This window comes from Kitasatospora sp. NPDC057904, from assembly GCF_042887925.1.
Classification (GTDB): domain Bacteria; phylum Actinomycetota; class Actinomycetes; order Streptomycetales; family Streptomycetaceae; genus Kitasatospora.
Genome location: NZ_JBHVOL010000005.1, coordinates 221,667 through 279,337, shown reverse-complemented (window position 1 = coordinate 279,337; position 57,671 = coordinate 221,667). Strand labels below are relative to the sequence as shown.

Genomic DNA, 57,671 nt, shown 5'->3' with positions numbered 1-57,671 from the left:
AGGAGTCCGACGAGGCCCCGGTCGACGTCGTCCAGGTCCTCAAGGACCAGCAGGTCGACGTCCTGGTCTGCTACCTGCCCGTCGGCTCCGAGCAGGCGGCGAAGTTCTACGCCCAGTGCGCCATCGACGCCAAGGTCGCCTTCGTGAACGCCCTGCCGGTGTTCATCGCGGGCACCAAGGAGTGGGCGGACAAGTTCACCGAGGCCGGCGTGCCGATCGTCGGTGACGACATCAAGTCCCAGGTCGGCGCCACCATCACGCACCGCGTGATGGCGAAGCTGTTCGAGGACCGCGGTGTCATCCTCGAGCGCACCATGCAGCTGAACGTCGGCGGCAACATGGACTTCAAGAACATGCTGGAGCGCGAGCGCCTGGAGTCGAAGAAGATCTCCAAGACCCAGGCCGTCACCTCGCAGATCCGCGACCGCGAGCTGGGCGCCAAGAACGTCCACATCGGTCCCTCGGACTACGTGGCCTGGCTGGACGACCGCAAGTGGGCGTACGTCCGCCTCGAGGGCCGCGCGTTCGGCGACGTCCCGCTGAACCTGGAGTACAAGCTCGAGGTCTGGGACTCCCCGAACTCCGCCGGTGTCATCATCGACGCCGTCCGCGCCGCCAAGATCGCCAAGGACCGCGGCATCGGCGGCCCGATCCTGTCCGCCTCCTCGTACTTCATGAAGTCGCCGCCGGTGCAGTACTTCGACGACGAGGCCAAGGAGAACGTCGAGAAGTTCATCCGCGGCGAGGTCGAGCGCTGAGCGCAGCGAGGTTCTCGACTGTCGAGCACTGAGCGCTGAACACCGAGCGCTGAGCACTGACGGTTCATAACCGCTCATAGCTCCTCGGAAGGGCCCACGATCGCGGGATCGTGGGCCCTTCACCTTTTCCCGGCGAATGTTTCACGTGAAACGGCGACCGGTTCCGTGGCACCCTGGGCGGGTGGCGATCACCGAGAACGGCAGCACCCACCAGTCCGCGCAGCGCGCCACGCTCCTCCAGCTGCTCCGGGGCCGGGACTTCCGCAGACTGCTGACCGCCCGGGTGCTCTCCCAGCTCTCGGACGGCGTCTTCCAGGTCTCGCTGGCCGCCTACGTCGTGTTCTCCCCGGAGAAGCAGTCCTCCCCCGCCGACATCGCCTCGGTGCTGGCCGTGATGCTGCTGCCGTTCTCGGTGATCGGCCCGTTCGCCGGCGTCCTGCTGGACCGCTGGCGCCGCCGCCAGGTGCTCTACGTCGGCAACCTGGCCCGCTTCGGGCTCGGCCTGGTGACCGGGGCGCTGCTCCTGGCCGAGGCGCCGACCTGGCTCTTCTTCGCCTCGGCCCTGCTGGTCACGGCGCTCAACCGGTTCATCCTGGCGGGCCTCTCCGCGGCCCTGCCCCGGGTGGTGCGGCAGGACCAGCTGGTCACCGCCAACGCGCTCTCCCCCACCCTCGGCACCGTCGCCGCCGCCCTCGGCGGGGGCATCGGCTTCCTCCTGCACCAGGTGATGATGCCCGGGCCGAAGGCCGACGCCGCGCTCGTCACGGTGGCCGCACTGCTCTACCTGTCGGCCGCGCTGGCCGCCCGCCGGATGGACCGCGACCTGCTCGGCCCCGAACGCCACGCCGGGCGCCCGGCGCTCGGCCAGGCCCTCCTCCGGGCCGCGGTCGAGCTCGGCGCCGCCGTCCGCCACCTGGTGCGCGACTGCCGGCCCGCCGTGCACGCGCTGGCCGCCGTCACCGCGGCCCGGTTCTGCTACGGCGTGCTGATCGTCGTCGTGGTGATGCTCGCCCGGTACACCTTCAACGACCCGGCGGACAGCTCGGCCGGGCTGGTCACCCTCGGCCAGGCGGTCGGCCTGTCCGCCGCCGGGTTCTTCATCGCGGCGGTGGTCAGCCCGTGGTGCTCCCGCCGGCTCGGCCTGGCCGGCTGGATGACGGCCTGCCTGGTCGCGCCGGTGGTGTTCGTCCCGGCGCTCGGGCTGAGCTTCTCGCTGGTGCCGTGCCTGGTGGCCGCGCTGCTGCTCGGGGTCGTCACCCAGGGCACCAAGATCTGCGCGGACACCGTGGTCCAGGAGTCCGTCGAGGACGACTACCGCGGCCGGGTGTTCGCCATCTACGACGTGCTGTTCAACGTCGCCTTCGTGGCCGCCGCGGTCGTCACCGCGCTGGTGCTGCCGCTGTCCGGGCGGTCGGTCGTGGTGGTCGTCGGGGTGGCCGCGGTGTACGCGCTGTCGGCGCTGCTGTTCTTCCGCGCGGCCCGGCGGCACGAGCCGCTGCCCGGTGACCAGGCCTCCTGAGGTTCCGCGGGGGCTCGAAACCGGGGGCGTCGGAGAGGGTCGCTAAGGTACGTCAGACCTGTCGGAGCGACAGCACTCGGTCACGGGGGACTACCTGATGAGCACACCGCCCGGCCCCTACGGGCCTCCACCCCAGTACGGGCCGCCCCCGCCGGCCGCGCAGTACGGTCCGCCGCCGGGGTACGGGGCGCAGCCGTACGGTCCGCCGCCCCCGCAGGTGCCCGCCCAGCCCGGCCCGCCGGGGTACGGGCCGCCGCCGCCCTCGTACGGGGCTCCGCAGCAGCCGTACGGCGGGCCCCCGCAGCCGGCGCAGCCGTACCCGCCCGCCGGGCCGTACGGCTACCCGCAGCCCGCCCCGGCCGCCGGTGCGCCGGGCGGCAAGCGCACCACCCGCTCGAAGCTGAAGGCCTTCGGCGTGCTGATCGCCGCCGCCGTGGTGGGCGGCGGCTACCTCTTCAGCGGTCCGAGCGTCAGCAGTGCCAAGCCGGGCGACTGCGTCCGGGTGAGCGGCACCCGCGACGTCGAGATCGTCAAGTGCACCGACAGCAAGGCGAATTACCGAGTCCTGTCGAAGTTCGAGGACACCACCGACACCAACCGCTGCCGGCAGACGCCGCAGTCCACCAGCGCCGTCTCCGGCAAGAGCGGCCGCCGCTGGAACAAGAAGCGCTACGTGCTCTGCCTCGGCCCGCTGAAGCCCGCCGGCACCGCACCGGTCGGCGCCTCCTGACCTCCGGCCGGAGTTCCCGTCCGGCCCGTCCGACTTGTCCGTCACCGTTTCCCCGGGGGACCCCTTGTCCGTTCCGCCTCCCCAGATGCCCTACGGCGCCCCGCCGCCGAACGACGCCAACCCGTACGCCGGCGGCAACCCGTACGGCCAGCCCGTCCCGCCCCCGCCGCCGATGAACTACGGCTACCCGCCCGCCGCGCCCACGCCCGACCCGTCGGCGTACGGCTACGGCTACCCGGGCGGCGCCGTCCCGCAGGGCCCGGTCTGCCGCTTCTGCGGCGGCTTCCCCGCCGTGGAGGCCACCGTCCGCGGCCACCAGGGCATCATCGTGATCATGCGGTTCCTGAAGCTGCGGGGGCCGTTCTGCCGCGTCTGCGGCGATGCCACCGTGCGCGACATGTCCGCGAAGACCCTGGTCCAGGGCTGGTGGAGCTACCTCGGCGCGCCGATGACGATCATCACGCTGCTGCTGAACCTGGGCCCGCACAACAAGCTCAAGCAACTGCCGCCGCCCGCCCCCGGCACCCACGGCCCGCAGCTCGACCCGGGCGTCCCGCTGTCCAAGCGCCCGCACGTGTTCATGCTGCTGCTCCCGGTCGGCTGGATCATCACGGTGATCGCGCTGATCGCCGCGGGCGCGTTCGCCCCCAAGAACGACCCGTACGTGCCCCACCCGATCGTCATGCCCACCGTGTCGGTGCCGCCGATGCCGAGCTTCAGCATGCCACCGATCCCCGCGCCGACCTTCTCGCTGCCGCCGGACACCTCCGGCAAGCCGCAGGCCCCGGTCCCGGCGCCGGCGAGCATCGACTCCGCCAAGGCCGGCGACTGCCTGCGCAACGAGAACGGCACCGGGGCGACGTACGATCCGACCCCCCGGATCACCATGCTGCCGTGCACCGACCAGCGCGCCCAGTACAAGGTGCTCTGGAAGTACCTGGCGACCTCGGACGAGAAGGTCTGCGCGGCCCAGCCGAAGTCCGACAGCAACTACGTCCGCACGAGCACCGGGATGCCGGCGCTGAGCTACGTCCTGTGCCTGCAGTCGATCCACACCTGACCGGGCACGCGTGAGGGGCGGTCCCGGCACCCCGGGACCGCCCCTCCGCGCGTTCGCTCAGCCCTGCGGCTGCTCCGCCCACCAGGCGCGGAGGGCGGCCACCGCCTCGCCGTGCTCCATCGGGCCGTGCTCCAGCCGCAGTTCGAGCATGTGCTGGTAAGCCTTGCCGACCTGCGGGCCCGGCCGCAGGCCGAGCAGCTCCATGATCTGGTTGCCGTCGAGCGCCGGGCGGATGGCGTCCAGCTCCTCCCGGGCCTTCAGCTCGCCGATCCGCTGCTCCAGGCCGTCGTAGGTGCGCGACAGCGTCGCCGCCTTCTTGCGGTTGCGGGTGGTGCAGTCGGAGCGGGTCAGCTTGTGCAGGCGCTCCAGCAGCGGCCCGGCGTCGGCGACGTAGCGGCGCACCGCGGAGTCGGTCCACTCGCCGCCGCCGTAGCCGTGGAAGCGCAGGTGCAGCTCGACCAGGCGCGAGACGTCCTCGGTGAGCTCCTTGGAGTACTTGAGATCGCGCATCCGCTTGCGGGTCATCTTGGCGCCGACCACCTCGTGGTGGTGGAAGGAGACCCGGCCGTCCGACTCGAAGCGGCGGGTGCGCGGCTTGCCGATGTCGTGCAGCAGCGCGGCCAGCCGCAGGGTCAGGTCGGGGCCGTCCTGCTCCAGGTCGACGGCCTGCTCCAGGACGGTCAGCGAGTGCTCGTAGACGTCCTTGTGCCGGTGGTGCTCGTCGCGCTCCAGGCGCAGCGCAGGCAGCTCGGGCAGGACGTGCCCGGCCAGGCCGGTGTCGACCAGCAGGCGCAGGCCCTTCACCGGGTGGGCGGCCAGCAGCAGCTTGTTGAGCTCGGCCTGGACCCGCTCGGCCGAGACGATGGTGATCCGCTCGGCCATCGCCGTCATCGCGGCGACGACCTCGGGGGCCGGGTCGAAGTCGAGCTGGGCGGCGAAGCGGGCGGCGCGCATCATCCGCAGCGGGTCGTCGGAGAAGGACTCCTCGGGGGTGGCGGGGGTGCGCAGCACCCGGGCCTCCAGGTCGTCCAGGCCGTGGTGCGGGTCGACGAAGCCGCGCCCGGGCAGGTCGACGGCCATCGCGTTGACGGTGAAGTCGCGGCGGACCAGGTCCTGCTCGATGGTGTCGCCGTAGGTGACCTCGGGCTTGCGGGAGGTGCGGTCGTAGGCCTCGGACCGGTAGGTGGTGATCTCGATCAGGAACGAGCCCTGCGGGGTGTCCTTGCGGGCGCCGACCGTGCCGAAGGCGATGCCGACGTCCCAGACCGCGTCCGCCCAGCCCTTGACGAGCTTGAGGACCTGCTGGGGGCGGGCGTCGGTGGTGAAGTCCAGGTCGTTGCCGAGCCGGCCCAGGAGCGCGTCCCGCACGGAGCCGCCGACCAGCGCCAGCCGGTGCCCGGCCGCCTGGAAGCGGCGGGCGATCTCGTCGGCGACCGGCGACACCCGCAGCAGCTCTTGGAGGCCCAGGGTCTGGGCCTCGCTCAGGCCTGGTACGGCCTGGGTGGCGGTGCTGGAAGGATGGGTGAGGGCGGTGGGCTCATTGGCAGTGGACACGGCTCACAAGGGTACGTGCCCGCGCAGGTCAACCGCCCGCGCGTTTTCGGCGTCTCACCCCAAGACCCGCAACACCGCACCCGGTGCCGCATCGTTACCATGCCGGTGAACGAGTTCTCGGGCACCGGACAGGGGATTGCGGTGCCGCGTGCCACCACGGCCGGCCGGGCGACCGGAGGCCGCACTCTTCACGGCCGTCCCACCCGGCTGCTTCGCACGGCTGATCCTCTCGGCCCGCGGCGGCGGTCGCGGCACCGAGCGGCGAACAGCGTCAAGCGAACACCGACAGCAGCAGCGAGCGAGAACGGCGAGGGCGAAACGAGTGAGTGAGCCGGCACGGCACTCGGGCCTGGGGGCGCACGGACGGCCTGGACGGCCCGGGGACCCCGCCGACGGGCGGCGCCCCGGCCGCCGCACGGCCCGGCGGCTCGCGGCCGCCCTGGGAGCCGCGCTGGCGGTGGTCGCGGCCGCCCCGGCCGGCGCACTGCCGGCCGGCGGCAACGTGCCGGCCACGGACGGGTCGGTCTCGGCCGAGTCCCCGGTGATCATGACGATCGACACGGTGGCCCCGCAGGTGGCCAGCCCGAACGGCACGGTGACGATCACCGGGCACGTGACCAACGGCGGCAAGTCGGTGCTCAAGGGCGCCCACGCGGCCGTCCGCAAGCCGTCGCTGGGCAAGCCGCTGCAGCGGCGCAGCGAGCTGCAGAACGTGGTCGCCCGCACCGCCCCGCTCGGCGCGGACGGCATAGAGCTGGACAGCCCGCAGTACGCGCTGCCCGAGCTCGCCCCCGGCCAGAGCCAGGCCTACACCCTCGGTGTCGCGGTCAACGACCTCTCGCTGAACGGCGACGGCGTCTACGAGCTCGCGGTGGACGCCTGGGGCTCGACCGCGGACAACCAGCACGAGCGGGCGCTGGGCATCGCCCGCACCTTCCTGACGTACAGCTCGAACGCCGACGCCCAGCCGACCAGGGTCGCCACGGTCTGGCCGCTGGTGCACGGGCCGGAGCTGGCCGCGCAGACCGTCGCCGAGGGCGAGCAGACGCTCTCGGTGCTGCGCGACGACAGCCTGGCGACCGAGTTCGCCCCGGGCGGCCGGCTGTACGAGCTGGTGGACACCGGCTCGAAGCTGACCGGCCTGACCTGGACGATCGACCCGGACCTGCTGGACACCGCGTTCGCGATGACCAAGGGGTACAAGGTCCAGAAGCCGGGCACCGAGAAGAACGGCAAGCCGGCCAAGGACGACAACGTCGTCAACGGCACCGGGCAGGCGGCCGCGACGGCCTGGCTGGACAAGCTGCGGGCCGCCGTCGCCAAGCCCGGCAACCAGGTCGTGGCGCTGCCGTACGCCGACCCGGACGTCGCCTCGATCGCCCACAACGGCGCCGACCTGGGCGGCATGGGCACCGCCCTGAACAAGGCCGCCACCGCGGGCCGGCTGACGGTCGAAGGCCGGCTGTCCGTGGACACCCGCTCCGACGTCGCCTGGCCCTACCAGGGCTACCTGGACCAGCAGATCGCCGGCGTCGCCAAGCAGGCGGGCAGCGACCTGCTGCTGGTGAACGGCGCGAGCATGCCGGAGCCGGACGCGCTCAACCACACGCCGACCGCGGTGCGCCCGGTCGGCAACGGGCAGAACGCCCTCGTGGCGGACGAGACCGTCTCCGCCCTGTTCGACGGCGACCTGAGCACTCCGCAGGCGCAGACCCTGGCGACCCAGCGCTTCCTCGCCGAGACCTACGCGATCACCCACGAGCAGCCGCAGAACCAGCGCGGCCTGCTGGTCCTGCCGCCGCGCGACCTGACCGTGAGCACCGCCAAGGTGCTGGCGGGCGCCCTCCAGACGGCGGCGGGCGGCAAGTGGGTCGAGCCGGTCAAGCTGGACACCGTGGCGCAGGCCGCGCCCGACCCCGGCGCCGCCACCGCCGTCCCGGCCGCCGCCGACTACCCGGCCAAGGCCCGCGCCACCGAGCTGTCGGCCACCGACCTCAGCAACACCGACAGCGTCCAGTACGACCTCGACACCCTGATGCAGGTGCTCACCCTGCCGCAGCGCGTGCGCGGCCCGTTCAGCGCGGCCATGGTCCGTTCGCTGTCCACCGAGTGGCGCTCCGACGCGCCCGGGGGAGACGCGTACCGCGAAGGCGTGAAGAAGTACCTCGGCGAGCTGACCGGCGCGGTGCAGGTGCCCAAGAAGACGGTCGTCACGCTCGCCGGGAACACCGGCCAGCTCCAGGTCAGCGTCCGCAACGACCTCACCCAGACGGTCACCAACCTGAGCCTGCACCTCGTCTCGCACCAGCAGAACCGGCTGTGGGTCGCCCCGCAGGAGGACCTGGTCATCCCGGCCGCGCAGGGCGTCACCGTGCGGTTCCAGGCCCAGGCCCGCAACAACGGCCCGGTCCAGATGACCGCCCAGCTCTTCACCACCGGGCCCAACCCGCGCCCGTACGGCCAGGCGCAGAACTTCCAGGTGGAGGTCACCTCGGTGACCAACGGCGTGCTGTACGTCTTCGCGGGCGGGGTGCTGCTGCTCCTGCTGGCCGCCCTGCGGTTCTTCCGCCAGCGCAAGCGGCGGGCCGGGCAGCCGCACGAGGACGGCGACCAGCCGATCGGCGACGCCGGGACGGCCGGCCCGGGCGGGAAGCCCGAGGACACCGACGACGCGGACGACGCCGGCGACGCGGACCACGGGGGCCCCGGGGACCACGCCGTCGAGGACGGCCCCGCCGGTGACGATCCCGCGCAGACACCGCGCGGCAGCAGCGCCGATGGCCGGGATCGGACCTCCAGTGATGAGAAGGTTGGTCCTTGATACCGCCGACCCCGCACCCGACCGGGCCGGCCTCCCCCACGAACGCGAAGAGGTGACATGACCGGGCGCAGCGAGGAGCGGCCGCCGGGCCGCGGTGAGAACCGGCCGGGTGCCGAGTCGCCGTCCGGCGACTGGTACGTGGCCGACACCTACGCCCAGGACCCGTACGCCGCCGACGCGTACCGGGCCCCGCAGGACGGCCAGGACCCGTACGGCCTCCGGGCCGCCGGGCCCGCCGCACCGCAGCCGCAGGCCGCCGCGTACGACGTGCCGCCGCAGCTGCCGCCGCAGGCCGGCGGCTACCCCGCGCCGGTCCCGCCGACGCCGTTCGCACCGCCGGTCCCGCCGGTGCAGCCCGGCTGGGACACCCCGGTCGGCTGGCGGGAGCCCGGCGGCGAGGCCCAGGCGGCCGGCGGTCAGTGGGGTGGCGCGGAGCAGCCGCAGCAGCAGTGGGAGCCCGGCCCCGCGCACTCCCGGTGGGACTCCGAGACCACCGAGTACGTCGGCGTGGACGCGCTGTTCGGCAGTGGCCGGGCGGAGGGCGCGGCCCCGCCGCAGGCGCCCCGGCCCGCGCCCGTGCCGCCGGTCGCCCCCGTGCCGTCCGGCCCCGCGCCGTTCCCGCCCGTGGGCGGGTACCCGGCGCAGGAGGGCCGCGGCGACGGGCCGCGCCCGTTCGTGCCCCCGATCGAGTTCGACCCGCCGCTCTCGGAGGAGGAGGCCACCATGCAGGTGGCCGCGGTGGCGCTGCCGCCCGCGGTCGAGCCGCTGGAGGACCTCGCCGCCGAGGAGCACGCCGTGCAGGCGCCGCCCGCGGAGTCCGCGCCGGCGGCCGGCGGCGGCAAGGTCGCGAGCCTGCTGAACTCCAGCGCGATCATGGCGGCCGGCACGCTGGTCTCCCGCGGCACCGGCTTCCTGCGCACGATGGTGATCGCGGGCGCGATCGGCATCGCCGTCATGGGCGACTCCTACAACGCGGCGAACACCCTGCCGACCCTGCTGTACATCCTGATCGGCGGCGGCGCGCTGAACGCCGTCTTCGTGCCGCAGCTGGTCCGCAGCATGAAGAACGACGAGGACGGCGGCACCGCCTACGCCAGCCGGCTGCTCACCCTGGTGATGGTCGGCCTCGGCGGCGTGGTGTTCCTCGCCGTGCTCGGGGCGCCCGTCCTGGTGCAGCTCATCGCGCACCCGATGATGGAGAACGCGGCCCGCGCCGAGACCACCGTCGCACTGGCCCGGTACTGCCTGCCCACCATCTTCTTCATGGGCATCCACGTGGTGATGGGCCAGATCCTCAACGCCCGCGGCCGGTTCGGCGCGATGATGTGGACCCCGGTCCTCAACAACATCGTGGTGATCTTCACCTTCGCCGCCTACATCTGGGTCTACGGGGGCTTCAACTCCACCCAGGTGACGCCGGAGAACATCACCCCCGAGGGCGTGCGGCTGCTCGGCCTCGGCACGCTGATCGGCCTGGTCGTCCAGTCGCTGGCGATGATCCCGTACCTGCGGGCGGCCGACTTCCACTTCCGTCCGCGCTTCGACTGGCGCGGCCACGGCCTCGGCAAGGCCGCCCGCCTCGCCAAGTGGACGTTCTTCTTCGTCCTCGCCAACCAGGCCGGCTACCTCGTCATCACCCAGCTGGCCACCGCGGCCGGCAGTGCCGCCGAGCACGGCGGCCACGGCGGCGTCGGCCTCGCCGCGTTCTCCAACGCGCTGCTGATCTGGCAGCTGCCGCAGGCCGTCATCACCGTCTCGATGATGAGCGCGGTGCTCCCCCGGCTCTCCCGGGCGGCGGCCGACGACGACGCCGGCGCCGTCCGCGACGACCTCTCGTACGGGCTGCGCACCACCGCGGTGGCGGTCGTCCCGGCCGCGTTCCTGTTCCTGGCCCTCGGCCCGGCGATCGGCCGCTCGATCTACGCGGTCGGCGGCGGCACCGCCTCCCTGGACAACGCGACCAACGTCGGCCTGATGCTGTCCGCCTTCGCGCTCGGCCTGATCCCGTACTCGGCGCAGTACGTCATGCTGCGCGGCTTCTACGCCTACGAGGACACCCGGACGCCGTTCTCCAACACCGTCTGGGTGGCGGCCTGCCAGGCCGGCTTCTCGCTGGTCTGCTGGTTCGCCCTGCCGCCGCAGTGGACGGTGACCGGCATGGCCTTCGGCTACGGCCTCGCCTACGCCGTCGGGGTGACGGTGGCGGCGCCGAAGCTGAAGAAGAAGATCGGCGGGCTGGACACCAAGAGCATCGGCCGGACCTACAGCCGCCTGGCCGCCGCGTGCGTCCCGGCCGCCCTGGTCGGGCTCGGCGTCAGCCTGGCGGTCCAGCGCGCGCTCGGCGGCTGGCCGGGCAGCGTCGCCTCGGTCGTCGTGGCGGGCGGCCTCCAGCTGGCCGTGTTCGTGCTCATCGCGAAAAGGCTCCGGATCGAGGAGCTCAACGCCATGCTCGGCATGGTGCGCGGCCGGCTCGGCCGCTGACCCGACGCACCAACCGGCCGGACCGGCCGACGCCCTGAGCGGGCGTCAACCGTGAGGATCGGCTCACGGGCCGGTCCGGCCCGGCACCGGGCCGCCACCCGCACCGGGACCGCCCGGCCCCGCTGGTGGCGGCCCGGTGTCGGTTCTGCACCACATCTCTCCACCTCCAGGCAACCGAGCGGCCCCCTCAGCGGTCGTACCCGGTGGAGAAGAGTGGGCACAATTGTCCTGGAGCACAGGGCCGCCAACCCGCGGGCTCCAGCGACTCTCTCAGCCGGGGCGACACAAGGGGAGGCAGGACCACGGTGGCTGATGGCACCAAGGCGGTCGTCGACACGTCAGCAGCTGACGCGGCGGCGGACGACGCCGCACTGGCCGCGGCGATCGACGAGCTCGCGGGCGCGAAGACCGCCCCGGGCGACGACGTCCCCTCCTCCGGCACCTGCGCCCCGGACGGCCCGGCGGCCACCGCCGACTCCGGCTCTCCCGCCGACGGCACCTCGGCCGACGAGGACGCCCAGGTCGGTGAGGAGGCGTCGATCGGCGAGGAGACTTCACTCGGTGAGGCGGCCTCGCTCGGTGAGGAGACTTCGGAGATCACCGCGCCGCTCTCGGTCGACGAGATCGCCGCCGAACTCGCCGCCGGCGGCAAGGCGAAGAAACCGGCCGGGGCCCCGCAAGCGGCCGACGGCACCCCCCGCCGCGCACCCACCGACCCGCAGCCCACCCTCGACCCGCGCGACACCTCCACCCTCCCCCGCACCCTCCCCGCCCCGATGCGGCACAGCGGCGACAAGATCGGCCACCGGTACCGGCTGGAGGAGTGCATCTCCCACACCGAGACCTTCAGCAGCTGGCGCGCCGTCGACGAGAAGCTGCGCCGGGCGGTCGGCGTCCACCTGATGGCCTCCGGCCACCAGCGCGCCCGCAAGGTGCTCGCCGCCGCCAAGTCCGCCGCCCTGCTCGGCGACCCGCGCTTCGTCCAGGTCCTGGACGCCGTGCAGGAGGGCGAGCTGGTCTACGTCGTGCGGGAGTGGCTGCCGCACGCCTCCGACCTCGCCAAGCTGCTCGCCGGCGGCCCGATGGAGCCGCACGAGGCGTACCAGATGGTCCGCCAGGTGACCGACGCGGTCGCCGCCGCCCACCGGCGCGGCCAGGCCCACCTGCGGCTCACCCCCCGCTGCGTGCTGCGCACCGACAGCGGCCAGTACCGGATCAACGGCATCGCGGTGGACGCCGCCCTGCGCGGGCTGCCCGCCGAGGGCGACACCGACGACGCCGAGCGCGCCGACACCCGTGCCATCGGCGCGCTGCTGTTCGCCGCGCTCACCCACCGCTGGCCCTACCCGGAGGACCGCTACGACCTCCAGGGCCTGCCGAAGGGCCTCCAGAACGCCGCCCCCGACCAGGTCAGGGCCGGCGTCCACAAGGGCCTGTCCGAGCTCGCCGCGCGCGCCCTGTTCGACCACCCGCCGCACCACGCCCAGCCGATCACCACGCCGGAGGAGCTGGCCAAGGCGATCGCGCTGATGCCCCGCATCCGCCAGCCCGAACCCGAGCTGCCCGTCTTCACCCCGCCGCCCCGGCACAACACCCACGCCCTGCCGACCGCGCCCAACCCGACCCGGGTCATCGACGGTCCCGTCGTGCCGCCGCTGCCGCCGCAGGCCCGTCCCCGTCCGTCCGCCGTCCGCCGCACCCGGCGCCGGCTGCGCCGGGTGGTCAAGGCGACGGCCTGGACGGTCGCCCTGGGCGCCATCGGCGTCGCCTCCTGGCAGGCCGTCGACCACCTGCGCAACAACGGCTCGGCCATCGCCGCCCCGCAGCCGTCGGTCAGCACCGCCGCACCGAGCGCGCACGCGGCCACGCACACGCCGGTCCCGATCCCCGTCAAGGACGCGATCTCGTACAACCCGAGGGGCGACTCCCCGGAGTCCACCTACCTGCTCCCGAAGGTCTTCGACGGCGACCCGAACACCTCCTGGGTGACCAAGAGCTACGTCGACCCGTTCGGCCCCAAGCCCCCGCTCAAGGACGGCACCGGCCTGCTCATCGACCTCGGTTCGCCGCAGTCGGTCAGCTCGGTGAACGTCCAGTTCGGCGGCCTCCACACGGCCGAGCTGCGGGTGCCGAACGCCCAGGCCTCCGCCAACCCGGCCTCGGCCCAGCCCGAGGCCTACACGGTGCTGGACAAGCAGAGCGGCTCCACCGTCGACTTCACCCTCACCAGCCCGACGACCACGCGCTACCTCTTGATCTGGCTGACCAGTCTGCCCAAGGATCCGAATGACAGCGGCAGGTACCGTGGGCAGGTCAACGAGGTCAAGGTCTTCGGCTGACCGGACGACCGCGCACACCGACGGCAAGGGCAGGTGACAGTGGCGGACGACGACGCGACGCTGCTCGCGCGGCACGTCGCCGGCGACCCGGACGCCTTCGGGCAGCTGGTGAACCGCCACCGCGACCGGCTCTGGGCGGTCGCCCTGCGCACGCTGGGCGACCGGGAGGAGGCGGCCGACGCGCTCCAGGACGCCCTGGTCTCCGCCTTCCGTGCCGCACCCGGCTTCCAGGGCCGCTCCGCCGTCACCACCTGGCTGCACCGGATCGTGGTCAACGCCTGCCTGGACCGCGCCCGCCGCAGCGCCACCCGCCGCACCAGCCCGCTGGACGACGACCCGCAGCGGCTGGACACCCTGGTCGGCGCCGCCGAGCCCGCCGACTCCCCCGTCGTCCGGGCCGAGGTGCACCGCGAGGTGACGGCGGCGCTCGCCGAACTGCCCGCCGACCAGCGGGCCGCCCTGGTCCTGGTCGACATGCAGGGCTACCCGGTCGCCGAGGCCGCCGAGCTGCTGGGCGTGCCGGTCGGCACGGTGAAGAGCCGCTGCGCCCGGGGCCGGGCCCGCCTGCTGCCGCTCGTCCGCCACCTCCGCGAGGGCGGCGGAGGCGATGTTCCACGTGAAACGGCGTCCTCCCCGGGCGCCGCACCACCACGGCGGAACGCGCCGGGGAACGCGCCGAAGAAGGCGCCGGGGAACCCAAGTGGCGCCCGCACCGTCACAGGAACAGGCCCCGACAACGGCCGGACGATTCTGGAAGGAGACGCGAGCACGCGATGACGGTCCCCTTCTCCTCCCCCGACCCGTCCGACCCCACCGACTCCTCCGGGTCCCACCCCTCCGTCGACGAGCTCGCCGACCTCGCCGAGGAGCTGATCGAGGACGCCGCCGCCGTCGAGGCCCTGCACCGGCACCTGGCCGGCTGCGCCGAGTGCCGCGAGACCGTTGATGCGCTCGGCGAGGTCCGGGCGCTGCTGGGCGGGGTCGAGGCCCCGCCGATGCCGGCCGACGTCGCGGCCCGGCTGGACGCCGCCCTCGCCGACGAGGCCGCCCGGCGCGACGCCTCCGACGGGCCGTACGAGGCCCCCGGGAGCACGCGCGGACCCGCCGCCCCGACCCCGCCGCCCCGACCCGCCACGGCGCCCGCAGCGCCACCCGCGCGGGCCGTCGGCGCCACCGGTCCCGGCCGTCCCCGCTCCCGGCGGCGGCGTGCCGGTCTCCTGCTCGGTGCCGCCGCCGCGCTCGCCGCGATCGGCCTCGGCGGCGCACTGCTGTACCCGGCGGACTCCGGCTCCCAGAAGTCGGCCTCCTCGGCCGCCGCGCCGGCCACCGCCGACGCCGGGCACAGCTCCAAGGGCGGACACGCCCTGGGCGGGGGCACCGAGTACCGCGACGACCAGCTCGCCGCCCAGGTCCAGAAGCTCCTGGCCGGCTCGGGCGCCGTCGTGGGCTCGCCCCCGAACGGCGTCGCCAAGCCCTCCGCCGCGGCACCGGCCGAAGGGCGGCAGCCGCTCACCTCGGAGCCGGCGCCCGGAGCCGGCCGGACCTGCCAGGCCCCGGACGCGGCCACGGGCACGCCGCTGGCCACCGACCACGGCACGTACGCCGGGTCCCCGGTGGAGGTCCTGGTCTACGCCGTGCCCGGCAAGCCCGGCGAGGTCGACGTCTACCTGCAGTCACCCGCCTGCACGGTCGTGCTGCACCGCGAGGTCCCCGCCCATTGACCGGCCCGGCCCCGGTGGTGCTTCCGGAACTCCTCCGGAACCCTCCCGGAACCCGTCCGGTTCCCGTGCGATCGACGCCCGGGCCGCCACGCCGCTTCCGGAGTGCGGGCACCTGGTACTGATCCGCCTGGGAATGCGAGACACTGGTCAGTCGTTGTCCCGGGCGGCGGAGCAGGACCGCCCTCCCCGCAGCAAACGCGGGTCGCGATGCTAACCAGGAGATGCAGTGAGCGACGTCCGTAACGTGATCATCATCGGTTCCGGCCCGGCCGGCTACACCGCCGCGCTCTACACGGCCCGTGCCTCCCTGAAGCCGCTGGTCTTCGAGGGTGCCGTCACCGCCGGTGGTGCGCTGATGAACACCACCGAGGTCGAGAACTTCCCGGGCTTCCGGGACGGCATCATGGGCCCGGAGCTGATGGACAACATGCGCGCCCAGGCCGAGCGCTTCGGCGCCGAGCTGGTCCCGGACGACATCGTCGCGGTCGACCTCACCGGTGACATCAAGACCGTCACCGACTCCGAGGGCAACGTGCACCGGGCCCGCGCCGTGATCGTCACCACCGGCTCCCAGCACCGCAAGCTGGACCTGCCGAACGAGGACAAGCTCTCCGGCCGCGGCGTCTCCTGGTGCGCGACCTGCGACGGCTTCTTCTTCCGCGACCAGGACATCGCGGTCGTCGGCGGCGGTGACACCGCCCTGGAGGAGGCCACCTTCCTGTCCCGCTTCGCCCGCAGCGTCACGATCATCCACCGGCGGGACACCCTGCGCGCCTCCAAGGCGATGCAGGAGCGCGCCTTCGCCGACGAGAAGATCCGCTTCGAGTGGGACAGCGCGGTCGAGGCCATCCACGGCGACCCGAAGCTGAGCGGCGTGACCCTGCGCGACACCACCACCGGCGAGACCCGCGAGCTGGACGTCACCGGTCTGTTCATCGCGATCGGCCACGACCCGCGCACCGACCTGTTCAAGGGCCAGCTGGACCTCGACGCCGAGGGCTACCTCAAGGTCGAGGCCCCCTCCACCCGGACCAACATCCCGGGCGTGTTCGGCGCCGGCGACGTCGTCGACCACACCTACCGCCAGGCCATCACCGCGGCCGGCACCGGCTGCTCGGCCGCCCTGGACGCCGAGCGCTACCTCGCCGCGCTGGACGACCTGGAGGCCAAGGCCGCCGCCGTCGCGGTCTGAGTCCCGCCGCACCGACCGATCCCCCGCGGGGGTGCCCAGCCGGTGTTCCACGTGGAACACCCCCGCTCCGGCCAGGCAGAAACAGAACGGGTCCGCCCGTTGTTCTCCTGGCAGCAGCCCTCACCGTCCGAACCCGAGGAGTCCCCGTGGCCGGCGCCACCACCACCGTCACCGACGCGACGTTCCAGGCCGACGTCCTGGACAGCGACAAGCCCGTCCTGGTCGACTTCTGGGCCACCTGGTGCGGCCCGTGCCGCCAGGTCGCCCCGATCCTGGAGGAGATCGCGGCCGAGCACGGCGACAAGCTGACCATCGCCAAGCTCGACGTGGATGCCAACCAGGTGACGGCCGCCCAGTACAACGTCATCTCGATCCCGACCCTGATCGTGTACAAGGGCGGCGAGCCGGTGAAGTCCATCACCGGTGCCCGTCCGAAGGCCGCGCTGCTGCGCGAGCTGGCCGAGTACATCTAGGTCCTCGACCACCTGCGGAGGCGGGGCTCCCCATCACCGGGGAGCCCCGCCTCCGTCGTTTCCGGCACGGCCCCCGGCCGGCGGCGGCCCGGATCAGAACGGCCGCAGAGCCGGCTCCTTGCGGGCGCCGCCGAGCAACCGCTCCAACGCCACTTCCACATCGCCGCGCCAGGACAGCGTGGTCCGCGCCTCCAGCCGCAGCCGCGGGTAGCGGGCGTGCGGCCGGACCGTCTTGAAGCCCACCGCGAGCAGGTGGTCGGCCGGGAGCACGCAGCTCGTCGGCACCCGTCCCGTCGCACCGAAGGCCTCGATCGCGCGCACGCCGCGCCCCACCAGGTCCTTGGCCACCGTCTGCACGAGCACCCGGCCCAGCCCCTGCCGCTGGTAACCCGGCAGCACCCGGCTGACCATCAGCTGGACCGCGTCCGGCGACACCGGACTGGTCGGGAAGGACTGCGAGCGCGGCACGTAGGCCGGCGGCGCGTAGAGCACGAACCCGGCGGGCTGGTCGTCCACGTAGGCGATCCGGCCGCAGGAGCCCCACTCCAGCAGCACCGCGGAGATCCACCCCTCCTTCTCCAGCTCGGGCTTGCCGGACTCCACCGCCGCCTTCCCGCTCACCGGGTCCAGCTCCCAGAACACGCAGGAGCGGCAGGTCGTCGGCAGATCCGCGAGGTTGTCCAGCGTCAGCGGAGCGATCCGGCGTCCCATGCCCCGTACCTCCTCGTCCACTCCACAGTCGAGCATTCCCCCCGAACGCCGATGGGTGCATGTTTCACGTGAAACAGCACTCACGCGGAACATGCACCCATCGGGTCACGCCTCTTCGACCGGCCTCAGCCCTGCGACAGCCGCAGTCCGTCCTCGCCCGGGGCCAGGCTGTCCAGGATCCGGTTCAGGTCCTCGACCGAACCGAACTCCAGCACCACCTTGCCCTTGCCGAGCTTGCCGCCGCGCTGCGTCACCTCGACCTTGACCCGGGTGTCGAAGCGGTCCGACAGCCGGCTCGCCAGGTCGTTGAAGGCCGGGGAGTTCAGCTTGCCCGCCTTCGGCGCCTGGCGCTTCGGCTTCTCCTCCAGGCCCATCAGCTTGACGATCTCCTCGGTGGTCCGCACCGAGAGGCCCTCGCGGTTGATCCGCGCGGCCAGCTCCTCCTGCCGCTCCGGGTCCGCCAGGCTCACCAGCGCCTTGGCGTGCCCGGCCGACAGCACCCCGGCGGCCACCCGGCTCTGGACCGCGGGCGGGAGCTTCAGCAGCCGCAGCGTGTTGGTGACGTGCGGACGCGAGCGGCCGATCCGGTCCGCGAGCTCGTCATGGGTGCAGGAGAAGTCCCCCAGCAGCTGGTCGTAGGCGGCCGCCTCCTCCAGCGGGTTCAGCTCCGCCCGGTGCAGGTTCTCCAGGAGGGCGTCCAGCAGCAGCTTGTCGTCCTCGGTGGCCCGGACGATCGCCGGGATCCGGTCCAGCCCCGCCTCCCGGGAGGCGCGCCAACGGCGCTCGCCCATGATCAGCTCGTAGCGCTCCGGCCCGACCTGGCGCACCACGACCGGCTGGAGCAGACCCACCTCCTTGATGGAGGCGACCAGCTCGGCCAGCTTGTCCGGGTCGAAGACATCACGCGGCTGACGCGGGTTGGGCGTGATCCCGTCGATCGGCAGCTCGGCGAAGAATGCCCCGGGCACCGGCGCCGGCTGCTCTCGCAGGCTCTCCACGGCCACCCTGGCGGCCACCGTTCCGCGACCGCCCGGCAGCACCGGCACGGCCGTCGGCGAGACGGCTCCGGTCGCCACCACCGAGGCCGGCCCGGGCACGGCCGTGGCGGGCTGCCCCGCAGCCCCGCCGTCCGTCGGCGCCGCGGGGCCGATCAGCGCCCCGAGCCCCTTACCCAGACCCCTGCGACCACCACTCACTGCTGACCCTCCGTCGTACCGTGCTGTGCCACCGGGGCGCCGTGCCCCGTACCGCTGCCGCTGCGCTGCTGGCCCACCAGTGAGCCCCCGGCCTGGCCCACCGCACGCAGCGCGAGCTCCCGGGCGGCCTCCAGGTAGGAGAGCGCACCGGTGGAACCCGGGTCGTAGGTGAGCACCGTCTGACCGTAGCTGGGCGCCTCCGAGATGCGCACCGAACGCGGGATCGCCGTGCTCAGCACCTCCTGCGGGAAGTGGGTCCGGACCTCGTCGGCCACCTGGGCGGCCAGCCTGGTCCGGGCGTCGTACATGGTGAGCAGGATGGTCGAGACGTGCAGCGAGGGGTTGAGGTGCGCGCGCACCAGCTCGACGTTGCGCAGCAGCTGGCCGAGGCCCTCCAGCGCGTAGTACTCGCACTGGATCGGGATCAGCACCTCCTGGCCGGCCACCAGGGCGTTGACCGTCAGCAGGCCCAGCGAGGGCGGACAGTCGATCAGGATGTAGTCCAGCGGCTGCTCATAGGCGGCGATGGCGCGCTGGAGGCGGCTCTCCCGGGCCACCAGCGACACCAGCTCGATCTCCGCGCCGGCCAGGTCGATGGTGGCGGGGACGCAGAAGAGCCCCTCGACGTCCAGCACCGGCTGCACCACGTCGGCGAGCGGCTTGCCCTCCACAAGGACGTCGTAGATCGACGGCACCTCGGCGTGGTGGTCGATGCCGAGGGCGGTGGAGGCGTTGCCCTGCGGGTCGAGGTCGACGACCAGGACGCGCAGTCCGTGCATCGCGAGCGAGGCGGCCATGTTGACGGTGGTCGTCGTCTTGCCGACCCCGCCCTTCTGGTTGGCGACCACGATCACCCGGGTCGCGGCGGGCCTGGGAAGGCCCTCACCCGCCCGGCCGATCGCCTGGACCGCAGCCTGGGCAGCACGCGCGATGGGCGTGTCATCGATCTGGTCGATGGTCTCCGAGTCCTGCATGGGGGTCAGTGTTTCACGTGAAACCGGAGCGGCAACAGTCGCAGCCCGGCCGCGACTCAGGATTCCGGAGAGCAAGGAGCGACGTTTCACGTGAAACACCATGCCCGCTATGTCGGAAATCTGACGTTGCGACACTCCGGTGACCGTACAGCGGCCCGCTCTTCACCTCAATGACGACGGGCGGGTGGCCCTCCCGAACAGGGAGGGCCACCCGCCCGTCGTGGCGAGTGTCGAGCGTCACCCGGGGTCAGCGGCCCCGGCGGCGCCCGCCCCGGCCGCGCTCACCGGTGCGGGGGGCCGCGGTCCGGCCCGCCCGGGCCGCCTTGGCCCGCCGGGTCGCCGCCTTCACCCCGCCGGGGCTCTCCCCCGCCTTGACCTGGACCACCCGGGTCGAGGTCTCCAGGGTGCCCTCACCGACCGAGATGACGCTCCACTCGACCGCGCCGAGCTTGGTCAGCCCGGCCCGCGAGTCGGCCAGCTCCTGCTCGGCGCTGTCGCCCTTGAGCGCCAGCATCTGCCCGTGCGGGCGGAGCAGGGGCATGCCCCAGCCGGCCAGCCGGTCCAGCGGGGCCACCGCCCGGGCGGTCACCACGTCCACCGCGAGCTTGCCGACCATCTCCTCGGCCCGGCCGCGGAGCACGGTGACGTTCTCCAGGGCCAGCTCGCGGACGACCTCCTCCAGGAAGGTGGTCCGCCGCAGCAGCGGCTCCAGCAGCGTCACCGAGACGTCCGGACGGGCCAGCGCCACCGGGATGCCCGGCAGACCGGCGCCGGAGCCGACGTCGCACAGGGTGGTGCCGGCCGGCAGCAGCTCGGCGAGCACCGCGCAGTTCAGCACGTGCCGGTCCCAGAGCCGGGGCACCTCGCGCGGCCCGATCAGCCCGCGCTGGACGCCCGCGGTGGCCAGCAGCTCGGTGTAGCGGACCGCGGCGTCGAAGCGCTCGCCGAAGACCTCCCGGGCGGCGGCCGGCGCCTCGCCGGGCCCGCCCGCGGCGGGCGGCGCGGCGCCCTCGCCCTCAGCGGCCGGATTGACGGCACCCGCCCCCGGCTGGCCGTCAGCCGTGCTCTCCGTGTCCATCTCGACCTCTCCGATCCCCGGATCCACCGACCCGCTCTCCCGCACAGTTCCACGTGAAACATCTGTCGCCGGGCCACCGCCCCGCGAAGGGACGACGACCCCGCCCGCACGAGGCGGACGGGGTCGCGTCCTGTGAAGCGCACCGGTCGCCGGGGCGACCGGTCGTCGACCTGTCGGCCTCAGGCCGGCAGCACGACCACGCACCGCTGGGGCTCTTCGCCCTCGGACTCGCTGCGCAGACCCGCCGCGGCGACCGCGTCGTGGACCACCTTGCGCTCGAAGGGCGTCATCGGCCGCAGCTTGACCTGCTCGCCCGTGCGCTTGGCCTGCTCGGCCGCCTTGGCGCCGAGCGCGGCCAGCTCCTCCCGCTTGCGGGCCCGGAAGCCGGCAATGTCCAGCATGAGGCGGCTGCGCTCACCGGTCTCCCGGTGGACGGCCAACCGGGTCAGCTCCTGCAGGGCCTCCAGCACCTCACCGTCCTGGCCGACCAGGCGCTGGATCGCCCGGTCGTTGCCGTCGCTGACGATGGAGACCAGGGCGCGGTCGCCCTCGACGTCCATGTCGATGTCACCGTCGAGGTCGGCGATGTCGAGCAGACCCTCCAGGTAGTCCGCCGCGATGTCGCCCTCCTGCTCCAGACGGGAGATGAGGCTCTCGTCGGCGCTGGCGGCGGCCTCGGCCTCGACGGCGGAGGTGGTGCCTTCCGTCACTGATGGACTCCTTCGGAGATGAGGCCCAGGTTGGGTGGGCCGGGAACGAAGCTCTGGACGAAGCCGGTCAGGACTTCTTCTTCGGCCGCTGGCCGCCGCGCTTCGGCTGCTGACGGGCGGTGCCGGGCTTGGCGCCGCCGGGTCGGGAGGTGCCGGGCTTGGCGGCGGCCGGCGTGGCGCTGCCGGCGTCGGCCGGAACGGCGTCCGCGGGCTCCTCCTCCGCCGGGGCGTCCTTGGTCAGGCTCGCGGTCTGGCCGCCGGTGTGCTGGCGCTGGGCCTTGGTCTGCTTGCGCGGCTGCTGGCGACGCGCCTGCACCGACTCCTCGACCGTCGCGGAGGCCTCGGCGGCCGCGGTGAGGGCCGCCTTCGACGGGGGCAGCATGCCCCACAGGGCACCCTTGATCTCCGAGCCGTCCGGGTTCAGGCGACCGGCCTTCTTGAGGCGCACCTGCCGCTCGTCCCAGGCCTTGCTGCCCGGAGTCGGGTTGTTGCGGATGACGATCAGCTGCTGGCCCATCGACCAGACGTTGGTGGTCAGCCAGTAGACCAGGACACCGACCGGGAAGTTGATGCCCATGACGGCGAACATGAGCGGGAAGACGTACATCAGCATCTTCTGCTGCTGCATGAACGGCGTCTTCACCGTGAGGTCGACGTTCTTGGTCATCAGCTGGCGCTGGGTGATGAACTGCGACGCCGACATCATGATGATCATCACCGCGGTGACGATCTTGACGCTGGTCTCACCGCTGCTGACGAAGGTCGCGGAGAGCGGGGCACCGAAGATGTGCGCCTTGCCGGCGCTCAGCAGCAGGTCGCCGTGGATGACGCCGATGTCGTGGCCCTTGGCCACGTTGGCGAGCACACCGTAGAGAGCGGTGAAGAACGGCGCCTGGACGATGATGGGAAGGCAGCTGGAGAACGGGTTGGTACCCGCATCCTTGTACAGCTTCATCATCTCTTCGGACTGGCGCTGCCGGTCGTTCTTGTAGCGCTCCTGGATGGCCTTCATCTTCGGCTGGATCGCCTGCATGGCCCGGGTCGCCTTGATCTGCTTCACGAAGAGCGGGATCAGGCAGATCCGGATGACGACCACCATCGAGGCGATGGACAGACCCCAGGCCCAGCCACCGTCCGGGTCGAAGACGTTGCTGTACAGCGTGTGGAACTGGACGATGATCCAGGACACCGCTGTGTACAAGGGGTTCAGGAAGGAGAAGGTCACCGGTCAGGCTCCTTGGACATGAGGATCGGCCGCTCGGGGCCAATGGTCGCCGGGCCCTCGGGGGCCGGACCGGCGGGGTTGGTGGCCACCGGCGCCCCGGTGGCGGACCGGCTGCTCAGCCGGTCTCGCAACCGGCGGTGCCACACCGGGTGCTTGCGCGGCGGGACGTGATCGACCCCGCCGGGGCTCCACGGATTGCAGCGCAGGATGCGCCAGACGGTCAGCCCGCCGCCCTTGACCGCCCCGTGCACCTTCACGGCCTCGAAGCCGTAGTGCGAACAGGAGGGGTAGTAGCGGCAGACCGGACCGAGCAGTGGGCTGATCGTCCACTGGTAGACCCTGATCAGACCCATCAGCAGGTACTTCATCGCCCTGCTCCCGTCGGCGCCATCGTGGCGGGCTCCGCCTTCAGCAACCGCTTGAGCGCCGCGTCCAGGTCGCGTTCGAGGTCCTGGTACGAGGCGGACGCGGCCTGGGGCAGCGCACGCACCACTATCAGGCTACCGGCGGGCAGCCTGGACAGACGATCACGTACGAGGTGACGCAACCGGCGCTTGACCAGGTTGCGAACGACCGCCGGGCCAACGGCCTTGCTCACGACGAAACCCGCACGCGCCGAAGGAGTCCCCTCGGCGACGTGCGGGCGGGAGTCGCTGGTCCGGTCGGCCTGGCCCTTGGGGTCACCGTCTCTGCTGAGATGGACGACCAACAGGGGCCGGCCGGCCCGACGACCGCGTTTCACCGCGGTCGCGAAGTCCTGGCGCCGCCGCAGCCGATTCTCGGAGGGCAGCACAACAGACTCTGTCGTGGATCAGGCGGACAGACTGGCGCGGCCCTTGCCACGGCGGGCGGCCAGGATGGCGCGGCCGGCGCGGGTACGCATACGCAGCCGGAAGCCGTGGGTCTTCGCGCGACGACGGTTGTTCGGCTGGAAGGTGCGCTTGCTCACTCGGGGGCTCCTGAGGTGAATCGTAGGATGACGGGAAGTCGCTTGGCCGTCACCGTGCGTCCGCGTGATCTCCCCTGATTCGGAAATCCGGCCCGTTTCCCCAGTTCGGCTGGGGTTTGAGGCAATCCACGGCGCCCGTGCTGCGCGCCTTATGGAGCGGGTGGACCCGCGGACATGCGGCAGCGGCCATCGACAACTCGACCTGGTTACGGTACGCGGGACGGGGCACGAGGGTCAAACCAGCCGTCCCGGACGGCCCGGCTCGTCCGGTTTGCCCACAGCCTGTGGACAACGACTTGATCCGGCTCTGTTCGCTGACTACCGTTGCAGGACTTGTCTGGTTTGTTCTTGGAAAGCGTGCACCAGTGGCTGATGTCAACAGCGACCTCGTCCCGGTCTGGGCGAGGGTCGTCGAGCGGCTGGTCAACGACCCGGACGTCGGCGAGATGGACAAGCAGTGGGTGCAGCGCACCCAGCCGATGTGGATGATGCACGACACCGCCCTGCTGGCGACCCCGAACGAACGGGCCAAGCAGGTGCTGGAGGGCCGGCTGCTGCCGCAGCTGACCGAGGCCCTCAGCCGTGAACTCAGCCGCCCGGTGCGCATCGCCGTGATGGTCGATGCCAACGCCGTCCCCACGACCCCCGCGCCGGCCCCCCACGCCCCCGTGGAGCCCTACCCGGGCCCCGTCCAGGACGACGGCTACGGCGGCCAGGGCTACCAGCAGCCGTACGAGCAGGACTACGACCGCCCCCGGTACGACACCGGCGGCTACGAGCAGCGCCCCGCGCCCTACGGCGGTCCGGCGGCGCCCCACTCCTGGTCCGGCTACCAGGACCACGACAGCCAGTACCACGACATCGAGGACGAGCCCGCGCCCCGTACGGTGCAGCGCCCGATGCCCGGCCCGCCCGCGACCACCCAGGGCGACCTCTTCGGCGGCGCCTACGGCCCCGGCCCGAACGAGCAGCCCCGCACCACCGGCGGCCGCCGCTCGCCCGGCGCACGCCCCGGTGGCGGGCGCCCGTCCGACAAGCCCGCGCCGGAGCGCGCCCTCGAGCGCCCCGCGGTGCCCGGCGTGCCCGCGCCCCCCGGGGCTCCCCCGGCCGGCGGCTCGCGCAAGGACGAGCCGGCCGCCCGGCTGAACCCCAAGTACCTCTTCGACACCTTCGTCATCGGCGCGAGCAACCGCTTCGCGCACGCGGCGGCGGTCGCGGTCGCCGAGGCCCCGGCCAAGGCGTACAACCCGCTCTTCATCTACGGCGAGTCCGGACTGGGCAAGACCCACCTGCTGCACGCCATCGGGCACTACTCGCGCAGCCTCTTCCCGGGCACCCGCGTGCGGTACGTGTCCTCGGAGGAGTTCACCAACGAGTTCATCAACTCGATCCGGGACGGCAAGGCGGACACCTTCCGCAAGCGCTACCGGGACATGGACATCCTGCTCGTGGACGACGTGCAGTTCCTCGCGCAGAAGGAGTCCACGCAGGAGGAGTTCTTCCACACCTTCAACACCCTGCACAACGCGAACAAGCAGATCGTCCTCTCGTCGGACCGGCCGCCCAAGCTGCTGACCACGCTGGAGGACCGGCTGCGCAACCGCTTCGAGTGGGGTCTGATCACCGACGTCACCCCGCCGGAGCTGGAGACCCGGATCGCGATCCTCCGCAAGAAGGCGATCCAGGAGCAACTCAACGCCCCGGCCGACGTGTTGGAGTTCATCGCGTCCCGGATCACCCGCAACATCCGGGAGTTGGAGGGCGCCCTCATCCGGGTCACCGCCTTCGCCAACCTCAACCGGGCGCCGGTGGACCTGGAGCTGGCCGGCATCGTCCTCAAGGACCTGATCCCGGGCGGGGACGAGGACGCGGGCCCCGAGATCACCGCGCAGGTCATCATGCAGCAGACCGCGGCCTACTTCGGGCTGGGCGTGGACGACCTCTGCGGATCCTCGCGCAGCCGCGTGCTGGTGACCGCGCGTCAGATCGCGATGTACCTGTGCCGGGAGCTCACCGACCTGTCGCTGCCGAAGATCGGCGCGCAGTTCGGCGGCCGCGACCACACCACGGTGATGCACGCGGACCGCAAGATCCGCTCGCTGATGGCGGAGCGGCGCTCGATCTACAACCAGGTCACCGAGCTCACCAACCGCATCAAGAGCTAGTACTCCCAGGGCCGTTGGGGCCGCCGCCGGCACTTCTGCGGAAGGCCGGCCGCGGCGCGACCCGCCGAGGGCGTCAGGGGCGATCCTGACGCCCTCTCGGCATATCCACAGGTGTGCATCACCCGAATGCGGGGCAGGGATGCCTCGACGGATGCTCCGCCAGTCCACAGTCGGCGTCGAACATCTGACCGGTGATTCGAAAACCGGCAGCGCAGGGGGCGCTCGTCCACAGGTGACGGGCTTTCTCCACCGTCCACAGGGTGCGACGCCCGAAGTTATCCAGAATTCCTCCACAGGCGGGCCGCCGCTACGCTCTTCCGCGCAGGTCAGGTGCCTGTGGACTTGTGCACAACCGTTATCCACAGGGTGTGGACAATTGACGGGCCACCAGTGGGCCGTTCGGGTTATCCACCGCTCGTCCCCAGGATCGGGGCGGTTATCCACAGGTTGTCCACAGCGGCGTCCACAGTTCGACAACTTTGGGGTACCGTTCATGCCCTGGTGTGAAAGGCGTCACGAAAAGTTGACCGGGCCCCGTGGATAACCGGGCCCGGATCTGGGGACGGCGCTGGGGAAAACCTGTGGATACGTTCGGTGCCCTGTGGGTAACGCTCCGCCGTCCACAGCGGGCCCTGTCCGTCCACAGCCGCCATCCACACCCACTGTGGACAAAATTCGGGGGCTGACCTGCGGAAACGGGGTTATCCACGGTTTCCACAGGCCCTACTACTACCACTACACAGTTAGACCCATCGATGCGTTTCAAAGCAGGTGGGCCCGAAATCTGTGGACAACCGTCGCCCGACATCTGTTCGGGTTGCTTCCGCCCGTCTGCCCCGTCTGTCGGCGGAGTACGTCAGACTGTCCTCGGCAACTGGAAGCGGAGTGGCAGAGCTCGGCGGACAGCCAGACCGACGATCAAGATCAGACGAACCAGAGTGCGAGCGGGAGCGCTCGATCCAGGAGGCGGTTACCGGTGAAGTTCCGGGTGGAGCGTGACGTCCTCGCGGAGGCGGTGGCCTGGGCTGCCCGCAGCCTCCCGGCACGGCCGCCGGTGCCGGTGCTGGCCGGCCTGCTGCTGACGGCACAGGATGGCAGCCTGGCCCTGTCCGGCTTCGACTACGAGGTCTCGGCCCGGGTCGAGCTGGAGGCCGACATCGAGGAGGCCGGCACCGTCCTGGTCTCCGGTCGCCTGCTGAACGACATCTCGCGCAACCTCCCCAACAGGCCTGTGGAGATCTCCACCGACGGCCAGCGGGTCAGCGTGGTCTGCGGCAGCTCCCGGTTCACCCTCCCCACCCTCCCGGTGGACGAGTACCCGGCACTGCCCCAGATGCCCACCGCCACCGGCACCGTCTCGGGCGACGTCTTCGCCTCCGCGGTCAGCCAGGCCGCCGTGGCCGCCGGCCGTGACGACACCCTCCCGGTGCTGACCGGCGTCCGGGTCGAGATCGAGGGCGACCGGATCACCCTGGCCGCCACCGACCGCTACCGCTTCGCCGTGCGCGAGCTGCTGTGGAAGCCCGAGCAGTCGGACATCTCCGCCGTCGCGCTGGTCCCGGCCAAGACCCTGCAGGACATCGCCAAGTCCCTGGGCAGCGGCGACAACGTCTCGATCGCGCTGTCCTCGGGCGGCGCCGGCGAGGGCCTGATCGGTTTCGAGGGCGCCGGCCGCCGCACCACCACGCGGCTGCTGGAGGGCGAGTTCCCCAAGTTCCGCAGCCTCTTCCCGACCGAGTTCAGCGCCGTCGCCGCGATCCAGACCCAGCCGTTCCTGGAGGCGCTCAAGCGCGTCTCGCTGGTCGCCGAGCGCAACACCCCGGTCCGGCTCAGCTTCGAGCAGGGCGTGCTGACCCTGGAGGCTGGCTCGGGCGACGACGCCCAGGCCACCGAGCGGGTCGACGCCGACCTGGAGGGCGACGACATCTCGATCGCCTTCAACCCGGGCTACCTGGAGGAGGGCCTCAAGGCCATCGACTCCGCCTACGCCCAGCTGAGCTTCACCACCCCGACCAAGCCCGCCCTCCTGAGCGGCAAGGCCTCGGTGGACGCCGAGGAGGACAAGGCGTACCAGTACCTGATCATGCCGGTCCGCCTCTCGGGCTGATGCTGGTGACCGGCATGATCCCGGGGGTGTGGGGGTCGTCCCCCACAGGACTCCGCATGCCGGTCCGCCTCTCCGGCTGACCTACACGAGCGATACCCACAGGCCGTACCCACAGCCTGTGGACGGCCTCCCCCGGTCGGCCCGGACCGGGGGAGGCCCTGTGCGTTCAGCGCGTAGGCTCAGGGAGTGTGCGGCAACGGCGCCGCCGGCAGGCACGTCACCACAGGTAAGGACTTGGTCATGGAGCTCGGCCTCATCGGTCTCGGCAAGATGGGCGGCAACATGCGCGAGCGGATCCGCCGCGCCGGCCACACCGTCATCGGCTACGACCGCAACCCGGACGTCTCCGACGTCGAGAGCCTGCAGGAACTCGTCACCAAGCTCCAGGGCCCGCGCGTGGTCTGGGTGATGGTCCCGGCCGGCGCCGCGACCCAGGCGACCGTGGACGAGCTCGCCGAGCTGCTGTCCCCCGGTGACGTCGTGGTCGACGGCGGCAACTCCCGCTGGACGGACGACATCAAGCACGCCGAGGCGCTGGCGGCCAAGGGCATCGGCTTCGTCGACTGCGGCGTCTCCGGCGGCGTCTGGGGCCTGGAGAACGGCTACGCCCTGATGTACGGCGGCGACGCCGAGCACGTCGCGCGGGTCCAGCCGGTCTTCGACGCGCTCAAGCCCGAGGGGGACTTCGGCTCGGTGCACGCGGGCGCCGTGGGCGCCGGCCACTTCGCCAAGATGGTCCACAACGGCATCGAGTACGCGATGATGCAGGCCTTCGCCGAGGGCTGGGAGCTGCTGGAGGCCGCCCCCGAGGTCACCGACGTGCGCGAGGTCTTCCGCAGCTGGCAGGAGGGCACCGTCATCCGCTCCTGGCTGCTGGACCTGGCCGTCCGCGCCCTGGACGACGACGAGCACCTGGAGAAGCTGCGCGGTTGGGCCGCCGACTCCGGCGAGGGCCGTTGGACCGTCGAGGCCGCGATCGACCACGCCGTGCCGCTGCCGGCGATCACCGCCTCGCTGTTCGCCCGCTTCGCCTCGCGCCAGGACGACTCGCCGCAGATGAAGATGATCGCCGCGCTGCGCAACCAGTTCGGTGGCCACGCGGTCGAGTCCAAGTAGCCCCTCCCCACCAGAAGGCGAGCGCAGTCCACAGCCATGCACGTCGCGCACCTGTCGCTCGCCGACTTCCGGTCGTACGCCCGGGCCGAGGTGCCCCTCGACCCGGGCGTGACGGCCTTCGTCGGTCCCAACGGCCAGGGCAAGACCAACCTGGTCGAGGCGATCGGCTACGTCGCCACCCTGGGCAGCCACCGGGTGGCGACCGACGCGCCGCTGATCCGGCTGGGCGCCGAGCGCGCGGTGATCCGCACCTCCGTGGTGGACCGCGGCCGCTCCACCCTGGTCGAACTGGAGCTCACCCCCGGCAAGGCGAACCGGGCCAGGATCAACCGCTCCGACAACGTCCGCCCGCGCGACGTGCTGGGCCTGTTGCGCACCGTGCTGTTCGCCCCCGAGGACCTCAGCCTGGTCAAGGGCGACCCCGGTGAGCGCCGCCGCTTCCTCGACGAGCTGCTGACCGCCCGCGCCCCCCGCCTGGCCGGCGTGCGGCAGGACTACGAACGGGTGCTCAAACAGCGCAACGCGCTGCTGAAGACCGCCGCGATGGCCCGCCGGGCCGGTGGCGGCAAGGGCGCCGACCTCTCCACCCTGGAGGTGTGGGACGGTCACCTCGCCCGAGCCGGAGCCGAGTTGACGGCCTTCCGGATCCAGCTGGTGGCGGCCCTGCAGCCGCTGGTGACGGCCGCGTACGGGCAACTGGCGCCCGGCGGCGGGGACACCGCGCTGGAGTACCGCAGTTCCTTCGAGGGCGAGTTGCCGGCCAGCCGCGAGCAGGCCGAGGAACAGCTCCTCCAGGCCCTGCAGGCGGTGCGCAGGCAGGAGGTCGAACGCGGGATCACCCTGGTCGGCCCGCACCGCGACGAGCTCGGGCTCAAGCTGGGCCCGCTGCCCGCCAAGGGCTACGCGAGCCACGGCGAGTCCTGGTCGTTCGCGCTCGCGCTGCGGCTGGCCTCGTACGAACTGCTGCGCGCCGACGGCGGTGAGCCGGTGCTGATCCTGGACGACGTCTTCGCCGAGCTCGACGCGGCCCGCCGGGACCGGCTGGCCGAGCTGGTGGCCGACGGCGAGCAGGTCCTGGTGACCGCCGCGGTCGCCGAGGACGTGCCGAAGGCGCTGGCCGGCGCCCGCTTCGCGGTGGCCGACGGCGCCGTGCGCCGCGTCGACGCCTGATCCTCCACGCGATCTCCCTCAGGCGATCTTTCTCAGGCGATCCCCCCACGGGCTTGCCGCGCGGGCACGGCTCCGCCGCGCGCCTGACTTTCACGATTCCTTCGTAGAGCCCCCCGGTCGCCCCCGCCGGTGGGCGGATCCCGACCGTCCCACCGCTCCCGTACGCTGGACCGCTCGACCGTTGTCCACAGGCTGGGGAAAGGAGATCGCCGTGAGCGAGTCCGCGGAGACCTCCCCGCAGCCCGGCGCCGACCGGCCGACCGGTGCCGACCTCGCCCGTTCGGCGCTGCGGGCGGCCCGGGCGCAGGCGCGTCAGCGCGGCGAGCAGGTCCAGCAGAAGCGCGAGGCGAAGCGGCACGGCCTGCGCAGCGGGGCCCGTTCGGACGGCCGCGACCCGGTGCCGCTGGGCGCGGCGCTGAACCGGCTGCTGACCGAGCGGGGCTGGGAGTCCTCGGCCGCGGTCGGCGGGGTGATGGGCCGGTGGCCGCAGATCGTCGGCCCGGACATCGCCGCGCACTGCCACCCGTCCTCCTACGACGACCAGGCCGCGGTGCTCACCGTGCAGTGCGACTCGACCGCCTGGGCCACCCAACTGCGCTGGCTGGCCCGGCAGTTGGTGGCCCGTCTGAACCACGAGCTGGGCCACGGCACGGTCCGCACCATCAAGGTGCTCGGTCCGGCCGCACCGGCCCGCGGCTACGGCCGGCTGCGCGCCCCGGGCAGCAAGGGACCGGGCGACACCTGGGGCTGATCGCGGGCGCGGGCCCGTCCTCGGAGGAGGGCGACCGGACCACGATCTTCCGGAACCCCTGACAGCCCTTCCAGGCGCTCTGGGCCCCCCGGTCGAGTATCGGGACATGTGCAGAGGGGATTCAGGGCGGCATATCTGCCCTCAAGGGCTGCCAAAGGCCCATCTCTGTCAGTCGTACCGGTAGACTGAGAGCCAAACACTGTTGCTAGTGGCAACCGAGTCGAAACGCCGTGGTCGCACGCCCGCCCACACGGGGTGGGGATGCGGCCCGCGCTGTGCCAGAGAGGGCGCTTCGTGGCCGATTCCGGCAACCCCAGCCAGACCCCAGACCAGACCGACCAGGCTTCCTACACCGGTAGCAACATCCAGGTGCTGGAAGGCCTCGACGCCGTCCGCAAGCGCCCCGGCATGTACATCGGCTCCACCGGTGAGCGCGGCCTGCACCACCTGGTGCAGGAGGTCGTGGACAACTCCGTCGACGAGGCGATGGCCGGGTACGCCGACACCATCGATGTCACGATCATGGCCGACGGCGCGATCCGCTGCGTCGACAACGGCCGCGGCATCCCGGTCGACATCGTCCCGGGCCAGGACAAGCCGGCCGTCGAGGTCGTGCTCACCGTCCTGCACGCCGGCGGCAAGTTCGGCGGCGGCGGCTACGCGGTCTCCGGCGGTCTGCACGGCGTCGGCGTCTCCGTGGTGAACGCGCTGTCCACCCGGCTGTCGGTGGAGATCCACAAGGACGGCCACCGCTGGACCCAGGACTACAAGATGGGCGCGCCGACCGCCCCCCTGGTCAAGGGCGAGACCACCGACAAGACCGGTACGACCGTCACCTTCTGGGCCGACCCGGACATCTTCGAGACCACCGTCTACTCCTTCGAGACGCTCTCCCGGCGCTTCCAGGAGATGGCGTTCCTCAACAAGGGCCTGTCGATCTCGCTGACCGACGAGCGCCCCGAGCACGTGGACGAGGAGGGCAAGCCGCTCACCGTCACGTACAAGTACGACGGCGGCATCGCCGACTTCGTCGCCCACCTCAACTCCCGCAAGGGCGAGGTCATCCACCCCTCGGTCATCGACTACGAGGCGGAGGACAAGGACAAGGCGATCTCGGTGGAGATCGCGATGCAGTGGAACACCTCCTACACCGAGGGCGTCTACAGCTTCGCGAACACCATCCACACCCACGGCGGCGGCACCCACGAGGAGGGCTTCCGCGCGGCGCTGACCGGCCTGGTCAACCGCTACGCGCGCGACAAGAAGCTGCTCCGCGAGAAGGACGACAACCTCTCCGGCGAGGACATCCGCGAGGGCCTGACCGCGATCATCTCGGTCAAGCTCGGCGAGCCGCAGTTCGAGGGCCAGACCAAGGACAAGCTCGGCAACACCGAGGCCAAGACCTTCGTCCAGAAGGTCGTCCACGAGCACCTGAACGACTGGCTGGACCGCAACCCCAACGAGGCCGCGGACATCATCCGCAAGTCCATCCAGGCCGCCACCGCGCGCGTCGCCGCCCGCAAGGCCCGCGACCTCACGCGCCGCAAGGGCCTGCTGGAGTCCGCCTCGCTGCCGGGCAAGCTGTCGGACTGCCAGTCCAAGGACCCCTCCGAGTGCGAGATCTTCATCGTCGAGGGTGACTCCGCCGGCGGCTCGGCCAAGCAGGGCCGCGACCCGCGCACCCAGGCCATCCTGCCGATCCGCGGCAAGATCCTGAACGTCGAGAAGGCCCGGATCGACAAGGTGCTGCAGAACACCGAGGTCCAGGCGCTGATCTCGGCCTTCGGCTGCGGCATCCAGGAGGACTACGACGAGTCCAAGCTCCGGTACCACAAGATCGTCCTGATGGCCGACGCCGACGTCGACGGTCAGCACATCCGCACCCTGCTGCTGACCCTGCTGTTCCGCTTCATGCGGCCGCTGGTCGAGTCCGGGTACGTCTACCTGGCCATGCCCCCGCTGTACAAGATCAAGTGGGGCAAGGACGACTTCGAGTACGCCTACTCCGACCGCGAGCGCGACGCGCTGATCGCGGCCGGCGTGGAGGCCGGGCGCCGGCTCCCCAAGGACGACGCGATCCAGCGCTTCAAGGGTCTCGGCGAGATGAACGCCGAGGAGCTCCGGGTCACCACCATGGACGCCGAGCACCGGCTGCTGCTCCAGGTCACCCTGGAGGACGCCGCCCGCGCCGACGAGCTGTTCTCCGTGCTGATGGGCGAGGACGTCGAGGCCCGCCGCTCCTTCATCCAGCGAAACGCCAAGGACGTCCGCTTCCTGGACGTGTGACGCCGCCCGACCGGCAGCCGCACGTACCAGTCCGCGTGAAAGGAAACTGACCACCAGTGGTCGACGACAACCGTCCCGACGGCGAACAGCCCGAGACCCCCGTACCCGCCGAGGCCACCGCCCAGGCGACCATGCGGATCGAGCCGGTCGAGCTCGAGACCGAGATGCAGCGCTCCTACCTCGACTACGCCATGAGCGTGATCGTCAGCCGGGCGCTCCCCGAGGTCCGCGACGGCCTCAAGCCGGTGCACCGCCGCGTGCTCTACGCGATGTACGACGGCGGGTACCGGCCCGAGAAGGGCTACTACAAGTGCGCCCGCGTCGTCGGCGACGTCATGGGCAACTACCACCCCCACGGCGACACCTCCATCTACGACACCGTGGTCCGCCTGGCCCAGCCGTGGTCGCTGCGGATGCCGCTGGTGGACGGCAACGGCAACTTCGGCTCCCCGGGCAACGACCCGGCCGCGGCCATGCGCTACACCGAGTGCAAGATGATGCCGCTGGCCATGGAGATGATGCGCGACATCGACGAGGAGACCGTCGACTTCGCCGCCAACTACGACGGCCGCTCGCAGGAGCCCACCGTCCTGCCCGCGCGCATCCCCAACCTGCTGGTCAACGGTGCCACCGGCATCGCGGTCGGCATGGCCACCAACATCCCGCCGCACAACCTCCGCGAGGTCGCCTCCGGCGCGCTCTGGGCGCTGGAGCACCCGGACGCCTCCAACGAGGAGCTGTTGGAGGCCCTGATCGAGCGGATCAAGGGCCCGGACTTCCCGACCGGCGCGCTGATCGTCGGCCACCGCGGGATCGACGACTACTTCCGCACCGGCCGCGGCTCGGTCACCATGCGGGCCGTCGTCGAGGTCGAGGAGATCCAGGGCCGCCAGTGCCTGGTGATCACCGAGCTGCCCTACCAGGTCAACCCGGACAACCTCGCGCTGAAGATCGCCGACCTGGTCAAGGACGGCAAGGTCGCCGGCATCGCCGACGTCCGCGACGAGTCCTCCTCGCGCACCGGAACCCGCCTGGTGGTCGTGCTCAAGCGCGACGCGGTCGCCAAGGTCGTGCTGAACAACCTGTACAAGCACACCGAGCTGCAGACCAACTTCGGCGCCAACATGCTGGCCCTGGTCGACGGCGTGCCGCGCACGCTGTCGCTCGACGCCTTCATCCGGCACTGGGTCAACCACCAGGTCGAGGTCATCGTCCGGCGCACCAGGTTCCGCCTGCGCAAGGCCGAGGAGCGCGCCCACATCCTGCGCGCGCTGCTCCGCGCGCTCGACGTGATCGACGAGGTCATCGCGCTGATCCGGGCCTCGGCCAGCGCCGACGCGGCCCGCACCGGCCTGATGGAGCTGCTGTCCATCGACGAGCTCCAGGCCAACGCGATCCTGGAGATGCAGCTGCGCCGCCTGGCCGCCCTGGAGCGCCAGCGGATCACCGACGAGCACGACGAGCTCCAGCGCAAGATCGACGAGTACAACTCGATCCTGGCCTCGCCGACCCGCCAGCGGGAGATCATCTCCGAGGAGCTCACCGCGATCGTCGAGAAGTACGGCGACGAGCGGCGCTCGACCCTCATCCCGTCCGACGGCGACCTCTCCATCGAGGACCTCATCGCCGAGGAGGACATCGTCGTCACGATCACCCGTGGCGGCTACGTGAAGCGGACCCGCTCCGACCTCTACCGCTCGCAGAAGCGCGGCGGCAAGGGCGTGCGCGGTGCCCAGCTCAAGCAGGACGACATCGTCGACCACTTCTTCGTGACGACGACCCACAACTGGATCCTGTTCTTCACCAACAAGGGCCGGGTCTACCGCGCCAAGGGCTACGAGCTGCCGGACGCCGGGCGCGACGCCCGCGGCCAGCACGTGGCCAACCTGCTGGCCTTCCAGCCGGAGGAGCACATCACCCAGGTGATGGCCGTCCGCACCTACGAGGACAAGCCGTACCTGGTGCTCGCCACCCGGGCCGGCCTGGTCAAGAAGTCCGCGCTGAAGGACTACGACTCCCCGCGCTCCGGCGGCCTGATCGCGATCAACCTGCGCCAGGACGAGGCGGGCCGGGACGACGAGCTGATCGGCGCCGAGCTGGTCTCCTCCGAGGACGACCTGCTGCTGGTCTCCAAGAAGGCCCAGTCGATCCGCTTCACCGCGACCGACGACGCCCTGCGGCCCACCGGCCGCGCCACCTCGGGCGTCAAGGGCATGGCCTTCCGCGAGGACGACGAGCTGCTCTCGATGAACGTCGTCCGCCCGGGCACGTTCGTCTTCACCGCCACCGACGGCGGGTACGCCAAGCGCACGGCGGTGGACGAGTACCGTGTTCAGGGACGCGGCGGCTACGGCACCAAGGCGGCGAAGATCGTCGAGGGCCGGGGTTCGCTGGTCGGCGCGCTGGTGGTCGACGACACCGACGAGATCATGGCGATCACCCTGTCGGGTGGGGTGATCCGCACGAGGGTTTCCGAGGTTCGTGAAACCGGACGTGACACCATGGGCGTCCAACTGATCAACCTCGGAAAGCGCGACGCGGTCGTGGGCATGGCCCGCAACGCGGAGGCCGAGGACGAGGAGACGTCGGAGGACGAGGTCGAGGGCACCGAGTCCACCGAGATGGCCGAGGGTACGGAGACGGCCGCCGGCGGCGAAGCCGGCGTCTGACCGAACCGTTGGCCGGTGCCGTCGCGTCCTCAGTGAGGGGATGCGGCGGCACCGGCCGCCGACCAGTTCCGGGCAATCCCGCCGGGCGCTGGATGTCGAGTGACGAACAGGGCGGTTCCCCCGCCCTGGCGGGAAGTGCGGGAGGACCAGGTGAGTGGAGCCACGGGTGCTGCGGGAGGAGCCTCCGGCGGCCGTCCGGGCGCGCAGGGCGGGGGTGGGTACGGCGTGCCGCAGCCGCCGGCCGAACACCCGGCCGCGTCCACCTCGCTGATGCCACCGGTCGGCGCGGCGGGCCAGAGCGGTGCCACGTACGGCGGTCAGACGCCGGCCCCGGGCGCCCAGGGCGGGGCCGGCGGGTTCTCCCAGCCGACCACCTACGCCAAGGGGCAGCCGACCCCGGCCCGGGGCACCCGGACGGGGAACACCCCGCCCGGCGGCACGCCCGTCCCCGGGGCCGCGCGCCGACCCGGCACCGGAGCCCCGGCCGCCGGCCCGGGCCTGGGCCGCACGCGCAAGGCCCGTCTGCGGGTGACCAAGGTCGACCCGTGGTCCGTGATGAAGGTCAGCTTCCTGCTGTCGCTGGCGGTCGGGATCATCATCATCGTGGCCGCGGCCGTGCTGTGGATGACGCTGGACTCGCTCGGCGTCTTCGACTCGCTGTCCAAGACCCTGAAGGACGTCACGGGGTCGGACAGCAACGGCGGCATCAACATCATGGACTACATCGGCTTCGGCAAGGTGATGACCTTCACCTCGCTGATCGCCGTGGTGGACGTCGTGCTGCTGACCGCGCTGTCCACGCTCTCCGCGTTCATCTACAACGCCGCGGCCGGCTTCACCGGCGGCGTCGAGCTGACCCTCGCCGAGGAGGACTGACCCGGCCGGATCCTGATCCACGGTCAGAACTCCGTCCCCGGACGGAATGGACGGGCCCCGGAGGCTGTTTCAGCCTCCGGGGCCCGTCGGCATTTCGGGTGACAGCCGGCCGCCCGCGGCGTGCCGCCCGGATTCGGGCCGGCCGCGGTGGGATTTGCTGGATGCCGCCCGTTCCGCGTCAGGGAGTGCCGCAGGCCGCCCCCGGTCCGCCCGACCGGGTCGTGCAGGACGACTGGACGGAGGCGCGCTCGATGGCACAGCTCGCAGGTCAACTGGTCGAGGCCCTGGAAGGGCTGCTGGGGGTGCAGGTCCCGCTGCGGGTCCAGGCCTGGGACGGCAGCGTCGCCGGCCCGCCCGGCGCCCCCACCATCGTCCTGCGCAACCGCCGCGCGCTGCGCCGCCTGCTCTGGGCCCCGGGCGAGCTCGGCCTGGCCCGCGCCTACGTCTCGGGGGACCTCGACGTCGCCCCCGGCGGCGACCTCTACGAGGTGCTCGACGCCGTCGGCCGGTTCTCCGAGCTGCCGCGGATCCGCACCCTGGAGTTCGGCCCGGCCGACGTGGTCGGCCCGGAGGGCCGCCGGGCGCTCGCCGCCGTCCTGCGGGCCGGCGCGGTCGGCCCCCGGCCCACGCCGCCCCCCGAGGAGGCCCGGACGGCCCGGGGGCGGCTGCACAGCCGCGGCCGGGACCGCGCCGCCATCAGCCACCACTACGACGTCGGCAACGACTTCTACGGGCTCGTCCTGGGCTCCTCGATGGTCTACTCGTGCGCCTACTGGACGCCGGACTCGAAGAGCCTGGAGGACGCCCAGGCGGCCAAGCTCGACCTGATCTGCCGCAAGCTCGGCCTGCGGCCGGGGATGCGCCTGCTGGACGTCGGCTGCGGCTGGGGCTCGCTGCTGCTGCACGCGGTCCGGCACTACGGCGTCACGGCGGTCGGCGTCTCCATCTCGGCGGAGCAGGTCGCGCTGGCCCGCCGGCGGGTCGAGGAGGCCGGGCTGGCCGACCGGGTGGAGGTCCGGCTCCAGGACTACCGGGAGACCGCCGACGGCCCCTTCGACGCGATCTCCAGCGTCGGCATGGCCGAGCACGTCGGCGAGGAGCAGTACCGGGTGTACGCCGAGGGCCTTTACCGGCTGCTGGTGCCCGGTGGCCGGCTGCTCAACCACCAGATCGCGCGCCGCCCCGACCACCCCGGCGAGGAGCACCGCACCAGCCCGTTCATCGACCGCTACGTCTTCCCGGACGGCGAGCTCTCGCCGGTCGGTTCCACCGTGGCCCGGCTGGAGGAGGCCGGCTTCGAGGTCCGCGACGTCGAGTCGCTGCGCGAGCACTACGCGCTGACGCTGCGCGAATGGGTGGCCAACCTGGAGGCGCACTGGACGGAGGCGGTCCGGCTGGTCGGCCGCGGCCGGGCCAGGGTGTGGCGGCTGTACATGGCGGCCTCCGCGCTGGCCTTCGAGCAGAACCGGATCGGGATCAACCAGGTCCTCGCCGTCCGCAGCACCGAGGAGGGCGCGGCCGGCCTGCCGGCGACCCGGGAGGAGTGGCTGCTGCGGCGCTCCACCGGGGCGCCGCGGCTCGGCGCCGGGGTCCCTGCCGCGACCCCCGCCGGAACGGATTTGGGGGATCGGCGGTCGGTCCGCTAATCTTTCAGTGCGGCAAGGGCCTATAGCTCAGACGGTTAGAGCGCTTCCCTGATAAGGAAGAGGCCACAGGTTCAAGTCCTGTTAGGCCCACCACCGCGAAGGGCCCGGAGTGGATCACTCCGGGCCCTTCGGCGTTTCCCGGTTTTCGTTCCACGGCCAGGTTCCGGTAACCTCTGCGTGTGGCGAGGGCCTATAGCTCAGACGGTTAGAGCGCTTCCCTGATAAGGAAGAGGCCACAGGTTCAAGTCCTGTTAGGCCCACCTCCCCGAAGGGCCCGGAGTGGATCACTCCGGGCCCTTCGGCGTTTCCCGGCGTCAATCCCGCGGTCCGGGCGCGGGGTTGGCGGCAGCGGTGGCTGGTCACGATTGGGACACCGGTGTGTATCATCGGCCGCAAGGGCAGTCTGGCACCCGGCGGCCCCGTAGGCGTTCGAAAAGAACTGGACTCGTCGGCCCGGTCACTCCGGCCGGAACTCGGCTCTTGAGTCCACTTATGCAAGAAGGACGAGGTCCCGCGGTGAAGAAGCTTCTCCTGGTCGCCCTGGTCGCCCTCGGCGGCTTCTTTGTCTACCGTCAGGTCCAGGCGGACCGCGCCGAGCAGGACCTGTGGACCGAGGCCACCGACCCGGTTCCGGCCGGTCGCTGACCTCCGGGCGATCTGACGATCGACGATCTTCGGGGGCGCTCCGCGCGCCTCCTCGGGTCGGCCGACCCGGTCCCGGACCGGGTCGGCCGATTCCCTCAGGGGGACGGCACCGGTAGGCCGCCGGAACCCGGTACGCTAGTGCCCGTCGGCACCGGCGGTGCCGTAGAGGGGCATTAGCTCAGTTGGTAGAGCGCTGCCTTTGCAAGGCAGATGTCAGGAGTTCGAGTCTCCTATGCTCCACAGTTCGCAGTACCAGCCGATCGGCCGTTGACCTGAGTCCGGGTCAACGGCCGATCGGCGTTCCGGCGTCAGTGCGGCTTGCGCGGGTCGTGCGGCTTGGGGCGGTCGTCGGCCGGGGGAGCGGGCTCGTCGGCCGCCCCCTCGGGGCCCGTGCCGTTGACCGGTGCGGCGGAGGAGCCGGTCGCGTGGGCGCCGGCCGGCTGCGCGGCCTGCGGCGCCGGGGGCTCGACCAGCCACTCCGGGTTGCTGTGCCGGCGCCACCACTGCCAGGCGAGGACCCCGCCGCCGATCGCCACCGCGCCCGCCACGGCGAGGCCGGCGGCCCGGCCGTTGTGCTGTTCCTTCCTGGCGTTGCGGGCGGCGAGGTCGCTGATCTCGGCGGAGCTGACGTGGCCCTGGAGGGCGGTGAGCGCGGCGGCGCCCCGGGCCTGGGCCTCCTGCGCGACCGGGACGACCGCGGCGCGGGCGTCCCCGACCGCCTGGACGACCCTGGGGGCGACCGTGGAGCGCGCCTGGTCCGCGGCGCGGGCGGCGGAGAGGCGGGCGGCCAGTGCGGCCTCCTGGGCCCGGTGGAAGGCCTTCAGGGCGTTCTCCTGGGCGTCCGGCGGGAGGTTGGCGAAGGCGTGGCCGAACTGGGGGGCGAGGTGCCGGTCGTACTGGACGCGGAGGCTCTGGGCGGCCTGGGAGGCCTTCGGCCCGAGCGCGTCGAGGGCGGGGCCCAGGCGCTGCTTGGCGCCGTCCGCGAGGTGCGCGGCGGTGTCCCGGGTCCTGGCGGCCGTCTCACGAGCTGAGTCCAAACGGGTCACGGGTTCTCTCCTCCTGGGTGGCGTCCTATATGCACATATCCACCTGAATGCTGATCATGCATCCTGATTTGTCCGACGGCACCCCGGGGTGGGCCGTCTGCGGGTGTCGCGGGTGCTTGGGGAGGGGGACCGGCGGGGCAGGATCGAGAGTGGGGACGACGTCCGCCGCCGGGGCGGCCGCAGTAGGCTGGCGGCTCCGGTGGTCCTGTACGGGAAGGGGAAACCGCTGATGCTCCCGGACGAGCCGAGGCCGCCGGCCGATGGGGTCCAGGCGTCCACTCCCGAGGCCGTTCCGCCCGGGTGCTACCGCCATCCGCAGACGCCCACCGGCATCTCGTGCACCCGCTGCGGGCGTCCGGTCTGCCCGTCGTGCATGGTGCCCGCCTCGGTGGGCTTCCAGTGCCCGGAGTGCGTCAGCGGCGCGCACGCCCAGGTGCGGCGGCCGACCACCCGCTACGGCGGGGCGCTGACGGCCGACGGCGCGCTCGTCACCAAGGTCCTGATCGGGATCAACGTCGCGGTCTTCGTGCTCGCCGCCTACGTCTTCTCGCCGTGGCTGGTCCAGGACTGGTCGCTGTTCAGCGCCGGGCGGGCGATCCCGGGCGGTCCCGGGGGCGTCGCCGACGGCCCCGGCCAGTGGTACCGGCTGCTGACGGCGACCTTCCTGCACGTCCAGGTCTGGCACATCGGCTTCAACATGCTGGCGCTCTGGTGGACCGGACCGGTGCTGGAGGCGGTGCTCGGCCGGGCGCGCTTCCTCGGCCTCTACCTGCTCTCGGGCCTGGCCGGCAGCGCCTTCGCCTTCCTCGTGGCCGGCAACCTGATGAACTCGGTCGGGGCCTCCGGGGCGATCTACGGCCTCTTCGGGGCGACGCTCGTGCTGCAGATCAGGACCCGCAGTCCGATCGGCCCGGTGATGGCCCTGCTGGTCTTCAACCTGATCCTCACCTTCTCGATGTCGGGGATCGACTGGCGCGCGCACGTGGGCGGCCTGGTGGTGGGGGCGCTGACCGCGGTTGGCCTGATGTTCGCCCCGCGCGAGCGCCGCGGGCCGGTCCAGGCGCTGACGATGGCGGGCGCGCTGGCCGTCGTCCTGGCGATGGTGCTGATCGGGATGGCCCGCTACGGCGCCTGACGCCGGCGGCCGTTGTCCACAACGGGTGCGGGGTTGTGCACAGCCCGTGTGGTGCGCCGGGTGTGGACAGCTGTTCTACGCGTGTCCGCCTGTGCGGTTCGCGCTCTCACGAAGTGCTGTCCACAGCTGTGGACAGCACTTGGCGCCCAAGTTATCCACAGGCTGGGGACACTTTTCCCCAGTGTGGATAACCATGTGGATAAAGGCGACAGTGCGATTGTGGGGATAGCTGCCTGGCCGGTCGCCCGGCTCCGGGCACGCCTCGACGCCGTCCCGGGTCGAGCTGTCCGGAACGGCGGAGGGGCCGTGTCAGGGGGTCGGAAGGGCCGATCGGCGGCGTGATCCGGCCAGGGCGTGGGCCCCGGCCGTCACTTCCACTGGGTGGAGACGCCGAAGCCCGCCGCGATGAAGCCGAAGCCGACCAGGATGTTCCAGTTCCGCCAGCTCTCGACCGGGTAGTTCCCGCTCGTCACGTAGTAGGTGACGATCCACACCAGCCCGATCAGGAACAGTGCCAGCATCAGGGGCGCGACCCAACTGCGGCCCGAACTGATCTTCACCACGGCCGTCGTCGGCGGGGTGTAGTCGGACTTCTTGCGGAGTCGAGACTTCGGCACGAGGAGCTCTCCTGTCGATGCGCTGTGAGACCGCGCAGGGGTGCAGCGGGGGCGGGTCGGCCGGCGTCACTCGTGGAGAACGCTGGGGACGGCTCCCGCACGTGCCACCGGCGTCCGTTAGCGTAGTGGCTCGGCGGGTCTTAAGGAGATAAGGGTACGGTGCCTAATTTGTCGATTCCCCCTCGGCCGACCCGTACCCGTCGATCCGGCATCCGAATTGTCGGCCGTGCCCTGACCTGCGCCGTCTTCGCGCTCGCCGGTCTGCTTTTCTACATCAGCGCACAGACCGCCCGCGGGACCGACCTGCGGACCGACAACTCGCTCCTCAGCCTCGGCGACGTGATACGCCAGCGCAGCGCCCAGAACCAGCAGGCGCAGGCCCAGCTCGCCGACCTCCAGGCCCGCGCCCAGGCGCTCACCGAGCAGCGGAGCCAGAACCCGGCCGACACCGCCCGGCTGGACGGCCTCCGGCTCGGCGCCGCGCTCGAGCCGCTCCAGGGCGGCGGCCTGACCGTCACCCTCAACGACGCCCCGCCGAACGCCACCGCCCGCATCCCCGGCGTCCCCGAGCCGGGCGTCAACGACCTGGTCATCCACCAGCAGGACATCCAGGCCGTGGTCAACGCGCTGTGGCGGGGCGGCGCCGAGGGCGTGCAGGTCATGGACCAGCGGCTGATCTCCACCAGTGCCGTCCGCTGCGTCGGCAACACCCTGCTGCTCCAGGGCCGGGTCTACTCGCCGCCCTACGTCGTCAAGGCCGTGGGGAAGACCGACGACCTGCGCGCGGCCGTGGACGGGGACCCGACGATCCGCAACTACCTGCGCTACGTCCAGGCGTACGGACTCGGCTGGAAGGTCCAGGAGAGCGGCGACCTCGCCCTGCCCGGCTACTCGGGCACCACCGACCTCCGTTCGGCGGGCGGCCAGCAGTAGCGGACCTGCCTGGACGCCGTGGAATGCGGGTCTACTCTTGACCCCAGTCTGCTACGTCGAGGGAGCACCATGTACGGCTGGATCTGGCGTCACCTCCCGGGGAACACCCTGGTCAAGGCCGTCATCTCGCTGCTCCTCATCCTCGGGGTGGTCTACCTCCTGTTCACTTACGTCTTTCCGTGGGCGGAACCGCTACTCCCCTTCGGTGACGTCACAGTGGACGGCGGTGACGGTGCTGCGGCCGGCTGAGCCGGCCGGCCCCGCTCTTCCCCTCCAGTCCCCGCGAGCCACGGAGATAGCGCGCGAATGACCACCCAGCGGACCCAGCCCCGGATCCTGGTCGTCGACAACTACGACAGCTTCGTCTTCAACCTGGTCCAGTACCTGTACCAGCTCGGCGCCACCTGCGAGGTGGTGCGCAACGACGAGGTGACCGTCGAGCACGCCGTCCGCCGCGGCAGCGGCGACGAGGGCTTCGACGGGGTGCTGCTCTCCCCCGGCCCCGGCGCGCCGGAGGAGGCCGGGGTCTGCATCGAGATGGTCCACCACTGCGCGCGGATCGGACTGCCCGTCTTCGGCGTCTGCCTGGGCCTGCAGTCGATCGCCGTCGCGTACGGCGCGGTGGTCGGCCGGGCGCCGGAGCTGCTGCACGGCAAGACCTCACTGGTCGAGCACGAGGACGGCGGGGTGTTCGAGGGCCTGCCCTCGCCGCTCACCGCCACCCGGTACCACTCGCTGGCGGTCGACCCGGCGACGGTGCCGGAGGACCTGGTGGTCACCGCCCGCACCGAGAGCGGCGTGATCATGGGCCTGCGGCACCGCGAACTGCTGGTCGAGGGCGTGCAGTTCCACCCCGAGTCGGTGCTCACCGAGGGCGGGCACCGGATGCTCGCGAACTGGCTGGCGGAGTGCGGCCACCCGCAGGCCGTGGACCGGTCGGCCGGGCTCGCCCCGGTGATCGGCCGGGGCTGAGCGGCGTGACCGCACTGCGTCCCGAGGGGCGTTACCAGCCGGAGGCGGGACCGTACGGGGACGGGCGGCAGCCCGCGGACCAGTACGGCCAGGCCGAGTACGGCGGAGGCCGGCAGGTCGACGGCCAGTACGGCTACGGGCAGTACGGCGGCCAGTACCAGGGCGCCCACCAGTCCCAGCCGGTCCAGCCCGCCCCGCCCGGGCAGGCGGGCGCGGAGGACGGCTGGGGCGTCTACGAGCAGGCCGCCGACGCGCCCGAGTACCCCTGGCTGCCCGACCAGACCGTGCAGCTCCGGCTGCCCGCCGGGGAGGGCCCGGCCGCCGCCGAGGCGGCCCCGCCCACCGGCGGCCGGGCCGAGCGCCGGCGGGCCGCCCAGGGGCGCACCTCGGTGCGCCCGGGCGGCGGGCGGCGCCGGGCCTCCGGCAAGGGCGCGGGGCCGCGGGCGCGGCCCAAGGAGTCCCCGGTCGTGATCGCGGCGCGCCTGGTCGGCGAGCTGTGCATCACGCTCGGCGTCGTCATGCTGCTCTTCGTCTCGTACCAGTTGTGGTGGACCAACGTGCAGGCCGACGCGGCCGCCGACGGCGCCCGCAGCCAGCTGGAGAAGCAGTTCGACGCCGCGCAGCCCGGCCAGCCGGGACAGCCGGCACCGGATCCGGCGAAACCCGAGACGTTCGAGCCCGGCAAGGGCTTCGCGATCATCTACCTGCCCAAGCTCGGGCTGAAGTTCCCGATCGCCGAGGGCACCTCCAAGTCGGCGGTGCTCGACAACGGCCTGGTCGGCCACTACACCGGCACCGGCATGCCGGCCGACAAGGCCGGCAACTTCGCGCTCGCCGCGCACCGCAACACCCACGGCGAGCCGTTCCGGTACATCAACAAGCTCGGCAAGGGCGACCAGGTCGTGGTGGAGACCGCCACCGCGTACTACACGTACGAGATCACCGGCGGCATCCCGGAGACCTCCCCCAGCAACGTCAGCGTGATCAAGGCCGTCCCGAACGGTTCCGGCTACACCGGCCCCGGCCGGTACATCACCCTCACCACCTGCACCCCGGAGTTCACCTCCAAGTTCCGCCTCATCCTGTTTGGCAAGATGACCGAGGAACGGCCGCGCAGCCAGGGCAAGCCGGCCGCGATCGCGGGCGGGTAGCCACCCGGCCGCAGGCGACGGAGGGGGAGCACCGGTGACGCAGGACGAGACGGCCGTGGAGGCCTTCCCGGAACCCGGTCCGGGCGGTGCGCCCGGACCGGAGCCGGCGCGGCGCGGGAGGGGCCGGGCGCCGGCCGTCCTCGGGGTCCTCGGCGAGCTCCTGATCACCCTGGGCCTGGTGCTCGGCCTGTTCGTCGCCTACTCGCTCTGGTGGACCAACGTCGAGGCGGACCGCTCGGCGTCCGAGGCCTCCGACAAGCTGCGCAGCGCCTGGGCCGCGGGCCCCACCGGCACGCCCTCGCCGACGCCCGGAGCGACGGCCGCCGCGCCCGCCTACGCGGCCGGGGACGGGGTCGGCTTCCTGCACGTCCCGGCGATGGGCAAGGACTACCAGGTGCTGATCCGGATGGGCGCCGACACCGACACCCTGGCCGAGGGCGTCGCCGGGGTGTACGAGCAGCCGTACCGCGCCGCGATGCCCTGGGACGCGACCGGCAACTTCGCGCTGGCCGCGCACCGGGACGGCCACGGCGCCAAGTTCCACGACCTGGACGCCGTTCGCAGGGGCGACGCGATCGTCGTCGAGACCAAGGACAAGTGGTACGTCTACAAGGTCGACAACACCCTGCCGGAGACGTCCAAGTACGACACCGGCATCGTCGCGCCCGTCCCGACCGGCTCCGGCTACACCGCCCCGGGCCGGTACATCACGCTGACCACCTGCACGCCGGTCTACACCTCGCGCTACCGGATGGCGGTGTGGGGGAGCCTGGTCCGGGTGGATCCCGTGGACGCCGGGCGGACCCCGCCGCCCGAGCTGCGGCACTCCTGAGCCGCTCCTGCCCGCCGGAGAACGCCCGAGGGCCCGCCGCAGTCGCTGCGACGGGCCCTCGGTGCTGTCGTGACAACCCCCACCAAGCCTCAGGACCCCTCAGAAGAAGGGGAAGAAGGGCTTAGGGGTTGTTCCCCCCTTTGGGGTTGGAGGGTGAGGGGCCGGGGTCCCCCCCTTTGGGCGGATCGGCCGGCCTCGTGACCAGGTTGACCTGGGTGTTCGGGTCCAGCATGGTGCCGGCCGGCGGGTTGGTCATGATGACCACGGCGTTCGGGTCCGACGGGCCGGTCACGGCGTAGCCGAGGCCGAGCTTCTGGAGCTGGCTGACGGCGTCCGACAGCTTGACGTTCTGCAGCGGCGGGACCTGGGCCTTGTCCGGCGCCTTGAAGACGACCAGCTGGATCTTCGTGTTGGCCGGGGCCTTGGTGTTGGCCGCGGGCGTCTGCGACGCGACCGTGTCGACCTTGGTCGGGTCGGTCGTCGCCACCGTCTTCGACATGTCGACCTGGAAGCCCGCGCCCTGCAGCTGGGCCGCCGCGGCGTCCTTCTGCATGCCGAGCACGGACGGAACGGCGATCTTGCTCTTGCCCTGCGAGATCGTCAGCTTGATCGGCGCGCTCGGGTCGGCCGGGCTGTTGGCGGCCGGGTCCTGGGCGGTGACGGTGTCCTGCGGGGCGGTGTCGTCGTCCTTGTACTCGGTGGTGACGTTGGTGAAGCCGGCCGCGCTGAGGGCCTGCGTCGCCTGGTCCTTGGTCTTGCCGGTCACCGGCGGGACGTTCGCCTTGGCCGGGCCGGAGGAGACCTGCACGGTGATCGTGCCGTTCTCCGCGACCTGGGTGCCGGCCGCCGGGTTCTGGGTGCAGACCTGGTCCTTCTTCACGTTGGCGTCCGGGCAGGCGATCTTGTCGCCCTCGGTCACCACGAGCTTGGGACCGGCCTGCGCGGCCGCCGTCTTCGCGTCGGCCAGGCTCTTGCCGACCAGGCTCGGCGCGGCGAGCTTCGCGGGCTCCTTGCTGCCGCCACCGCCGTTGAACATCGCCTGGGCGACGAAGAAGGTGCCGACCAGGACCAGTACGGCGGCGACCGCCAGCACGATCCAGGAGGTGTTGCTCTTCTTCGGCCGGTCCCCGCGCCGGCCGCCCTCGGAGCCGTAGCCGTCGTCGTGGCCGCCGCCCGCCGGGGCGCCGGCGTAGGTCTGGCCGTAGCCGTCGTCCGGGTAGCCGCCCTGCTGCCCGTAGCCGGGCTGGCCGACCTGCGGCAGGACGGTGGTCGGACCGCCGGGCTGCTGCGGCAGCACGTTGGTCTGGCCGTACGGGTCGTGCTGCGGGTAGCCGTTCTGGTCGTAGCCGTACCCGGCGGCGCCCATGCCGTAGGCGGCCGCCTGCTGGGCGGCGGCGACCGGGAGGCCGTCGAGGAAGCGCTCGATGTCGTCGCGCATCTCGTCGGCGCTCTGGTAGCGGTAGTCGCGCTCCTTGGCGAGGGCCTTCAGCACGATCGCGTCGACCTCGGGGCGCACCTCGGGGTCGAAGACCGACGGCGGCTGCGGCTCCTCCCGGACGTGCTGGTAGGCCACGGCCACCGGGGAGTCGCCGACGAACGGCGGGCGGACGGTCAGCAGCTCGTACAGCAGGCAGCCGGTGGAGTAGAGGTCGGACCGGGCGTCGACCTGCTCGCCCTTGGCCTGCTCGGGGGAGAGGTACTGGGCGGTGCCGATGACGGCCGAGGTCTGCGTCATGGTCATCCCGGCGTCGCCCATCGCGCGGGCGATGCCGAAGTCCATGACCTTGACGTTGCCCTGCCGGGTCAGCATCACGTTGGCGGGCTTGATGTCGCGGTGGACGATGCCCGCCCGGTGCGAGTACTCCAGCGCCTGCAGGATGCCGATGGTCATCTCCAGCGCGCGCTCCGGCAGCAGCCGGCGCCCGGAGTGCAGCAGCTCGCGCAGCGTGGACCCCTCGACGTACTCCATCACGATGTACGGGATGGAGATGCCGTCGATGTAGTCCTCGCCGGTGTCGTACACGGCGACGATCGCGGGGTGGTTCAGGGACGCCGCCGACTGCGCCTCGCGGCGGAAGCGGGCCTGGAACGACGGATCCCGGGCCATGTCGGCCCGGAGCGTCTTCACTGCGACGGAACGGCCGAGCCGGGTGTCATGGCCGAGGTACACCTCGGCCATGCCGCCGCGTCCGAGGACGCCGCCGAGCTCGTACCTGCCGCCGAGGCGACGAGGCTCTTCCATAGTTCCGACCCTCTCCCTCACCCGCCGGTGAGGTTGTGACGTAGGTGTCCCCGCACGCTCTGGGTGACGCCGCGCGGCCCGCGACCGGTTCTCCGGCCGGGTCGTGCGCCGCCTCGCGGGCGGCAACGGGCACACCCGCTGCTGGCGGATACGCTACCGGTCGTACCACGTCGGACCGGAGTCACCCGTAGGCCGATACCAGACCGGTATCCGAACGGGGGTGCCGATCGTGACATTCCACTCACCCGCGGCCCTGCCCGTCACTTGCCGAGCACGGCCTGCATCACCGCCTTGGCGATCGGGGCCGCGAGGCGGCCGCCGCTGATGCCGTCGCGGTTCTGGGAGCCGTCCTCGACCACGACCGCGACCGCGACCGACTGGCCGTCCGAGGTCTTGGCCCAGGACGTGAACCAGGCGAACGGCAGGCCCGCGTTGTCCTCGCCGTGCTGGGCGGTGCCGGTCTTGCCGCCGACCTGGATGCCGGGGATCTTGGCGTTGGTGCCGGTGCCGTTCTCGACCACCGAGACCATCAGGTCCTGCATCTTCTGCGCGGTGGCCGGGCTCATGGCCTGGGAGAACTGCTTCTCGGTGTGCTTGGAGATGGTCGTCAGCGAGGCCGAGCGCTCCTGGTCGACCAGGTACGGCGTCATCAGGCTGCCGTTGTTGGCGATGGCCGCGGAGACCATGGCCATCTGCAGCGGGGTGGCGCGGGTGTCGTGCTGACCGATCGAGTCCTGGGCGGTGCCGTCCAGGCTGGCGCTGTTCGGGAAGATGCTCTTCTCGGAGCGGACCGGGGTGTCGACGGTGCTGTTGAAGCCGAACTTCTCGGCCTGCGCCCGCATCTTGTCCTTGCCGAGGTCGGCGCCCATCTTGGCGAAGACCGTGTTGCAGGACTGGTCCAGGCCGGACTTGATGGTGGCGTTCTCGCACTTCTCGTTCGGGCTCTCGTTCTTGAGAACGGTGGCGGTGCCCGGCAGGGTGTACGGGTCCGGCGTGCTCGTCGCGTCGTCGACGTTCTGGTACAGGCCGTTCTCGAACGCGGCGGTCGCGGTGACCAGCTTGAAGGTCGAGCCGGGCGGATAGGTCTCCTTCAGCGCCCGGTTGAGCATCGGCTTGTTCGGGTCGGCGTTGAGGTCCGTCCAGGACTTGGAGTCCGAGTCCTCGCTGCCGGAGATGGTGCCCGGGTCGTAGGACGGGGTGGAGACCAGGGCGAGGATCGCGCCGGTCTTCGGGTCGAGCGCGACGACCGCGCCCTTCTTGTTGCCGAGTCCGTCCCAGGCGGCCTTCTGGGCCTTGGCGTTGATCGTCGTGACGACGTCGCCGCCCTTCTTCTGCTCACCGGTCAGCATGTCGAGGGTGTTGCGGAAGAACAGCCGGTCGTCGGTGCCGGAGAGGACGCCGTCCTCCAGGTTCTCCAGCCCGTTGGAGCCGTAGACCTGGGAGGAGTAGCCGGTGACCGGGGCGTACATCGGGCCGTCGACCCAGGAGCGCTTGTACTTGTAGCGCAGGCCGTTGACGAAGTCGGACTTCGTGACCGGCTGGCCGCCGACGACGATGTTGCCGCGCGGGTGGGCGTAGCGGTCGAACTGCTGGCGCTTGTTGTTGGCGTTGCTGGCCCAGGCGTCGGCCTGGACGCCCTGCACCCAGTTGGTGCGCAGCATCAGGGCCAGGATCAGCACGAGGCAGAAGATCGAGACCCGGCGGATCGGCTTGTTCATCTGGCGGGTCCTCCCTGGCCCTCGGTGGCGGGGGCGGGTTCGACCCCGGGTCGGCGGGCGCTGTCGCTGATCTTCAGCAGGATCGCGATGAGCGCCCAGTTGGCGACCACTGACGAACCGCCCTGGGCGAGGAACGGCATGGTCATACCGGTCAGCGGGATCAGCCCGGTGACCCCGCCGGCGACGACGAAGACCTGCAGCGCCATGGCGGAGGCGAGGCCGACGGCGAACAGCTTGCCGAACGGGTCGCGGGCGGCGAGCGCGGTGCGCAGGCCGCGCTGCACCAGCAGCGCGTAGAGCAGGAAGATCGCCATCAGGCCGGCGAGGCCGAGCTCCTCGCCGAAGGAGCCCAGGATGAAGTCGCTCTTGGCGGCGAAGTTGATCAGCCAGGACCGCCCCTGGCCGAGGCCGGAGCCGGTCACCCCGCCGGAGCCGAGCGCCATCAGTGACTGGCCGATCTGCTCGGTGGAGCCCTTCGGCGGGTGCGGGGCGAAGGCGGCCATCGGGTCGATCCAGGCGTCGATCCGGGTCTTCACGTGGCCGGCGGTCATGGCGACGGCGGTCGCGCCGCCGACCGACATCAGCAGGCCGAACAGGATCCAGCTGGTGCGCTCGGTGGCGACGTAGAGCATCACCACGAACAGGCCGAAGAACAGGAAGGACGTGCCGAGGTCGTTCTCGAAGATCAGGATCAGCAGGCTGAGCAGCCAGATCACCACGATCGGTCCGAGGTCGCGCCCGCGCGGCAGGTAGAGGCCGGCGAAGCGGCGGCTGGCCAGGGCCAGGGCGTCCCGCTTGACCATCAGGTAGCCGGCGAAGAAGACGGTGAGGATGATCTTGGCGAACTCGCCGGGCTGGATGGAGAAGCCGCCCAGCCGGATCCAGATCTTGGCGCCGAAGTCCTCCGCGCGGGCCGGGAAGAACGCCGGCGCGGCGAGCAGGACGAGGGCTGCGACCATCGAGATGTAGGTGTAGCGCTGGAGCACGCGGTGGTCCTTGAGGAACACCATGACGCCGATGAACAGCGCGACGCCGAGGCCGGACCACATCAGCTGGTTCTCGGCGGCCTTGAAGTTGCCGCTGAGCAGCTTGCCCGCCTTGTCGAGCCGCCAGATCATGACCACGCCGAGCCCGTTCAGCAGGGTGGCGAGCGGCAGCATCAGCGGGTCCGCGTACGGCGCGAAGCGGCGGACCAGCAGGTGTGCGACGAGGGCGAGCGAGCCCATCCCGAGGCCGTAGCCGAGCATGCCGCCGGGCAGCTCGGAGTCCATGGCGAGGCCCACGTTGGCGTAGGCGAGGACCGGGAGCAGGACGGCGAAGACCAGCAGGGCCAGCTCGGTGTTGCGCCGGTTGGGCGCTTCCTGCGGGGTGATGGTGGTGTTGCCCCGGCGCCGGCCGTCGAGCCGGGCGGCCGGCGTCCGGCGCCGGCCGGGCCGGCCCGCGCCGCTGCTCAGGTCGTAGGTGCTCACTGGTGGGCCGCTCCCTGCCGGCCGGCGGGCCGGCCGGGGGCGGGCCTATGTCGGGTCACGGGGGTCACTGCTTCGGGCAGGACTCGGCGCGCTGCCGGTCCTCGTCGCTCAGGCCGGGCACGTCGCCCGCCGCGCCGGGGGCCGGTGCGGGGGTGGTGACGGGCGGCGGGGTGGCCGGGGCGCTCGGGGTGGCCGAGGAGGTGGGCGTCGGGGTGGGCACCGCGGCCACGGGGGCGCGGTTCTTCTCGCTCGGCTTCTCGCTCGGCGTGGGCGCGGGCGCGGCCACGAACCCGGCGGGGTCGGCGTACGTCGTCTGGGTGGCCTGGGTGCCCGCGGGCTGCCCGGTGGTGCCGGCCTTCGCGTCGCTGACCTTCTTGCAGAGCTTGGCCCAGCCGTCGAGCTCCTTGATGGTCGCGTCGGCGTCGTTCAGGCTGTTCACCGAGATGGTCTTGGTGACGTGCGCCTGCTGGTCCGTCGGCAGGTACTTGAGCGCGATGTCCTTGTACTCGGTGTGCACCGAGGAGAGGCTCAGGCCGGCCAGGTTCTGGTTGATGCCCTGGTAGACGGCGACGTGCCCGTCCTCCGCGCCGACGTAGTACTGGCCCTGGGTCCACTGGTAGCCGAAGTACCCGCCGCCGCCGAGCACGCCGAGGGCGACCAGGACGGCCAGCGAGACCTTGAGCCCCTTGCGCTTGCGCTTCGGCGGCTCCTCCTCGTCGAAGTCCTCGGTGCCGTACACCGAGGGCTCGGCGCCGTTGTAGCCGCCGTACTCGCCCTCGTAGCCCTCGGCGGGGCCGAAGCCGCCCGACGCGTCGTAGCCGCCGTCGTAGCCCTCGGCGGGGCCGAAGGCGCCCTGGGGCGCGCGGCCGAGGCCGGCGGCGCGGCCGGCCGGGGTGTCGGCGATGGAGCGGTCGGTGGCGGCCGAGGACGGCGGGGCGTCGGCGACCGCGCCGACCACCACCGGGACGTCGTTGAACTGGCCGCTCATGGTGTCCGTGGCGCCGACGTCGATGACGTCCGCCACGATGCAGGTGATGTTGTCCGGGCCGCCGCCGCGCAGCGCGAGCTGGATCAGCTCCTGCACGGTCTGCTCGGGCGCGTAGTAGCTGCCGAGGGTGGCTTCGAGCGTCTGGTGGCTGACCGGGCCGGAGAGGCCGTCGGAACAGATCAGGTAGCGGTCGCCGGCCCGGACCTCGCGGATCGACAGGTCGGGCTCGACCTGGCCGCGGCCGTCCAGGGCCCGCATCAGCAGCGAGCGCTGCGGGTGGGTCTCGGCCTCCTCGGGCGTGATCCGGCCCTCGTCGACCAGGCGCTGCACCCAGGTGTGGTCCTGGGTGATCTGCACCAGCGACCCGTCGCGCAGCAGGTAGGCGCGGGAGTCGCCGACGTGCACGAGGCCCATCCGCTGGCCCGTCCAGAGCATGGCGGTGAGCGTGCAGCCCATGCCCTCCAGCTGGGGGTCGTCCTCGACCATCTGCCGGAGCCGGTCGTTGGCGCCCTGGACGGCGTCACCGAGCAGGGTCAGCAGATCGGCGCCCGGCACGTCCTCGTCCAGACGGACGATGGAGCCGAGCACCTCGGAGGACGCGACCTCGCCGGCCGCGGCGCCGCCCATGCCGTCGGCCACGGCCAGCAGCCGCGGCCCGGCGTAGCCGGAGTCCTCGTTCCCCTCCCGGATCAGTCCCTTGTGGGAGCCGGCGGCGAAGCGCAGCACCAGGGTCATGCGACCTGTGCCCCCCTCTGGGTCATGGACGGGATGCTGTCCCTCATGCGCTACTACTTCCGCAGTTCGATGACGGTCCTGCCGATACGGATCGGCATGCCCGGCTGGAGCGGGGTCGGCGCGGTCAGGCGCTGCCGGTCCAGATAGGTGCCGTTGGTGGAGCCTAGATCCTCGACCGTCCACTGCCCAGTCTGGTCGGGATAGATCCTGGCATGCCGGGAGGACGCGTAGTCGTCGTCCAGCACGATGGTGGAGTCGTGCGCCCGGCCCAGGGTGATGGTCTGGCCCTGCAGCGCGACGGCGGTCCCGGCCAGCGAGCCCTGGACCACGACGAGCTGCGTCGGGGCGCCGCGGCGCCGGCCGCCGCCCGCGGTCGGGGCGGCGGTGCCGGCGCCCGGGCCCGGGGTCGGCGCGGGGCGTCCGGCGGCGGGAGCGGTGGCCGCACCGGCTCCGGGCGCGGGCGCGGCACCGCCGCGGCGCGAGGAGCGGGGGTTCACCTTGGTCCCGAAGAGGTCGCTGCGGATCACCTGGATCGCGACGATGACGAACAGCCACAGCACGGCCAGGAAGCCCAGCCGCATCACCGTCAGGGTCAGTTCGGACATGGCCGCCCCGCGTGTGGGTGAGCGAAGCGCGCGAACAAATCGGACACTACCCTTCGACCTGTCGGTAGACGATGGTGGTGGAGCCCACGACGATTCGCGAGCCGTCGCGGAGCGTAGCGCGCTGGGTGTGCTGTCCGTCCACCACGATGCCGTTGGTGGAGCCCAGGTCGAGGACCATCGAAGGGTTGCCGGGGCGGATCTCGGCGTGCTTGCGGGAGACGCCCGGGTCGTCGATCCGGACGTCCGCCTCGGTCGAGCGGCCGAGCACGCACGTGCCGCCGGAGATCTGGTGGCGGGTGCCGTTCACCTCGATCCAGGTGCGGACCGAGGCGCCGTGGCCGGAGCCGGGGAACGCGCGGACGTTGCCGCCCGCGGTCGGCGGGGCCGGGGGCATGGCGGGGGGCGCGGCCGGCGGCGGGGGCGCGCCGTACTGGTCGGCGCCCGGCTGCTGCCACGGCGCGCCGGGGGCCGGGGCGGCCGGCGGGCGGTCGTAGCCGGGCTGCGGCGGCGCGTACTGCTGGGGCTCCTCGGCCGCCAGGGTGCGGCTGCGCACCCGGTACAGGCCGGTGTCGAGGTCGTCGGCCTTCTCCAGGTTCACCTGGAGGGGGCCCATGAAGCTGTACCGCTGGGCCTCGGCGTACTCGCGGACCATGCCGGCGAGCTCGCTGCCGAGCTGCCCGGAGTAGGGGCTCAGGCGTTCGTGGTCGTGCGGGCTCAGCTCGACGATGAAGTCGTTCGGCACGACGGTGCGGTCGCGGTTCCAGATGCTCGCGTTGTTGTCGCACTCGCGCTGCAGCGCACCGGCGATCTCCACGGGCTGGACCTCGGACTTGAACACCTTCGCGAAGGTGCCGTTGACGAGACCCTCAAGTCGCTGCTCGAACTTCTTCAGCACTCCCATGGGGCACCCCCTTCCAGGGTTCGTTCGCCTGCCTGCCGACCGGGCCCCGGAGAGCCGGTCGTGCCTACTTGCGGTACTTCCGTACTGATCGTATCCACGCCGGGCCCATCCGTACGGTTCCCGGAACGCGTCGTGCCCGGGGGTGGGCTCGGACACACAGGGTGACGCATATCGGGTACGGCACGCCAGGTGTGCCCGTCGGAAGGGGGTTCCACGCTTCGCCCGGACGTTCGGGGCGCATCCGTTCGGACGCGCTCGGGTGGCGGACCGGGGGTGGAACCGTCCCGCCGGAACGGATTCGGAGGACTCCCCCAGGTCGTGCTACTGTTTTCCACGTCGGAAGGGCCGCCCGAGAGGGAGGCCGGAACGAAGAACCACGAGGGCCGCGAGGCGCTGGTGGGTCGGGGATCCGGTCGGCACGGAAGACGCACCCATGCGCGGGTGGCGGAATAGGCAGACGCGCTGGATTCAGGTTCCAGTGCCCGAAAGGGCGTGGGGGTTCAACTCCCCCCTCGCGCACAGCGAAGCCCCGCAGATCTTCGGATCTGCGGGGCTTTCTCGTTCTCCGGCGGGACCGCCCCGGGGCGGCGTCCCGGCGTCTCGGCGGTTGGCAGCCGGCTCAGGCGCGGGACGCGGGGAGTTCGGCGCGGACCTCGAAACCGCCCTCCTGGGTGGGGCCCGCGGTCAGCGTGCCGCCGAGGAGCTGGGCGCGCTCGCGCAGGCCCACCAGCCCGTGACCGCCGCCCGGCAGGGTCAGGGCGTCCGCCCGGGCCGGCCGCACCGGCGGGGGGTCGTTGCGCACCTCGACCCGCAGCCGCCGGCCCTTCGCCCGCACCTTCACGTGCACGGCCGCGTCCGGGGCGTACTTGGTGATGTTGGTGAGCGCCTCCTGGACCGTCCGGTAGGCGGCCCGCTCGACCGCCTCCGGCCACGGGCGGTCGCCGGGCGCCAGCTCGGCGTCGGCGGCCAGGCCGCTCTGCTCGATCAGCCGGGGCAGGTCGGCCAGCCGCGGCTGCGGGGCGAGCGGGGTGTTGTGGCGCGGGTCGCCGGTGCGCAGCACGCCGACCATCTGGCGCAGCTCGTCGAGGGTGCGCACGGACAGCTCGCGGATGGTGCGGGCGGTGGCCACCGCGGCCGGGTCGGGGGTGCTCACCTGGAGCGCGCCGGCCTGGATGCTGATCAGGCTGACCTGGTGCGAGACGACGTCGTGCATCTCGCGGGCGAGCCGGCCGCGCTCGCTGATCAGCACCCGCTCGGCGAGCAGCCTGGTCTCCCGCTCCTGGCCCCGGATCAGCTCCTCGACCCGGGCCGCCAGCTCCCGCCGGGTGCGGGCGAGCAGGCCGGTGGCGGCGGGGCCGGCGGCGAGCATGATCGACTGGATGGCGTAGAGCGCGGTGTCGCGGCTCAGCCAGACGGTCTGGTCGGAGATCGGCCAGTGGAAGAACTCGACGAGGGTGAAGAGGGTGCCGAGGGGGATGACCAGACGGGGGTTGGGGCGTTCGGCCGCCAGCGTGTAGACGGCCGTGATCGGGGCCAGCCAGATGTCGGCGACGTAGCTGCCGGGCATGGTGAGCAGCAGCACCAGGACCGGGAAGCGGCGGCGCCAGAGCAGCGTCACGGCGGCCAGCACCGACAGCGCCACCTGCCACCACGGGGCGTCCCGGGCGACCAGGGCCGCGTCCATCAGGGAGTACAGCGCGGGCAGCAGCAGCATCAGCCAGGGCGCGGTGCACCAGGCCGGCAGCCGTCTCGACGGCAACTGGTCGGCGGCGGTCATGCCCCGTCGCCGGGTTTCGGCCGGACCAGTCCGGCCCGGTGGGCGACCACGGCGGCCTGGACGCGGTTCGCGGCGCCGAGCTTGCCGAGGATCGCGCTGATGTGGTCCTTGACGGTGCCGGTGCCGAGGAACAGCCGGTCGGCGATCTCCGCGTTGGACAGGCCCTCGCCGAGCAGCGCCAGGACGTCCAGCTCCCGGCCGGTGAGGGTGCGGGTGAGCGCGGAGGCCTCGGCGTCCGGGCCGCCGCCGTCCACGTAGCCGCCGATCACGGTGCGGGTGACGGTCGGGGAGAGGATGTTGCCGCCGGCCGCGAGCACCCGGACGGCGTGCACCAGCTGCTCGGGGGCGGTGTCCTTGAGGAGGAAGCCGGAGGCGCCGGCCCGCAGCGCGGTGCCGATGTACTCGTCGGTGTCGAAGGTGGTCAGCATCGCGACGGCCGGCGGGTCGGGCAGGGCGCGGACCCTCCGCAGCACCGAGATGCCGTCGAGGTCGGGCATCCGGATGTCGAGCAGCACGACGTGCGGGCGCAGCCGCTGGACGTGGTCCTCGGCCTGGCCGCCGGAGCAGTCGCCGACCACCTCCAGGTCGTGGGCGGAACCGACGATGAGGCCGAGGCCGGAGCGGACCAGGATCTCGTCGTCCACGATCAGCACGCGGGTGGTGGTGATGGTGCCTCCTCGGTTGGGGCGGCCGGGTGGGGGCGGTCCGCGCGGGTCGATGTCGAGGGTAGGGGTAGCCGGGTCGGGCCGCCGAACGCATGGCGGGTCCGCACCCCCGCCGTTCGGCGGGGGCTGGAATCCGCTACCCGGTTCACGCGATTCTCACGTGAGGTGGGGAACCATGTTGGTGGCTGCCCTTTCGTCGGCCCGCTCCCCGGTGCGGGGGCCGGTGGGCCCGGGGCCGCCGGTCAGTCCGTCGGGCCCGTGCGGGCGCCCGGCGCCGGGCCGTGTGCGGATGCGCCCCACCATCTGATCGTTTGGAATTGAGCTGTGTCGTCCACTGTGAAGTCGGAGCCGTCCGCCACGTCCACCGGGCCCCGGCCCGTCGGCCCGCTCGACCGCTGGCGCCCGCGGGCCGCCGCGGCCTCCGTCTGGTACCTGCGGCTGATCGCGCTGCTGAACGTGGCGACGGTACTCCTGGTGCCGTTCCGTGACCAGGTCAGCGAGCACAACGAGGGCGAGTACTTCACGCCGTACCTGATGACCTCGGGCCTGGCCAGCGCGGTGCTGTCGGTGTTCCTGGCGGTCGCGATGCGGCGGCGCAAGCGGGCCGCGTGGATCTTCAACGCGGCGCTGGCCGGGATGTTCGCCCTGCTCTACCTGGCCGCCATGGTGCTGCCCGACGAGCGCTTCAACCGGCACCCGCTGAACTACATCTCCACGGTGCTGACCTGCCTGTTCGTGCTGGCGCTGCTGATCGGGCGCAAGGAGTTCACCTCCAAGGGCGACCAGTCCAACCCGAAGACCGCCGCCGCGACCTTCGTCGGCGGGCTGCTGTTCGGCGGCGGGGTGGGCGCGCTGCTGGTGTGGCTGACCAACGACCTGGGCGGCGCCGGCTTCTGGGACCTCTTCCGCTACTCCGTCGGCCGGATGATCACCATCACCCCGTCCGAGCACCTGCGCTCCGTG

At 72.1% G+C, this 57,671-nt stretch carries 48 protein-coding genes and 4 tRNA genes (2 of these 52 cut by a window edge); 32 read left to right on the top strand and 20 right to left on the bottom strand.

Annotated elements, in window-relative coordinates; genetic code table 11:
- From ACFVSN_RS15685 to ACFVSN_RS15670, 4 genes are all read left to right on the top strand, one after another.
- Positions 1-758 carry the 3' portion of an inositol-3-phosphate synthase gene (locus ACFVSN_RS15685; RefSeq protein WP_360227589.1) on the top strand. 325 nt of this gene lie to the left of the window's left edge, so the window shows 758 of its 1,083 coding nt (coding positions 326-1,083); the start codon falls outside the window, past its left edge; the stop codon is at positions 756-758.
- A 181-nt stretch (positions 759-939) separates the two neighbouring features.
- Entirely contained in the window at positions 940-2,277 is a 1,338-nt protein-coding gene (locus tag ACFVSN_RS15680) for an MFS transporter (RefSeq protein ID WP_387955450.1), read from the top strand.
- Between the two features lie 97 nt (positions 2,278-2,374).
- Positions 2,375-3,007: a hypothetical protein gene (locus ACFVSN_RS15675; RefSeq protein ID WP_387955448.1), complete on the top strand. Its 633-nt coding sequence runs from the start codon at positions 2,375-2,377 to the stop codon at positions 3,005-3,007.
- 85 nt (positions 3,008-3,092) lie between these two features.
- Positions 3,093-4,067, top strand: a complete 975-nt coding sequence (locus tag ACFVSN_RS15670) for a hypothetical protein (RefSeq protein ID WP_380499267.1) — start codon at positions 3,093-3,095, stop codon at positions 4,065-4,067.
- A gap of 57 nt (positions 4,068-4,124) precedes the next feature.
- Here the strand turns inward: ACFVSN_RS15670 and ACFVSN_RS15665 are convergent, their stop codons facing one another.
- Positions 4,125-5,552: a CCA tRNA nucleotidyltransferase gene (locus ACFVSN_RS15665; RefSeq protein ID WP_387955601.1), complete on the bottom strand. Its 1,428-nt coding sequence runs from the start codon at positions 5,550-5,552 to the stop codon at positions 4,125-4,127.
- A 391-nt stretch (positions 5,553-5,943) separates the two neighbouring features.
- On the opposite strand from ACFVSN_RS15665, the gene ACFVSN_RS15660 reads away from it, so the two are divergent.
- The 7 genes from ACFVSN_RS15660 to trxA all read left to right on the top strand — a co-directional run bounded on the left by ACFVSN_RS15660 (position 5,944) and on the right by trxA (position 16,648).
- The gene (locus ACFVSN_RS15660; protein ID WP_387955446.1) at positions 5,944-8,442 is read left to right on the top strand and encodes a DUF6049 family protein; all 2,499 of its coding nucleotides are present in this window, start codon (positions 5,944-5,946) and stop codon (positions 8,440-8,442) included.
- A gap of 57 nt (positions 8,443-8,499) precedes the next feature.
- Positions 8,500-10,923, top strand: a complete 2,424-nt coding sequence (gene murJ, locus ACFVSN_RS15655; RefSeq protein ID WP_380507201.1) for a murein biosynthesis integral membrane protein MurJ — start codon at positions 8,500-8,502, stop codon at positions 10,921-10,923.
- Positions 10,924-11,228: 305 nt separating this feature from the next.
- Positions 11,229-13,262, top strand: coding sequence for a serine/threonine protein kinase (locus ACFVSN_RS15650; protein WP_387955444.1), 2,034 nt, complete (start codon positions 11,229-11,231; stop codon positions 13,260-13,262).
- A gap of 33 nt (positions 13,263-13,295) precedes the next feature.
- On the top strand, positions 13,296-14,039 hold the full coding sequence (gene sigM, locus ACFVSN_RS15645) for an RNA polymerase sigma factor SigM (RefSeq protein WP_387955442.1): 744 nt from the start codon (positions 13,296-13,298) through the stop codon (positions 14,037-14,039).
- On the top strand, positions 14,036-14,983 hold the full coding sequence (locus ACFVSN_RS15640; protein WP_387955440.1) for a hypothetical protein: 948 nt from the start codon (positions 14,036-14,038) through the stop codon (positions 14,981-14,983). The genes sigM and ACFVSN_RS15640 overlap by 4 nt, the downstream gene beginning before the upstream one ends.
- 226 nt (positions 14,984-15,209) lie before the next feature.
- On the top strand, positions 15,210-16,175 hold the full coding sequence (gene trxB / locus ACFVSN_RS15635) for a thioredoxin-disulfide reductase (protein WP_380441729.1): 966 nt from the start codon (positions 15,210-15,212) through the stop codon (positions 16,173-16,175).
- A 146-nt stretch (positions 16,176-16,321) separates the two neighbouring features.
- Positions 16,322-16,648 (top strand): thioredoxin, encoded by a 327-nt coding sequence (gene trxA, locus ACFVSN_RS15630; protein WP_380441731.1) that lies wholly within the window; start codon positions 16,322-16,324, stop codon positions 16,646-16,648.
- Positions 16,649-16,741: 93 nt separating this feature from the next.
- On the opposite strand, the gene ACFVSN_RS15625 is transcribed toward trxA, so the two are convergent.
- The 9 genes from ACFVSN_RS15625 to rpmH all read right to left on the bottom strand — a co-directional run bounded on the left by ACFVSN_RS15625 (position 16,742) and on the right by rpmH (position 23,491).
- On the bottom strand, positions 16,742-17,359 hold the full coding sequence (locus tag ACFVSN_RS15625; protein WP_387955438.1) for a GNAT family N-acetyltransferase: 618 nt from the start codon (positions 17,357-17,359) through the stop codon (positions 16,742-16,744).
- 125 nt (positions 17,360-17,484) lie between these two features.
- A complete protein-coding gene (locus tag ACFVSN_RS15620) occupies positions 17,485-18,555 on the bottom strand; it encodes a ParB/RepB/Spo0J family partition protein (RefSeq protein WP_380441735.1) in 1,071 nt (356 codons plus the stop codon).
- The gene (locus ACFVSN_RS15615; protein WP_380441759.1) at positions 18,552-19,502 is read right to left on the bottom strand and encodes a ParA family protein; all 951 of its coding nucleotides are present in this window, start codon (positions 19,500-19,502) and stop codon (positions 18,552-18,554) included. The genes ACFVSN_RS15620 and ACFVSN_RS15615 overlap by 4 nt, the downstream gene beginning before the upstream one ends.
- A 274-nt stretch (positions 19,503-19,776) precedes the next feature.
- A complete protein-coding gene (gene rsmG / locus ACFVSN_RS15610; RefSeq protein ID WP_380498766.1) occupies positions 19,777-20,607 on the bottom strand; it encodes a 16S rRNA (guanine(527)-N(7))-methyltransferase RsmG in 831 nt (276 codons plus the stop codon).
- Between the two features lie 179 nt (positions 20,608-20,786).
- The gene (locus tag ACFVSN_RS15605) at positions 20,787-21,317 is read right to left on the bottom strand and encodes a R3H domain-containing nucleic acid-binding protein (protein ID WP_359964154.1); all 531 of its coding nucleotides are present in this window, start codon (positions 21,315-21,317) and stop codon (positions 20,787-20,789) included.
- Positions 21,318-21,384: 67 nt separating this feature from the next.
- On the bottom strand, positions 21,385-22,542 hold the full coding sequence (gene yidC / locus ACFVSN_RS15600; RefSeq protein WP_380441737.1) for a membrane protein insertase YidC: 1,158 nt from the start codon (positions 22,540-22,542) through the stop codon (positions 21,385-21,387).
- Positions 22,539-22,910, bottom strand: a complete 372-nt coding sequence (gene yidD / locus ACFVSN_RS15595; protein ID WP_380441739.1) for a membrane protein insertion efficiency factor YidD — start codon at positions 22,908-22,910, stop codon at positions 22,539-22,541. Before yidD ends, yidC begins: the two co-directional genes overlap by 4 nt.
- Entirely contained in the window at positions 22,907-23,335 is a 429-nt protein-coding gene (rnpA, locus tag ACFVSN_RS15590; RefSeq protein ID WP_380441741.1) for a ribonuclease P protein component, read from the bottom strand. The genes yidD and rnpA overlap by 4 nt, the downstream gene beginning before the upstream one ends.
- Positions 23,336-23,353: 18 nt before the next feature.
- Positions 23,354-23,491, bottom strand: a complete 138-nt coding sequence (gene rpmH / locus ACFVSN_RS15585; RefSeq protein WP_030059672.1) for a 50S ribosomal protein L34 — start codon at positions 23,489-23,491, stop codon at positions 23,354-23,356.
- A gap of 365 nt (positions 23,492-23,856) precedes the next feature.
- Here rpmH and dnaA point away from each other — a divergent pair, with 365 nt between their 5' ends.
- The 13 genes from dnaA (at position 23,857) to ACFVSN_RS15520 (ending at position 39,162) form a co-directional block, all read left to right on the top strand.
- A complete protein-coding gene (gene dnaA, locus ACFVSN_RS15580; protein WP_387955435.1) occupies positions 23,857-25,656 on the top strand; it encodes a chromosomal replication initiator protein DnaA in 1,800 nt (599 codons plus the stop codon).
- Positions 25,657-26,632: 976 nt separating this feature from the next.
- Entirely contained in the window at positions 26,633-27,763 is a 1,131-nt protein-coding gene (gene dnaN, locus ACFVSN_RS15575; protein ID WP_359964163.1) for a DNA polymerase III subunit beta, read from the top strand.
- 240 nt (positions 27,764-28,003) lie between these two features.
- Entirely contained in the window at positions 28,004-28,879 is an 876-nt protein-coding gene (gene gnd / locus ACFVSN_RS15570) for a phosphogluconate dehydrogenase (NAD(+)-dependent, decarboxylating) (RefSeq protein ID WP_380498764.1), read from the top strand.
- A gap of 36 nt (positions 28,880-28,915) precedes the next feature.
- Positions 28,916-30,049 carry a DNA replication/repair protein RecF gene (recF, locus tag ACFVSN_RS15565; RefSeq protein WP_380441747.1) on the top strand — a complete coding sequence of 378 codons (1,134 nt, stop codon included), beginning with the start codon at positions 28,916-28,918 and terminating at the stop codon, positions 30,047-30,049.
- Between the two features lie 211 nt (positions 30,050-30,260).
- On the top strand, positions 30,261-30,800 hold the full coding sequence (locus ACFVSN_RS15560; RefSeq protein ID WP_380441749.1) for a DUF721 domain-containing protein: 540 nt from the start codon (positions 30,261-30,263) through the stop codon (positions 30,798-30,800).
- Positions 30,801-31,061: 261 nt separating this feature from the next.
- Entirely contained in the window at positions 31,062-33,086 is a 2,025-nt protein-coding gene (gene gyrB / locus ACFVSN_RS15555) for a DNA topoisomerase (ATP-hydrolyzing) subunit B (protein ID WP_380441751.1), read from the top strand.
- A gap of 131 nt (positions 33,087-33,217) precedes the next feature.
- Positions 33,218-35,755, top strand: a complete 2,538-nt coding sequence (gene gyrA / locus ACFVSN_RS15550; protein WP_387955599.1) for a DNA gyrase subunit A — start codon at positions 33,218-33,220, stop codon at positions 35,753-35,755.
- 225 nt (positions 35,756-35,980) lie between these two features.
- Entirely contained in the window at positions 35,981-36,631 is a 651-nt protein-coding gene (locus ACFVSN_RS15545; protein WP_380441753.1) for a DUF3566 domain-containing protein, read from the top strand.
- A 251-nt stretch (positions 36,632-36,882) separates the two neighbouring features.
- Complete coding sequence (locus ACFVSN_RS15540; RefSeq protein ID WP_380441765.1) at positions 36,883-38,277, top strand: class I SAM-dependent methyltransferase; 1,395 nt, start codon at positions 36,883-36,885, stop codon at positions 38,275-38,277.
- A 16-nt stretch (positions 38,278-38,293) separates the two neighbouring features.
- Positions 38,294-38,370: transfer RNA gene (locus ACFVSN_RS15535), tRNA-Ile, on the top strand.
- A gap of 93 nt (positions 38,371-38,463) precedes the next feature.
- Positions 38,464-38,537: transfer RNA gene (locus tag ACFVSN_RS15530), tRNA-Ile, on the top strand.
- Positions 38,538-38,793: 256 nt separating this feature from the next.
- Positions 38,794-38,922: a DLW-39 family protein gene (locus tag ACFVSN_RS15525; protein WP_014137031.1), complete on the top strand. Its 129-nt coding sequence runs from the start codon at positions 38,794-38,796 to the stop codon at positions 38,920-38,922.
- 167 nt (positions 38,923-39,089) lie between these two features.
- Positions 39,090-39,162: transfer RNA gene (locus tag ACFVSN_RS15520), tRNA-Ala, on the top strand.
- A 68-nt stretch (positions 39,163-39,230) separates the two neighbouring features.
- Here the strand turns inward: ACFVSN_RS15520 and ACFVSN_RS15515 are convergent.
- Positions 39,231-39,968 carry a DUF5324 family protein gene (locus ACFVSN_RS15515; protein WP_387955433.1) on the bottom strand — a complete coding sequence of 246 codons (738 nt, stop codon included), beginning with the start codon at positions 39,966-39,968 and terminating at the stop codon, positions 39,231-39,233.
- A 229-nt stretch (positions 39,969-40,197) separates the two neighbouring features.
- Between ACFVSN_RS15515 and ACFVSN_RS15510 the strand changes: the two genes are divergently transcribed.
- Positions 40,198-41,103: a rhomboid family intramembrane serine protease gene (locus tag ACFVSN_RS15510; RefSeq protein WP_380508446.1), complete on the top strand. Its 906-nt coding sequence runs from the start codon at positions 40,198-40,200 to the stop codon at positions 41,101-41,103.
- Positions 41,104-41,471: 368 nt separating this feature from the next.
- On the opposite strand, the gene crgA is transcribed toward ACFVSN_RS15510, so the two are convergent.
- Entirely contained in the window at positions 41,472-41,720 is a 249-nt protein-coding gene (gene crgA / locus ACFVSN_RS15505) for a cell division protein CrgA (RefSeq protein ID WP_380440808.1), read from the bottom strand.
- Positions 41,721-41,888: 168 nt separating this feature from the next.
- On the opposite strand from crgA, the gene ACFVSN_RS15500 reads away from it, so the two are divergent.
- The 5 genes from ACFVSN_RS15500 (at position 41,889) to ACFVSN_RS15480 (ending at position 45,608) form a co-directional block, all read left to right on the top strand.
- Positions 41,889-42,653: a DUF881 domain-containing protein gene (locus ACFVSN_RS15500; RefSeq protein ID WP_380440810.1), complete on the top strand. Its 765-nt coding sequence runs from the start codon at positions 41,889-41,891 to the stop codon at positions 42,651-42,653.
- A 69-nt stretch (positions 42,654-42,722) separates the two neighbouring features.
- Entirely contained in the window at positions 42,723-42,902 is a 180-nt protein-coding gene (locus tag ACFVSN_RS15495; protein ID WP_363647589.1) for a hypothetical protein, read from the top strand.
- A gap of 57 nt (positions 42,903-42,959) precedes the next feature.
- Positions 42,960-43,625 (top strand): aminodeoxychorismate/anthranilate synthase component II, encoded by a 666-nt coding sequence (locus tag ACFVSN_RS15490; protein WP_380440812.1) that lies wholly within the window; start codon positions 42,960-42,962, stop codon positions 43,623-43,625.
- 5 nt (positions 43,626-43,630) lie between these two features.
- Positions 43,631-44,776: a class E sortase gene (locus tag ACFVSN_RS15485; RefSeq protein WP_387955430.1), complete on the top strand. Its 1,146-nt coding sequence runs from the start codon at positions 43,631-43,633 to the stop codon at positions 44,774-44,776.
- Between the two features lie 34 nt (positions 44,777-44,810).
- Positions 44,811-45,608, top strand: a complete 798-nt coding sequence (locus tag ACFVSN_RS15480) for a class E sortase (protein ID WP_387595445.1) — start codon at positions 44,811-44,813, stop codon at positions 45,606-45,608.
- A 121-nt stretch (positions 45,609-45,729) separates the two neighbouring features.
- Here the strand turns inward: ACFVSN_RS15480 and pknB are convergent, their stop codons facing one another.
- The 6 genes from pknB to ACFVSN_RS15450 form a co-directional block, all read right to left on the bottom strand.
- Positions 45,730-47,850 carry a Stk1 family PASTA domain-containing Ser/Thr kinase gene (pknB, locus tag ACFVSN_RS15475; RefSeq protein WP_380448649.1) on the bottom strand — a complete coding sequence of 707 codons (2,121 nt, stop codon included), beginning with the start codon at positions 47,848-47,850 and terminating at the stop codon, positions 45,730-45,732.
- Between the two features lie 260 nt (positions 47,851-48,110).
- Positions 48,111-49,568, bottom strand: a complete 1,458-nt coding sequence (locus ACFVSN_RS15470) for a peptidoglycan D,D-transpeptidase FtsI family protein (RefSeq protein ID WP_387595448.1) — start codon at positions 49,566-49,568, stop codon at positions 48,111-48,113.
- Complete coding sequence (locus tag ACFVSN_RS15465) at positions 49,565-50,941, bottom strand: FtsW/RodA/SpoVE family cell cycle protein (protein WP_387955597.1); 1,377 nt, start codon at positions 50,939-50,941, stop codon at positions 49,565-49,567. The genes ACFVSN_RS15470 and ACFVSN_RS15465 overlap by 4 nt, the downstream gene beginning before the upstream one ends.
- 160 nt (positions 50,942-51,101) lie before the next feature.
- Entirely contained in the window at positions 51,102-52,760 is a 1,659-nt protein-coding gene (locus ACFVSN_RS15460) for a PP2C family protein-serine/threonine phosphatase (protein WP_387955428.1), read from the bottom strand.
- Positions 52,761-52,813: 53 nt separating this feature from the next.
- Entirely contained in the window at positions 52,814-53,365 is a 552-nt protein-coding gene (locus tag ACFVSN_RS15455; RefSeq protein WP_387955426.1) for an FHA domain-containing protein, read from the bottom strand.
- 46 nt (positions 53,366-53,411) lie between these two features.
- Entirely contained in the window at positions 53,412-54,266 is an 855-nt protein-coding gene (locus tag ACFVSN_RS15450) for an FhaA domain-containing protein (RefSeq protein ID WP_387595457.1), read from the bottom strand.
- A 435-nt stretch (positions 54,267-54,701) separates the two neighbouring features.
- Here ACFVSN_RS15450 and ACFVSN_RS15445 point away from each other — a divergent pair.
- Positions 54,702-54,785: transfer RNA gene (locus ACFVSN_RS15445), tRNA-Leu, on the top strand.
- 100 nt (positions 54,786-54,885) lie between these two features.
- Here the strand turns inward: ACFVSN_RS15445 and ACFVSN_RS15440 are convergent.
- Complete coding sequence (locus tag ACFVSN_RS15440) at positions 54,886-56,043, bottom strand: sensor histidine kinase (protein WP_380439725.1); 1,158 nt, start codon at positions 56,041-56,043, stop codon at positions 54,886-54,888.
- The gene (locus tag ACFVSN_RS15435) at positions 56,040-56,693 is read right to left on the bottom strand and encodes a response regulator (protein ID WP_380439735.1); all 654 of its coding nucleotides are present in this window, start codon (positions 56,691-56,693) and stop codon (positions 56,040-56,042) included. The genes ACFVSN_RS15440 and ACFVSN_RS15435 overlap by 4 nt, the downstream gene beginning before the upstream one ends.
- A 339-nt stretch (positions 56,694-57,032) precedes the next feature.
- Between ACFVSN_RS15435 and ACFVSN_RS15430 the strand changes: the two genes are divergently transcribed.
- On the top strand, positions 57,033-57,671 hold the beginning of the coding sequence (locus ACFVSN_RS15430) for a phosphatidylglycerol lysyltransferase domain-containing protein (RefSeq protein WP_380439723.1). The gene runs 1,191 nt beyond the window's last position; the window shows 639 of its 1,830 coding nt (coding positions 1-639); its start codon is at positions 57,033-57,035; its stop codon lies beyond the right edge, outside the window.

What these genes read in the sequence shown, in the direction of transcription:
- rsmG (WP_380498766.1), bottom strand. Translation starts at nt 20,607, where the DNA reads ATGGACACGGAGAGCACGGCTGACGGCCAGCCGGGGGCGGGTGCCGTC.
- ACFVSN_RS15460 (WP_387955428.1), bottom strand. Translation starts at nt 52,760, where the DNA reads ATGACCCTGGTGCTGCGCTTCGCCGCCGGCTCCCACAAGGGACTGATC.
- ACFVSN_RS15450 (WP_387595457.1), bottom strand. Translation starts at nt 54,266, where the DNA reads ATGGGAGTGCTGAAGAAGTTCGAGCAGCGACTTGAGGGTCTCGTCAAC.
- yidD (WP_380441739.1), bottom strand. Translation starts at nt 22,910, where the DNA reads ATGAAGTACCTGCTGATGGGTCTGATCAGGGTCTACCAGTGGACGATC.
- ACFVSN_RS15440 (WP_380439725.1), bottom strand. Translation starts at nt 56,043, where the DNA reads ATGACCGCCGCCGACCAGTTGCCGTCGAGACGGCTGCCGGCCTGGTGC.
- ACFVSN_RS15455 (WP_387955426.1), bottom strand. Translation starts at nt 53,365, where the DNA reads ATGTCCGAACTGACCCTGACGGTGATGCGGCTGGGCTTCCTGGCCGTG.
- ACFVSN_RS15675 (WP_387955448.1), top strand. Translation starts at nt 2,375, where the DNA reads ATGAGCACACCGCCCGGCCCCTACGGGCCTCCACCCCAGTACGGGCCG.
- ACFVSN_RS15470 (WP_387595448.1), bottom strand. Translation starts at nt 49,568, where the DNA reads ATGAACAAGCCGATCCGCCGGGTCTCGATCTTCTGCCTCGTGCTGATC.
- ACFVSN_RS15640 (WP_387955440.1), top strand. Translation starts at nt 14,036, where the DNA reads ATGACGGTCCCCTTCTCCTCCCCCGACCCGTCCGACCCCACCGACTCC.
- ACFVSN_RS15495 (WP_363647589.1), top strand. Translation starts at nt 42,723, where the DNA reads ATGTACGGCTGGATCTGGCGTCACCTCCCGGGGAACACCCTGGTCAAG.
- ACFVSN_RS15670 (WP_380499267.1), top strand. Translation starts at nt 3,093, where the DNA reads ATGCCCTACGGCGCCCCGCCGCCGAACGACGCCAACCCGTACGCCGGC.
- gyrA (WP_387955599.1), top strand. Translation starts at nt 33,218, where the DNA reads ATGCGGATCGAGCCGGTCGAGCTCGAGACCGAGATGCAGCGCTCCTAC.
- recF (WP_380441747.1), top strand. Translation starts at nt 28,916, where the DNA reads ATGCACGTCGCGCACCTGTCGCTCGCCGACTTCCGGTCGTACGCCCGG.
- gyrB (WP_380441751.1), top strand. Translation starts at nt 31,062, where the DNA reads ATGCGGCCCGCGCTGTGCCAGAGAGGGCGCTTCGTGGCCGATTCCGGC.
- ACFVSN_RS15540 (WP_380441765.1), top strand. Translation starts at nt 36,883, where the DNA reads ATGGCACAGCTCGCAGGTCAACTGGTCGAGGCCCTGGAAGGGCTGCTG.
- ACFVSN_RS15510 (WP_380508446.1), top strand. Translation starts at nt 40,198, where the DNA reads ATGCTCCCGGACGAGCCGAGGCCGCCGGCCGATGGGGTCCAGGCGTCC.
- pknB (WP_380448649.1), bottom strand. Translation starts at nt 47,850, where the DNA reads ATGGAAGAGCCTCGTCGCCTCGGCGGCAGGTACGAGCTCGGCGGCGTC.
- ACFVSN_RS15625 (WP_387955438.1), bottom strand. Translation starts at nt 17,359, where the DNA reads ATGGGACGCCGGATCGCTCCGCTGACGCTGGACAACCTCGCGGATCTG.
- ACFVSN_RS15490 (WP_380440812.1), top strand. Translation starts at nt 42,960, where the DNA reads ATGACCACCCAGCGGACCCAGCCCCGGATCCTGGTCGTCGACAACTAC.
- gnd (WP_380498764.1), top strand. Translation starts at nt 28,004, where the DNA reads ATGGAGCTCGGCCTCATCGGTCTCGGCAAGATGGGCGGCAACATGCGC.
- murJ (WP_380507201.1), top strand. Translation starts at nt 8,500, where the DNA reads ATGACCGGGCGCAGCGAGGAGCGGCCGCCGGGCCGCGGTGAGAACCGG.